The sequence below is a fragment of the Azospirillum sp. TSH58 genome (genome assembly GCF_003119115.1).
Taxonomy (GTDB): Bacteria; Pseudomonadota; Alphaproteobacteria; order Azospirillales; family Azospirillaceae; genus Azospirillum.
Genome location: NZ_CP022367.1, coordinates 665573 through 721962, shown reverse-complemented (window position 1 = coordinate 721962; position 56390 = coordinate 665573). Strand labels below are relative to the sequence as shown.

Genomic DNA, 56390 nt, shown 5'->3' with positions numbered 1-56390 from the left:
GAACGGCGTGATCGGGTTCGCCGACATGCTCCTGGAGACGCCGCTGACGGCGGAGCAGCGGCGCTACGCCTCCCAGGTGCGGGAGGCCGGGCGCTCCCTGCTGACCGTCATCAACGACGTGCTGGACCTGTCGAAGCTGGAGGCGGGCAAGCTCGATCTGGTCTGCGTGCCGTTCCGGCTGGACGATCTGGCCGACCGCTGCCAGGCCATCGTGCGGCTGGCCGCCGAGCAGAAGGGGCTGGAGATCCACACCTCCGTCTCCGCGGCGGCGCGCGGCTATGTGCTGGGCGATCCCGACCGGGTGCGCCAGATCCTGCTGAACCTGCTGGGCAACGCGGTGAAGTTCACCGACACCGGCAGCGTCCGCCTGACCGTGAAGGCCATGGGCGACGAGTCCGGCCCCCGCCGCTACACCTTCACCGTCAGCGACACCGGCATCGGCGTGCCCGAAGACCGCCAGCCCGAACTGTTCCAGCGCTTCAGCCAGCTGGATCGCGGACGCGGCGGCACCGGGCTGGGGCTGGCCATCTGCCACCGTCTGGTCGAGCTGATGGGCGGCGAGATCGGCGTGGAGAGCCGTCCCGGCGTCGGCAGCACCTTCTGGTTCAGCCTGCCGCTGCAGCCCGCCAGCGCCCCGGAACGGGACGACCATGACGGCGGCGCCCCGCATCACCACCAGCCGTCCAGCCGCGGCGCGCGAATCCTGCTGGCCGAGGATCTGGCGATGAACCGCGATCTGGTCATCGCCATGCTGACCCGGGCCGGGCACCATGTGGATGCCGTGCCCGACGGCGCCGCCGCCGTGACCGCGGTGCAGGAGCGCGCCTACGATCTCGTCCTGATGGACGTGCAGATGCCGGTGATGGACGGGCTGGAGGCGACGCGGCGCATCCGGGCGCTGCCCGGCGCGATGGGCCGCATCCCGATCCTGGCGCTTTCGGCGGGCGTGCTGGCCGTGGAGGTGGAGCGCTGCCGTCAGGCGGGGATGGACGATCATCTGGCCAAGCCCTTGGAGAAAAACCGTCTTCTGGCCGCCGTCGATCATTGGAACGGCGAGGGGCGGCGGACCGACATCAACGCCGGCCCCGCCCGTCTGGCCGACACGCCGGCCGATTGAACCCCCCGCGGCGATCCCGGGCAATGATTAAGAAAAATTAAGGCCTTTGTGCTAAAGCTGCGCCGAAGGGTTCCGCGATGGCGGTTCCGGTTTGACGGTTCCGGTGTTCCATGAAGGTCGCGCTGCCTCCACTCGCCCCGCTTCCCGAGCGCAAGCCGGATGTTCCCGCGTCGCCGTCCTCCACCGGCGCCGCGTCGGGCGTGTCGTTCCAAAGCGCGCTGGCGGAAGTCCAGCCGCTTCCCCGCGGGCGGCTGGCCAACGGGCAGAAGGCGCCGCCCCTGCCGACGGCGAAGCCGGAGGCGCCGATCCAGCTCGCCGATGGGACCCGCGTGCCCTTTCCCGTCCGCAAGCCCGATGCCGTTCCCGGCGCCGCCCCTGGTGGCACCGCGACGGCCGCCGCCGCGTCGGGGACCCAATCGACGGTGATCGGCGCCGCCCTGGCGAACAGCCCCGCCGCCGGGCGGGTGGTTCTGGCGGCCCAGCAGGTCGCCGGCCTGTCGGGCCACAGCTTCACCGCCATCCTCGCCCAGGCGACCCAGGAAAGCGGGCTGGACCCGGCGGCCCGCAACCGCTCCAGCTCCGCTGCCGGCCCGTTCCAGTTCCTGGAGCGGACCTGGCTCGACCTGTTCCGCCGCCATGGCTCCGCCTACGGTCAGGGGGAACTGGCGGGCGCGATCCAGAGCCGCAACGGCATCCCCTCGGTCAAGGACCCGGCGGTGCGCCGCCAGATCCTGGCGCTGCGCCACGACGTCGACCTCTCCGCCGGCATGGCCGCGCGCTACCTGTCCGAGGGGCGCGACCGGCTCGAGGAGCGGTTGAAGCGCCCGGTTTCGGAGACCGAGAGCCGCATCGCCTATGTGCTGGGCGTCGGCGGGGCCGCCAAGCTGATCCGCGCCGCCGAGTCGTCGCCCAGGGCCGCCGCCGCGGAGCTTCTGCCCACCGCGGCGCGGAGCAACCGGGGCCTGTTCTACGACCGCGCGTCGGGCCGGGCGCTCACCGCGTCGGAGACCGTCGCGCGGCTGACGCGGCGCATGGACACCGACCAGAAGGAGATGTTCGAGCGCATCGCGCAGGCCGCGGAACCCCGCGTCCGGCTCGACGGCGGCCCCTCGCCGCTCAGTTCTTTCCAGTCGGCGGCGCTCGGCGGCACCGCGGGCATGGACGCGGACGGCGCGTCGGAGTATGAAAACGGCGACGGAACCCCGCTCGGCTGAACCGCCGGCTGTTTCCGTCCCATCTGGAAGGCTTTGGCCAACCCCCACGCCGGAGGCTCACCGCCCCCGGTGGAATCCCCCTTGACCGGGCGGCTTCGGGAGGTCAGTTATTGCCTCGAAACTGTTACGGACTTAAGGGGCTATGGCTAAGGAAGATCTGATCGAGTTCTCCGGAACCGTCGTCGAGCTGCTGCCGAACGCGATGTTCCGTGTGAAGCTCGACAACGAGCATGAAGTGCTGGCGCACACCTCCGGCAAGATGCGCAAGAACCGCATCCGCGTGCTGGCCGGTGACCGCGTCAACGTCGAGATGACGCCCTACGACCTGACCAAGGGCCGGATCACGTTCCGGTTCAAGTGATTGAACCGGTTTCCCGCGTTGAACCGGTTTCCACCGTCGGCCATCCTCCCCGCGTTATGAGCACCGAAACCACCCACCGGCTCGTGCTGGCGTCCGCCTCGCCCCGCCGGCTCGACCTGTTGCGCCAGATCGGCGTGGTGCCCGACGCGGTCGACCCCGCAGACATCGACGAATCGCCCCTGCCGCGGGAGCTTCCGCCCCAGCACGCGCTGCGTCTGGCCGGCGAGAAGGCCGCCGCCGTGGCCGCGCGCCATCCCGGCGCCTTCGTGCTGGCCGCCGACACGGTGGTCGCCTGCGGCCGCCGCATCCTGCCCAAGGCGGAGGAGGAGAAGCAGGCGCGCGCCTGCCTCGGCCTGCTGTCCGGGCGGCGGCACCGGGTGTTCGGCGGAGTCGTGCTGCTGTCTCCCGCAGGGGAGGGCGACGCGCGGGAAGGGGAGGCGTTGCGCCGGTCGGATCGGCTGGTGCGCACCGACGTGACCTTCAAGTCGCTGTCCCACGAGGAGACCGAGTCCTACATCGCTTCCGGCGAATGGCAGGGCAAGGCCGGCGGCTACGCGATCCAGGGCCGGGCGGCGGCCCATGTCCGCTGGATCGGCGGCTCCTACAGCAACGTGGTCGGGCTGCCGCTGTTCGAGGTGGCGGCGCTGCTGCGCGGCGTGGGGTTCCCGCTGCCGTGAGCGGCCCGGCGGGCGGGACCGGATCGGACATTCTCATCGACCGTGACGGTCCGCTGACGCGGGCCGCCGTGCTGGCCGGCGGGCGGCTGACCGACCTCTACATCGACCACGCCGAGCGTCCATCCCTTCTGGGCCATGTCTTCCTGGGCCGGGTGGAGCGCATCGCGACGGGGCTGGACGGCGCCTTCGTCGATCTCGGCACCGGCAAGTCCGGCCTGCTCTCCGCACTCGACGCCCGCGGGCCGACGGGGCGCCCGAAGGCCAAGGGCGAGCGGATCGGCAACCTGCTGCGCACCGGCCAGACCGTGCTGGTGCAGGTGAAGGCCGACGCCACCGGGGCCAAGGGGCCGTCCCTGACCATGGACATCACCCTGCCGGGCCGCTTCCTGGTGCACGCGCCGCTGGGGCGCGACGTGGCGGTGTCGAAGCGTCTGGGCAGCGGGCCGGAACGCACCGAACTGGCCCGCCGCATCCAGGACATCGCCCCCGGCGCCGGCTGGATCGTCCGGGCGGGCGCGGCCACCGCGCCGGACGGGCTGCTGGCCGCGGAGTCGGACGCGCTGCATCTGGCGTGGCGTTCGATCCGCGACGCGGCGGAGCGGGGGGGTGGTCCCGCGCTGCTGCTGCCCGGCCCCGACGCGCCGCGCCGCGCCCTGATCGAGCATGGGGCGGCCGTCCCGTCGCGGATCATCGTGGACGACGCGGCGCTGGCCCGCGACCTCGCCGGCTGGTGCGCAGACCGCGCGCCGGACCTGGAGGGGAGGGTGGAACCGTTCGACGCCCGGCTCTTGGCCGTCCCGTCCGACAGCCGGCAGCGCCTCTTCGACCTGCGCGACCTCGACGCTGAAATCGAAACGCTGCTCGGCACGCGGGTGCCGCTGTCCGGCGGCGGGTCGCTGGTCATCGAGCGGACGGAGGCGATGACCGTCGTCGACGTCAACGCGGGGGAACGCGGCAACCCGCTGGACGTCAATCTGGAGGCGGCGGCGGAGATCGCCCGGCAACTGCGCCTGCGCAACGCCGGGGGGATCGTCGTCGTCGATTTCGTCAACATGCGCAACCGGGGCGACGCCGAACGGCTGCTGAACGCGCTGTCCCGCGCGGTGGAGAACGACCCGGCGCAGACCCAGGTCTATGGCTTGTCCAAGCTGGGCCTGGTGGAGATGACCCGCGCCCGGCGCGGCACGGCCCTGGCCGAATTGCTGGGAACCGTCCGCACGGATTCCAACCGTACCGGCGCGGCGGAGGATTGAGCGATGAACGACAACCAGAAACCCAGTGGCCGCAAGCCTATCGAAAAAGCCTGCCCGATCTGCGGCCGTCCGGCGGTGGAGGAGACCAAGCCCTTCTGCTCCAAGCGCTGCGCCGACGTGGATTTGTCGCGCTGGCTGGGGGGCGTCTACCGCATCGAAAGCCCCGATCGTCCGGACGTCGAGGAGACGGACGAGCGGGAGTGACGAGGCGGCGGATTTCTGCATTTTAGGGCTGGACAGGCCCGGCGAATTTGCCTACAAAGCGCGCCTCGACGCGCCGCGGTCTCCACCGCGGCCTCGGTGCCCAGGTAGCTCAGTTGGTAGAGCAGGGGACTGAAAATCCCCGTGTCGGCGGTTCGACTCCGTCCCTGGGCACCACTTCATCCCCCTGCGGGATCGTGGTGTTCCGAACGCTCCGTCATCCGCGGGGCGTTTTTTGTTGTCCGCGCCGCGCCACCCGGCCCGGCGAGCGCGCGGAAGGGGTGGCGTTCCCGCCGCGGCGACCGTATCGTGCGTCGCGCAACGATCCGGCACGGATGGCGGGATGCTCGATCAACGGACCAGCGCGTTTCTTGAGGACTTCCTGGCGACGCCCGGCGGCGATCCCGAGCGGCTCGACCGCTTCCTGCTGCACGGCCCCTACCGCGGGCGGCGCGGGGGCAAGCCGCGGCTGAAGCTGGCCTTCCACGACTTCTGGCCGGAGTTCGACGCGGGCACGAACTTTTTCATCGAGATCCTGTCCAGCCGCTTCGATCTGTCGGTGGTCGAGGACGACAGCGACCTCGCCATCGTGTCGGTCTTCGGCGGAAGGCACCGCACGGCGCGCAGCCGCCGCACCCTGTTCTTCACCGGGGAGAACGTCCGCCCGCCGCTGGACGGCTTCGACATGGCGGTGTCCTTCGACCGCGTCGACGACCCGCGCCATTACCGCCTGCCGCTCTACGTGATGCACGCCTACGAGCACATGCGGGAGGGGGCGGTGCCCCATTTCTGCTCGCCCGTCCTGCCGCCGGTGCCGCCGACGCGGGAGGCCTTCGCGGAGCGCAACTTCTGCGCCTTCCTCTACAAGAACCCCAACGGCGAGCGCCGCAACCGCTTCTTCCCGGCGCTGGACGGGCGGCGGCGCGTCGATTCGGTGGGCTGGCACCTGAACAACACCGGCAGCGTCGTCAGGATGGGCTGGCTGGCGAAGATCCGTGTCTTCCAACGCTACCGCTTCGCCTTCGCCTTCGAGAACGCCAGCCATCCCGGCTATCTGACGGAAAAGATCCTCGACGTCTTCCAGGCCGGGGCTGTGCCGCTCTATTGGGGCGATCCCGACCTGGAGCGGGAGGTGGCGGCGGGCAGTTTCATCGACGTGTCGCGCTTCGCCTCGGACGAGGAGGCGGTGGAGCACATCCTGGCGGTCGACGACGACTACGAGGCCTATCGCGCCCACCGCGCCGTTGCGCCCTTCCTGGGGACGGAGGAGTTCCATTTCGACGCCTACCGCCTCGCCGACTGGATCGAGAGCCGGCTGTAAGGGCCGCAGGGGAGGGGAAGCGATGGCGCGGGTGCTGCTGAATTACGCGGACGGGGCCTTTCTGGCGGCGCAGAAGCGCAACGCCCGCAGCGGGCTGGAGGTTGGCGGCTTCGATTCCGTGGCCATGCTGGGCCGAAGCCACATCGACCCGGCCTTCGTCGAGCGCAACCGCTTCATCCTCGACCAGCCGCGCGGCGCGGGCTACTGGCTGTGGAAGCCCTGGGCGGTCTGGACCTTGCTGCGCAACCATCTGAAGGATGGCGACGTGCTGTTCTACTGCGACAGCGGCGCCCATTTCGTGCACCGCGCCGACCCGGTGATCGAACTGTGCCGGGAACGGCGCGACCTGCCCATCCTGCTGTTCACGCTGCAGGACGAGTTCAAGAACCGCGGCTGGACGAAGCGGGACTGCTTCCATTTCATGCGGCTGGACCGGCCCGAATACACCGACGCCACCCAGATCCTGGCGAGTTTCATCGTCTGCGAGCGGACGCCGGAGACCATCGCCTTCGTCTCCGAATGGCTGCGCTTCGCCCAGGACGAGCGCATCCTCACCGATGCGCCGAACGAGTGCGGCAAGCCCGACTACCCGGAGTTCCGCGACCACCGGCACGATCAGAGCATCCTCAGCCTGCTGGCCCGCCGCCGCGGGGTGAGCACGATCCCCGACATCTCGCAATGGGGCGACGACCGGCGCCCGCCGGAGATCCCGCGCATCCTGCTGCACACCCGCCAGCGGGATTGAGAGGGCGCGCATGGATCTTCCCGAATCCGCCGAACGGGCCGCCGCGCTGCACCGGCAGGCCGTCGCCGCCCAGCGCGAGGGCCGCGTCCGGGACGCCGTGGCGCTGTTCCAGCAGGCGCTGGCGCTGCGCAAGGACGCGGAGATCTATCTGGATTTCGGCGGCCTGCTGGCGGGGCTGTCGCAATGGGGTCCGGCGGGGGCGGTCTACGCCGCGGCGCTGAAGCTGGCGCCCGACTCCCTCGACGCCCGGTACGGGGTGGCGCTGTCCCTTCACGCCCAGGGACGTCCGGCGGAGGCCGAGCCGCATTACCGCGCCGTCCTGACGGCCTGCCCCGGTCTGGGCGAGGTGTGGAACAATCTCGGCGTGGCGCTTCAGGACCAGGGCCGCCCGGCCGAGGCCGAAACCGCCTACCGCGAGGCCCTGCGCGACCGTCCGGAGGACGCCGGCACCTGGAAGAATCTGGCGGTCGCGCTGGACGCTCTGGGCCGGACCGGCGAGGCCGAAACCGCCTACCGCGAGGCGCTGTCGCGCAACCCGGAGCATGCGGTGTCCCTGAACAATCTCGGCGTCCTCGTCCTGGCCGCCGGGCGCTGGGATGAGGCGGGGCGGGTCGGCCGCCGCATGGCGGCGCTGAACCCGGCGGACCGGCACGGCTGGATGCTGCTGGGCAACGCCGCCCACGCGGCGGGCGGCCGGGACGAGGCGGTGCGGGCGAACGCGGTGGCGGTGCGGCTGGCGCCCGACGATGCCGCCCTGCGCCACAACCTCGCCAACGCGCTGTCCGCCGCCGGACGGCGGGAGGAGGCGGTGGCCGAGTACCAAACGGTTCTCGGGCTCCGGCCCGACCTCCCGGCGGCGGCGGTCAATCTGGCGGCGGAACTGCTCGGCCTGCACGACCTGTCCGGCGCTTTGGCGGTGCTGCGCGGCGCGATCGGGCGGCATCCGGACCATGGTGCGGCGTGGCGGGTCCTCGGCCAGACGCTGTCCGGCGCCTTGCGGCCGGACGCCGCGCTCCACGCCCTGCGCCGGGCGGTGGCTCTCGATCCCGGCGAACCGGCGGGCTGGGAGGATCTGGCCGCCGCCGCGACCCTGGCCGACCGGATCGCGCCGTCCATCGAAGCCCTCCGCCGCGTCCGCCGGCTCTCCCCCGCCTACAACCCGGCGCTGGCGCCACTGGTGCAGCAGCAGCGCCACGCCTGCGACTGGCGCGACCTGCCGGCGCTCGAAAGCGACCTGATCGGGCGGCTGCGCGCCGGGGCGCTGGGCGTGCCGCCGTTCGGCCTGCTGGCGGTGGACACGACCCTGGCGGACCAGCGGGCGGCGGCGGAGCGCTGGGCGCGGCAGAAGGCGCACGGCGTGCCGCCCTTCGACCCGCTGGCGGTGGCGCGGCCCACGGTTCCGGGCGATGGGCGCCTGCGCATCGGCTATCTCTCCGCCGACTTCCACGAGCACGCCACCGCCTACCTGATGGCGGAGCTTCTGGAGCGGCACGACCGGACGGGCTTCGCCGTGACCGCCTATTCCACCGGCATCGACGACGGCAGCCCGATGCGGCGGCGCCTGACCGCGGCGGTGGAGCGCTTTGTCGATCTGCGCGACCGTTCCGACCTGGACGCCGCGCGGGCCATCGCCGCCGACGGCATCGACATCCTGGTGGACCTAAAGGGCTACACGGCCTTCGCCCGCACGGCGATCCTGGCGGCGCGGCCGGCCCCGGTGCAGGTGAACTGGCTGGGCTATCCCGGCACCATGGGGGCGAACTTCATCGACGTGATCCTGGCCGACGCGGTCACCATTCCGCCGGGCGAGGAGGGCTTCTACAGCGAGGCGGTGGTCCGGCTTCCCCACTGTTACCAGCCCAACGACCGCCACCGTGCCATCGCGGAGCGCACCCCGTCGCGCGCCGACTGCGGGTTGCCGGAGGACGGCTTCGTCTTCTGCTGCTTCAACAGCCCCTACAAGCTGACGCCCGCTGTGTTCGACGTCTGGGCGCGGCTGCTGCGCGCCGTTCCGGGGAGCGTGCTGTGGCTCTACGCCGGCAACCCGCTGGTGGCCGGCAACCTGCGGCGCGAGGCGGCGGCCCGCGGCGTGGCGCCGGAGCGCCTCGTCTTCGCGCCGCCGCGCCCGCTGGCGGAGCATCTGGCGCGGCACCGGCTGGCCGACCTGTTCCTCGACACGCTGCCCTACAACGCCCACACCACCGCCAGCGACGCGCTGTGGGCCGGGCTTCCGGTCCTGACCTGCCGCGGCGCGACCTTCGCCGGGCGGGTGGCGGCCAGCCTGCTCGACACGGTGGGATTGCCGGAACTGGTGACGGACACGCTGGCGGCCTACGAGGCGCTGGCCCTCGACCTCGCCCGCGATCCGCGGCGGCTGGCCGGGCTGAAGGCGCGGCTGGCGGCGGCGCGGACGGCCAGCCCGCTGTTCGACGGCGACCGCTTCGCCCGCGATCTCGAAGCCGCCTACCGGGCCATCCGGCAACGATTCGCAGCGGCAGGAGACACGCGATGACGACCATGGACCGGCGGCTTCACATCGTCGTGCCCTACCGCGACCGCGAAGCCCATCTGCGGGACTTCGTGCCGCGGGTCTGCGCTTACTTCGCAACGCTCCCCGAACCCATCGACTACCGCGTCACCATCGTGGAGCAGGAGGCCGGGCTGCCCTTCAACCGGGGCGCCGTCAAGAATGTCGGCTTCCTGCTGGGCGAGGCGGCGAGCGACTACACCTGCCTGCACGACATCGACTATCTGCCCATCGACGCCGATTACTCCTGGGTTGACCGGCCGACCCCGATCCTGTCCTTCGGGGCGGAGCGGCGGCCGGTGGCGCCCGGCCGCTCGGACCAGACGGTGACCACCGACCTGGAGAGCACGATGGGCGGCGTCCTGCTGATGCCCAACGACGTGTTCCGGCGGATCGACGGCTATTCCAACGCCTATTGGGGCTGGGGCTATGAGGATTTCGACCTGTCGCTGCGCATCCGCTCGCGCCGCATCCCGACGGCGCGGCGGCCCGGCCGGTTCGAGCCGCTGGACCACGACAACGAGGGCTTCAACCCCGACGCCTCGGCCTCGCCCATCTCGCGGGTCAACAAGCGGGTGTTCCAGTCCAATTGGGCCGGCGGGGCGATCCCGGAGGAGGACGGCCTGTCCAGCCTGACCTTCGACATCCTCGACCGCCGCCCCTGCGACGGCGTCCATCCCGGCGCCGAGGGGCGGTGGGAGATCGTGCGCGTTCGCCTGACCATGGCGCCGCTGCCCGGCCAGCTGGCGGCCTTCAAGGCGCGCTGAAGCTGTTACCTTTCGGGACACCGGCGCATCTGCGGGAAGACACCGCCCCGCCCGCTTGGCTATAGTGCGGCGCTCGCGGGGGCGTTCGGCCCGCAGAACGACCCTGCAGAACGACGAAGCGGAACGGACATGACCAGCCACGAAGACGTCTTCGACGCGCCGGAGACGCGGCAGCCGACCATCCTGGCGGTGTACAACCAGAAGGGCGGCGTCGGCAAGACGACCACCTCCGTGAATCTCGCCCTGGCGCTGGCCGCGCTGGGCAAGAGCGTCGTCCTGATCGACTTCGACCCGCAGAGCAGCGCCACCAGCAACTTCCTGCTGCGGGAGAAGGCGCGGGTCGGCATCAACGACCTGCTGAGCCAGGACACCTTCGTCGAGGACGCCATCACCCCGACCAGCTTCGACGGGCTGTCGATGATCGTCGGCGCGCGGAAGCTCTATTCGCTGGAACACGCGCTGGACGCCCGCGGCGGGTCGCAGCGGGGCCTGCGCAAGGCGCTGCACTTCTCGCGCAACCCGCCGGACTATGTGGTGATCGACTGCCCGCCGGCGCTCGGCCATCTGGCGGCGGGCGCGCTGGCGGCGTCGGACCGGCTGGTGCTTCCGGTCTTTCCGGGGCGCTACGCGCTGGACGGGCTGAAGCGCACCCTGTCGGTGGTCGAGCACATCCAGAAGGGCATGAACCCCAACCTGTCTGTGGCCGGCATCCTGATGCTGTCGATCACCAACGACGAGGTCGGGCGCGAATCGCTGACCCTGCTGCGCTCCGAATTCCCGGACCTGATGTTCCGCACGGCGATCCCCTATGACGTGGACGTGGTGAAGGCGACCTACCGCCGGATGCCCGCCGCGATCTTCAGCCCGGAGGGGCGGACGACCACGCGCTTCCTGGCGCTGGGCTGGGAGATCGTCCATGGCCGAGGTTCCTCCCCGACCGACGAGCAGCTGAAGCCGGCGCAGGACCGCATCCGCGCGTGGCACGCCGACACCGACTCCTCCTACAGCGCCCGCCGCGCCGCGGCGCCGGACGAGGGCGACGACTCCACGGGCGGCAACAACGGGCGTGGCGCGGGGGCTGAGGCGCCGAAGGGCGGCGGCGGCCGGGCGCTGGTCGCGGCGGCGGTCGGGCTGATCGTTGGCTTCGCGCTGGGCGCGCTGTTCGGCCAGCCGCTTCTGGGCGGCGTGCTGGCCGGTCTCGGGGGCTGAGCGGGGGCGTCGTCCGAACGCGGCGTGCGGGAGACGCGGGCAAGACTCGGCACGGATTTCACGGATTTTTTCAATCCGAGTTTCACCCCACCATCAAAGCGCGCGGGGCAGGCTGATTCCGTGAAATCCGTGTCGATTCTTGTCTCCCGACGGAGCGACGCGGCTCCGACGCCTACAGCACCGCCTTGCGGGCGGAGAGCAGGATGCTGGTCTCGGTGGAGGCGATCCCGGCGATCTGCCGGACGCGGCGCAGCGTGTCGTCGAAGGCCTCCAGCGACTCCGTTTCGATTTCAGCGACGACGTCCCAGCGCCCGTTGGTGGTGTAGACCGTCCGCACCTCCGGAAAGCCGTGCAGGCGGGCGATGACCGTCTCGGCGGCGCGGCCCTCCACCTCGATCATCGTGATGGCCCGGACCATGGCGGGCCGCAGATCCTTGCGCAGCAACACCGTGAAGCCGGCGATCACCCCGCTCTCGACCAGACGGTCGATGCGGGCGCGCACGGTCGCGCGCGACACCTTCAGCGCGGCGGCAAGCCCGGCGACGGGCTGGCGCGCGTCGGCGCGCAGCAGGCCCAACAGGCGGTGGTCCAGGTCGTCCATGCCAAAATGATAAGCCGGGCTTGCCACACTGTCAAAAACGCTGCCGTTCGTTGGCACTTTTCCGTCTTTCTGCCGCCGGTGCCGCCCCCGATAGTCATGGAAGGCAGATTCACACGGGGAGAGGGGCGGCATGGCGTCGGGGGATCGGGACGATCAGCGCTTCGTGGAGATCATCGGCGTTCCCATCGAGGCGGGGGCCGGCCATCCCGGCGCCCTGATGGGGCCGGCGGCGCTGCGCACGGCGGGGCTGGTCCGCGCCCTGCGCGAGCTGGGGCACGAGGTCCGCGACCTTGGTGACCTGACGCCTGGCCCCTGGAGCGAGGGCGACGCCGCCACCGCCCGTCTGGCGGAGATCACCGCCTGGTCGCGGGCGCTGGCCGACCACTCCTACGCCATGATGCGGGCGGGCGGGGTGCCGGTGTTCCTGGGCGGCGACCACAGCCTGTCCATGGGTTCGGTCACCGGGGTGGCCCGCCATTGCCGGGAGGCCGGCAAGCCCCTGTTCGTGCTGTGGCTGGACGCGCACGGCGACTTCAACACGCCCCACACCTCGCCGTCCGGCAACATGCACGGCATGCCGGTGGCCCTGCTGTGCGGGGAGGACGGCTTCGACGACGTCTTCCCGCCGGAGCAGCGCGCCACGGTGAACCCCGCCCATGTCCATCTGTTCGGCATCCGCTCCCTCGACCCCGGCGAGCGGCGCCTGCTGCGCGCCCGCGGGGTGGATGTGGTGGACATGCGGCTGATCGACGAGCACGGGGTCGGCGTCCATATGCGCCGCATCATCGAGCGGGTGCGGCAGGCCGACGGCCATCTGCATGTCAGCCTGGACGTGGATTTCCTCGACCCCGCCATCGCCCCCGCGGTGGGCACGGCGGTGCTGGGCGGGGCGACCTACCGCGAGGCGCACCTGATCATGGAGATGCTGCACGACGCGGGCGTCGTCGGCTCGCTGGACGTGGTGGAGTTGAACCCCTTTCTGGACGAGCGGGGCAAGAGCGCGCTTCTGCTGGTCGATCTGGTGGCGAGCCTGTTCGGCCGCCGCATCATCGACCCCGCCGTCACCCAGTCGCAGATCGGCGGGCAAGCCGTTTGACGAAGGCCGTTTGAAGAAGAAACAACCCCCGGAGAGAACGCCATGCTTCCGCACGCCGCCGACCTGATCGGGACCGAACACCGCCTGGGCGCCCACAATTACAAGCCGCTGGACGTCGTTCTGGCGCGCGGCGAGGGTGTCTATGTCTGGGACACCGAGGGCAACCGCTATCTCGACTGCCTGTCGGCCTATTCCGCGGTCAACCAGGGCCATTGCCACCCGAAGATCCTGGAGGCGATGGTGCAGCAGGCGTCGAAGCTGACCCTGACCTCGCGCGCCTTCCGCAACGACCAGCTGGCGCCGTTCTACGAGGAACTGGCGGCGCTGACCGGCTCCCACAAGATCCTGCCGATGAACAGCGGGGCGGAGGCGGTGGAATCGGCGATCAAGACGGTGCGCAAGTGGGGCTACGAGGTGCGCGGCGTGCCGGAGAATCAGGCGGAGATCATCGTCTGCTCCGACAATTTCCACGGGCGCACCATCTCCATCGTCAGCTTCAGCACCGACCCGGACGCCCGCGGCGGCTTCGGCCCCTTCACGCCGGGCTTTCGCACCGTGCCCTTCGGCGATGCGGCGGCGCTGGAGGCGGCGATCACCCCCAACACGGTGGCCGTCCTGCTGGAGCCGATCCAGGGCGAGGCCGGGGTGGTCATCCCGCCCGCCGGCTATCTGCGCCGGGTGCGCGACCTGTGCACGGAGCGCAACGTCGTGATGATCCTGGACGAGATCCAGACCGGGCTGGGCCGCACCGGCAAGCTGCTGGCCGAGGAGCATGAGGGGGTGGAGGCCGACGTCACCCTGATCGGCAAGGCGCTGTCCGGCGGCTTCTACCCGGTGTCGGCGGTGCTGTCGAACTCCGAGGTGCTGGGCGTGCTGAAGCCCGGCCAGCACGGCAGCACCTTCGGCGGCAACCCGCTGGCCTGCGCCGTCGCCCGCGCCGCCATGCGGGTGCTGGTGGAGGAGGGCATGATCGACAACGCCGCCGCCCAGGGCGCCTATTTCCTGGAGCGGCTCGGCGCCATCCGCAGCAACGTGATCCGCGAGGCGCGCGGGCGCGGCCTGATGCTGGCGGTGGAGCTTCACCCGGAGGCGGGCGGGGCGCGCCGCTATTGCGAGGCGTTGCGGGCGCGCGGCGTCCTGGCGAAGGACACCCACGACCACACCATCCGCATCGCCCCGCCGCTGGTCATCACCCGCGAGCAGGTCGATTGGGCGCTGGAGCAGTTCGACGCCGTGCTGACGGGAAACGCCCTTCCGTAAATGGCCTGGGTCATCGCATTCGCCCCTTTTAACCCTCTCCCCCCTGGGGAGAGGGTGGCCCGGAGGGCCGGTGAGGGGGTTGCGCTTTTGCCGGACGTACCGCCACGCGCAACCCCCTCACCCTAACCCTCTCCCCGCTTTCGGCGGACCAAAGGTCCGCCTGTCGCGCCAGCGCAAACTGCGTTTGCGCGTGAGCAGGGGGGAGAGGGGATTTTAACGAACAGCCCAGCGCAAAAGGCGCTTGCGGCCCGCTCCGGCCTTCGCCACGGTGGGGGCGGGCTTTCCATCCATCCAGCAGCGATCCGCCATGCACAGCGCCATCATCGACCTCCCGTCCGCCACCCCCGGCACCCGGCGGACCCTGACCGTCCAGCGCTTCGGAACGGCGGGCGCGCGGCCCTGCGCCTACATCCAGGCGTCGCTGCACGCCGACGAGATCCCGGCCATGCTGGTGGCCGACAAGCTGCGCCGCATCCTGACCGCGCTGGAGGCCGAGGGGCGGATCGCCGGCGAGGTCATCCTCGTCCCGGTCGCCAACCCGGTGGGGCTGGGCCAGTCGCTGATGGACCATCACCTCGGCCGCTTCGACCAGGACGACGGCAAGAACTTCAACCGCGACTACCCCCACCTGACCGAGGCGGTGGCCGAGCGCGTCGCCGACCGCCTGACCGACGACGGCGAGGCCAACAAGGCCGCCATCCGCGCCGCCCTGGCCGACGCGCTGGCCGAACGCACCCCGCGCACCGAGACGGAGCACATGAAGCACCGTCTTCTGGAACTGGCGCTCCAGGCCGATTGGGTGCTGGACCTGCATTGCGACCTGGAAGCGGTGATGCACCTCTACACCCTGACGCCCTCGGCGGAGGCCTTCGCCCCGTTGCAGCGGCTGCTGGGCGCGCAGGCGGTCTTCCTGGCCGAGGAATCCGGCGGCGACCCCTTCGACGAGGCGGTCAGCCGCCCCTGGAACGAGCTTGCCAAGCGCTGGCCCGACCGCCCGATCCCCTTCGGCTGCCACTCCGTGACCGTGGAGCTGCGCGGGCAGGCCGACGTGGAGCACGCCCAGGGCGAGGCGGACGCCCAGGCCATCGCCGGCTTCCTCACCCATGCCGGAGTCCTGTCCGGCGAGCCGCCGGCCCTGCCGGAGCCGCTGTGCGCCCCGACCCCGCTGGAATCCTCCGAACCGCTGACCGCCCCGGTGGGCGGCGTGGTGGTCTTCCATCACAAGGCGGGCGACCGCGTGGAGGCCGGCGCCGTGGTCGCCGACATCCTCGACCCGCTGACCGGCGACGTGACTCCGGTGCGCTGCGAATCAGCCGGCGTGCTCTACGCCCACAGCGCGACCCGCTTCACCTTGGCGGGCAAGAGGATCGCCAAAGTGGCGGGGACAACGCTGCGGCGGACTGGGCCGTTGTTGAGTGCGTGAGTGATCTGTCTCGTCCGATAATGAGGTATTAGCTTTTATCTTTTGCTTTTAACCGTAACATTGTATGAAAGCTGCGTTGCGGTTTTCGGCGAATTACATCTTTAATGTTGATGTCTTTTCTCCGAATGCCTCCTGATTCTGTCACAACTTCCAGATCAGGATTATCAATCAAGGCTGTATTTATATCATCTTGGTGGGCCGGAGTGTTGTTATATATCTTCTGAAAAAAATCATTAACGCTTATTGATTCTCCCGCATCGCTCACAAATCGAGGGATATCTCCGAAGAGCTGATCTCTTGCAATTTTGCGACCATCTTGGTCAAATAAATATAGCTGCCCCTTTTCATGTAGTTGGTCGTAGACAAGCATGTCTATACCCGAGCGACCAAAATGTGCTTGGAAGCTGCTATTTTTGTGAAGTATATTATTATATACTTGTCGCGCGCGATATGAATTGGAAAAATGTATAAACCAGTATTGCCACCCATTCGGATTGTTTATGGAAAATGGACTAACGAACGGCGAGCATTTTTGAAGTGTATCAAAGACCATCCGTTCCGCTGCCCCTAACCATTCTTTTCTGCTGGATATGGTTTCAAGGTCTTGCAGAATGGGGCGGTCAATTTCGAGATGAGCTAGGCGTTTCAGTAATTTTTCAGGTTCCTTTTTTTGCAGAAAAGCAACAAGAGAGCTAATCATAAACGTAAAAAATATCTCAGCCTTTGACCAGGATCTCATAATATCATGTATTGTTTCAATTTTAACATGCATGTCTCCGCATTGATCTAGGTTGAATAAAACATTCCTGTATTTTTGAAGTTTAGGTTTTGATTTAAGATATGATGTTTCAAAATCATCGCACGAATATTCAACGTTAATGCTTAGTCTTTGATTCTCTTCCAAAACCTGCTGTAGTACTGGGTTGACATTATTTTTAAGTGATTGGAAGGCATCACGGTCGGCATCGTTGAGAATCAATAGGCATTCAATTCTTAAGGGAGAAGACCCTTCAGTAGCGCGTACAATATTTATGCGCTGCACAGCATACTGAAGTTCCTGGACGAAAATTAACGGTGAGCCTGGAGTTCCGCATCTGTAGCGTCCTCCACCAGCGAAGCCATCCATAATGGCAAGTCTGAAGCGATCTCGACGGCGATGCCCGCACCGGACTGAAAGATAGTCAGAAAAATATTCTCGTAAAATTTTATGTTTTCGCCGGGAGTGGTCTTCAAGGGTCGCCCCATCGGCCCATTGGTATGCTTTCCCAACCACTTATCTGTCTCCTAAGCAATTTTAATTCATAATGCGGTTGTTGTGCGGACACCTACGGGCATCTCATCCCAGGTTTGCCCTCGATATTCCCGACCATTTTCTTTTTTAGAGCGGCGCTTATTATCTTTACCCCATGTGCCCCACTGCTTAAAGAAGAATGCTGTGCTGGCCTGTACACATTGATAGTATATTTCGTCAATCCATTCTTCGCGGACAGGGCGAGCTTTCCTTCCGCTTTCACCTCCAACGATTGCCCAATGAATACCGTTGAGGTTTACGGCTCCGACGGGTCCAACTAGGGGCTCAAAGGAAATAAATCTTATTGCTGCTGGCGCTGCGCGTAGATGATCAATGCGCTCCACCACATTACTATCTTCTACGCTTGCTCCGAGCCAAACGTTCGGCAAAACATTTCCGTCCATTCTCGAAACAATATCAGCCATTCTCTTAGGGCGTTTCGTTAGAATTTGATAGTTATGACGCGGAGTCCCTCGCATTACTTGCCAAACAGACATAATAAACTCTTCGCTTACTTTCTCATGAAAGAGGTCGCTCATTGAATTAACAAAAATTTTTCGAGGCTTCTTCCACCTATAAGGTATTTGAAGAGAAGATTTGTCTTCGCGGATGACGCCGTTCCATACGGTTCGCTTCCCGGTCTGGCGTGTTAATCCAGCGTATTTTTCCATTCCCATTAATTCAAGGCGTCGAGCCATATCCATGGCATAGCAATTTGTGCAGCCCGCACTTTCAATTGAACAACCAGCAACTGGATTCCAAGTTGCGTCTGTCCATTCAATCTGTGTTTCAGCCATGCCTTCTTCCTCGCGCCGCTGTATTTTATTTTAAGAGGTTTTCACTGGATAGGCTTGTGAGTTTTATTGAGAACCCGCCTTTTTGATCAGACGTATTATTGATGGTTCATTTCTGTGTATCTTTCATTATTTTTGGCCTTGTTACCAAAATTGTTTGTATCGCGCCTGAATTTTCCTGCCGATTGAGCGGGCCTAAGCAGCATGTTTTTCACCGTTTCTCAATAGATGATGTAACATCATTAAGTGTTGTTTTGCTACCTCCTGTCTCGTTTCCCTAACGCAATATTTGAACGCCCGAGTCTCCCCATCACCTCTACCGGGACCCTGTCTCTTATGCGCCGCCATCCCGCCTTGGCCAGCGCGTCCCGTCGCACCTCATCCGCGATTAGGTTCTGTTCTCAAAGGCTGTGAGGGTTTGGCTGTGCCCTGTTGAAGGGGGATGGCACGATCTGAACTGAGCGATGAGCAGCTTCAGCATTTGCTGGAGTTGCTTCCGCCGGAACGCCCGTGGACGGGCCGGCCGGCGCGGGACCTGGAGCGCACCGTGCGGGCGATCCTGTGGGTGAACCGCACCGGCTCGCCCTGGCGCGATCTTCCGGCCGAGTACGGTCCCTGGCAGACGGCGGCCAACCGCTTCTACCGCTGGCGCAAGGCCGGGGTATGGGAGCGCGTGTTGGAACTGGTTCAGGCCGAGGCGGATGAGGCCGGCAAGTTGGACTGGAGCCTGCACCAAGTCGACAGCACAGTGGTCCGCGCCCACCAGCACGCCGCCGGCGCAAAAGGGGGCAGTTGAACCAAGCGCTTGGCCGCTCGCGCGGCGGCTTCTCAACCAAGATCCACCTGCGCGCCGACCGCCACGGCCAACCGCTCGCTTTCGTGCTGAGCCCCGGTCAAGCCGCCGACCAGAGCGCGTTGACGGTGCTGATGGAGGCGGTCGCAGTGCGCCGAGTGGCAGGTGGACGACCGCGGGAAAGACCCGAGCGCGTGGTCGCTGACCGCGCCTACTCCAGCCAAGCCATCCGCCGCTACCTGCGTCGGCGCGGGATCGGGGCGGTGATCCCACAGCCCTCCAGCCAGAAGCCCTGTGCTCTGGTGGATTGGGCCGCCTATCGCTCCCGCAACGCCATCGAGCGCCTGATCAACCGCCTCAAACAGTTCCGTCGCATCGCCACCCGATACGAGAAACTCGCCGCCAACTACCTCGCCATGGTCCACATCGGGGCTATCCGACTATGGCTCAGGGTTTGAGAACAGGACCTAGCGCGGAGGCGGCCTTGACCCGCCCATCGTAATGGTAAGGGCAGGATCTCCAATAGGTCGAGGGGGCAGTTCGGTGTCAGTGTGGCGCTCGGTCCGTGCTGCGGTTCGACAGGAAGTGGCAGACGCGGATGACCTCGAAGATGCTCACCTCGTCGTCATGCAGAGTCGGCGCCAGCGTCGTGTTGGCGGCAAAGCGGTCGCGGAACGCTTCTTACCAATACTGGAGGCCGACCACGGTCAGGCCGCGCTCGCTTGGCGCGTTGATGGTGCCACACCGGATGCCGTGGCGGCCACTCTCCGCGCTTGACGGCCATACCAACCGTTCGGTATGTTCTTACCCATGCCGAGACCCGCCAAACATCACCCCGAACGCGGCGACGCCCGCACACGGCTTCTCGAAGCGGCGCGGGACGTCATCCGGGCCAAGGGCTTCGCGGCGACCTCCGTCGATGATCTCTGCAAGGCGGCGGGGGTCACCAAGGGCGCGTTCTTCCACCATTTCGAGACCAAGGAAGCGCTCGGCGTCGCCGCCGCCGCCTATTGGGCGGAAACCACCTCGGCCTTCTTCGCGAACGCGCCGTACCACCGGCTCGACGACCCGCTCGACCGGCTGTTCGGCTATGTCGACTTCCGCAAGGCGATCATCGACGGCGATCCCGCCGAGTTCACCTGCCTCGTCGGGACCATGACGCAGGAGGTCTACGGGTCGCACCCGGCGATCCGCGACGCCTGCGCCGCCAGCATCTTCGGCCACGCGGCGACGCTCGAACCGGACATCGCGGCGGCCATGGCGGCGCGCGGCATCGCGGCCGACTGGACCCCGGCGAGCCTCGCGCGGCACACCCAGGCCGTGCTCCAGGGCGCCTTCATCCTCGCCAAGGCGACGGGCGGGCGCGAGGACGCGCTGGACAGCGTCGATCACCTGAAACGCTACCTCACGCTGCTCTTTTCACAGCCCCGCTCGAAAGGGAACCCCCATGACGGAAGGTGAGCGCGACCTCGTTCTGACCCGCAGCCTCGACGCGCCGCGCGGCGCGCTGTGGCGCTGCTGGACCGAGCCCGAGCTGCTGAAACAGTGGTTCTGCCCCAAGCCCTGGTTCGTGTCCGAGGCACGGATGGACGTGCGTCCGGGCGGCGAGTTCTTCACGCTGATGAACGGCCCGGACGGCGAACAGTTCGGCGAGCCCGGCGTCTTCCTCGACGTGGAGGAGGGGCGGCGTCTGGTCTTCACCGACGCCTTCCGCCCCGGCTGGCGGCCGTCGGGCCGGGCCTTCATGACCGCCGACGTGCGGTTCGAGGACGCGGGCGCCGGCCGGACCCTCTACACCGCGCGCGCCATGCACTGGAGCGCCGAGGCGCGCGACGAGCACGAGAAGATGGGCTTCCACGAAGGCTGGGGCAAAGCGACCGACCAGCTCGAAGCCCTTGCCAAGACGCTCTGATCCAGAACGCACTGATCCAAAAACAGTCTGACCGGGAGGAAACGAATCCATGGAACCGACGATCTACCTGTTCTTCAACGGGACCTGTCTGGAGGCGATGACCCACTACGCCGAAACCCTCGGCGGCGAGGTCGTCTATGTGTTCCGCAACGGCGACGCCCCGGATGCGGACAGCCGCATGCCCGGTGGCGATGACCTCGTGATGAACATGATGGTGAAGCTGGGGGCGACCACGGTGATGGCGTCCGACTCGCCGGACAGCATGTACAGCACGCCGCAGGGTTTCCGGGTTCAGATCGCCCCGCCGTCGCTCGCCGAGTTCGACCGCATCTTCGCCGTGCTCGCAAAGGACGCCCGCGCCGTTGAGATGCCGCCGGGCGAGACCTTCTGGGCCGATCGCTTCGCCATGGTCACCGACCGCTTCGGCACGCCCTGGATGCTGAACCACACCGGTGCGAAGTGCCCGGACCCGACCGCGTCCTGACGGGCGGGGTCGAAGCTTCAAACAAACAAGGGGAGGAAGGACATGGCTTACATCGACGGATTCGTCATCGCGGTTCCGACGGCCAACAAGCAGGCTTTCATCGACCACGCGAACAAGGTCGACGTTCTGTTCAAGGAGCTTGGCGCGACGCGCATCCTCGAATGCTGGGGCGACGACGTGCCTAACGGCAAGCTCACCGATTTCCGCCGGGCTGTGCAGGCGACGGACGACGAGACGGTCGCCTTCTCCTGGATCGAATGGCCGGACAAGGCGACGCGGGACGCCGGGATGGGGCGGATCGAGGAGCTGATGAAGACCGACGAGCGGTTCAGCCCGGAGAACAACCCGATGCCCTTCGACGGCAAGCGGATGATCTTCGGCGGCTTCACGCCGGTCGTCGAGCTGTGAGCGGTTGCTTCAGGAGCCGGTGAGCGCGCCGGCCTCGCTGAGTGAAAGACCGAGGTCCGCGGCGGCGCCGCGCATCAGCGCCACCGCGTCCCGGTTCCTCATGCGCCGGTAACCGGCCTCGGCCAGCGCCTCCCGCCGCGCACCGTCGGCGACCAGCGCGCAGGCGGCCTCGACCAGCCCGTCGTAGGGGGCGAAGGCCATGGCGTCCAGCAGGTCGGGGTCGATCGCGCTGTCGGGGTGGCGCTCGGCCAGCACCGCCTTGCGGTTGGACAGCAGGTGCGAGACGCGGACGATCTCGAAAATGCCCGCCTCGTAGTAATGCAGGTTCAGCACCAGCTTGGCGTCGGCGATGAAGCCGTCGCGGAGCGCACCGTAATAATGCTGGAGGCTGACCACGGTCAGGCCGCGCTCGCCCAGCGCGTCGAGGATGGCGCGGCGGCGGGGGTTCACGGCGCCGTAGAACAGCACGTCGATGCCGGGGGCTGGGCTGTTCGGGATGCGGGTCATCGCGTCGACATGCCCGATGGGGACGTGGCGCGCCCGGATGCCCTGGCCGGCCAGATCGGCGATGTTGCGCGGGCTGTAGTCCCACACCCGGCAGCGGCGCAGCAGGTCCAGGTAATGGGCGTTGCGCGGGTGGAGCGTGGCGATCTGCTCCAGATTGTAGAGGATGGTGCCGCTGGGCAGCCGGTCGCCCTCCTGCGGCGACAGGTCGTGCCCGCCGAGCACGATGGCGCGCCGTCGGCGGCCGACGCGGTTCCAGACGATCTCCGCCTCGACGCCCAGGCGGCGCAGCGCGAAACACAGGGTTTCCGCGACCTCTGAAAAGACGCTGGCCCCGGCGTCGCCCAGCCCGCTCTTCTTGATGATGACGATGTCGATCCCGCCGGCCATGCGCACGCCCCTCTGCCCCGCGCCCTCATCCTAAAGCGCGGGCGGGCGGGCGCACAAAAAGAAACCCTCCTTCCCGCAAGGGAAGGAGGGTGTGCAGTCAGGGGACTTCGCTGAAAAACCGGGACTGACGGATCAGGCCGAAACCAGCTCCTCCAGGGAGCGCTCGATGATGTCCAGGCCCTCGTCCACCAGCGCGTCCGACGCGGTCAGCGGAACCAGGATGCGGATCACGTTGCCGTAGGTGCCGCAGGACAGCAGGACGAGGCCCTTCTCCGCCGCCTTGGCGACCAGCGCCTTGGTCAGCTCCGGCGCCGGCTCCTTGGTGCCGCGGTCCTTCACCAGCTCCATGGCGATCATGCCGCCCAGGTTGCGCACGTCGCCGATCACCGACAGCGTGTTGCGCTGGGCCATGGTGCGGAAGCGGCCGGCGATGCGCTCGCCCAGGTCGTTGGAGCGCTGGATCAGCTTCTCCTCCTCGATGACGTCCAGCACGGCCAGCGCCGCGGTGGTCGCCAGCGGGCTGCCGGCGTAGGTGCCGCCGATGCCGCCGGGGATCGGGGCGTCCATGATCTCCGCCTTGCCGGTGACCGCCGACAGCGGGAAGCCGCCGGCCAGGCTCTTCGCCATGGTCATCAGGTCGGGCTCGACGCCGGAATGCTCGATGGCGAACATCTTGCCGGTGCGGGCGAAGCCGGTCTGGATCTCGTCGATGATCAAAAGGATGCCGTTGTCGTCGCAGACCTTGCGCAGGGCCTGCAGGAACTCCGGCGGGGCGATGTTGAAGCCGCCCTCACCCTGCACCGGCTCCACGATGATCGCGGCGACGCGGGTGGCGTCCACGTCCGACTTGAACAGCTGCTCCAGCGCCTTCAGGCTGTCCTGGACGCTGACCCCGCGGTAGGCGTTGGGGAAGGGCGCGTGGTAGACCTCGGCCGGGAAGGGGCCGAAGCCGACCTTGTAGGGCACGACCTTGCCGGTCAGCGCCATCGCCAGCAGCGTGCGGCCGTGGAAGGCGCCGGAGAAGGCGATCACGCCCGGACGGCCCGTGTGGGCGCGGGCGATCTTCACGGCGTTCTCGACGGCTTCGGCACCGGTGGTGAAGAAGGCGGTCTTCTTCGGCGTGGAGCCCGGAACCAGCGCGTTCAGCCGCTCCGCCAGGGTCACGAAGGACTCGTAGGGCGTGACCATCGCGCAGGTGTGGGTGAAGCGGTCGAGCTGGGCCTTCACCGCCTCGATGATCTTCGGATGGCGGTGGCCGGTGTTCAGCACCGCGATGCCGCCGGCGAAGTCGATGAAGCGGTTGCCCTCGACGTCCCACAGCTCGGCGTTCTCGGCGCGGTCGACATAGACCGGCATGGCGTTGGCGAGGCCGCGCGGAACGGCGGCGTTGCGACGATCCTGGAAGGACTGGTTGCTCATCTCAAACCCCCGATTGGAAAGGATGGCGTCAGGCGCCCAGGCCGACGCACAGGTACTTGATCTCCAGGAAGTCCTCCACACCGTACTTGGAGCCTTCCCGCCCGATGCCCGACTGCTTGATGCCGCCGAACGGCGCGACCTCGGTCGACAGGATGCCTTCGTTGATGCCGACCATGCCGTATTCCAGCTGTTCGGCCACGCGCCACACCCGGCCGATGTCGCGGCTGTAGAAATAGGCCGCCAGACCGAACTCGGTGTCGTTCGCCATGCGGATGGCGTCGGCCTCCGTCTCGAACTTGAACAGCGGGGCCACCGGGCCGAAGATCTCCTCGCGGGCCACGCGCATCTCGGTGGTGACGCCGGTCAGGATCGTCGGCTCGAAGAAGGTGCCGCCCAGGCCGTGGCGCTTGCCGCCGAGCGCGACCTTGGCGCCCTTGGCCAGCGCGTCGCCCATCAGCTCCTCGACCTTCTCGACGGCCTGGCCGTTGATCATCGGGCCCTGGGTGACCCCGGCCTCCATGCCGTTGCCGACGCGGATCTGCTTCACCGCCTCGGCCAGCTTGGCGGCGAAGGCGTCGTAGACGCCGGCCTGGACCAGCAGGCGGTTCGCGCAGACGCAGGTCTGGCCGGAGTTGCGGTACTTGGACGCGAGCGCGCCCTTGACCGCCTCGTCCAGGTCGGCGTCGTCGAACACGATGAAGGGCGCGTTGCCGCCCAGCTCCAGCGACACCTTCTTCACCGTGTCGGCCGACTGGCGCATCAGGATCTTGCCGACCTCGGTCGAGCCGGTGAAGGACAGCTTGCGCACGATCGGGCTGGAGGTCAGCTCGCCGCCGATGGCGACGGGGTCGGACCCGGTGACGATGTTAAACACCCCCGCCGGGACGCCCGCGCGCTCGGCCAGCTCGGCCAGCGCCAGGGCGGACAGCGGGGTGTCCTCCGCCGGCTTGACGACGATGGTGCAGCCGGCGGCCAGCGCCGGGCCGACCTTGCGGGTGATCATCGCGTTGGGGAAGTTCCACGGGGTGATCGCCGCGACGACGCCGATCGGCTCCTTCAGGACGACGATGCGCTTGTTGCCGGCGAAGCTGGGGATCACGTCGCCGTAGACCCGCTTGCCCTCCTCGGCGAACCACTCGATGAAGCTGGCGCCGTAGGCGACCTCGCCGCGGGCCTCGGCCAGCGGCTTGCCCTGCTCCAGCGTCATCAGGACGGCCAGATCCTCCTGCGCCGCCATGATCAGCTCGAACCAGCGGCGCAGGATGGCCGCGCGCTCCTTCGCGGTCTTGGCGCGCCACGCCGGCAGAGCGGCGTCGGCGGCGTTGATGGCCTGCCGCGTCTCTTCCGCGCCGACGTCGGCGACCCGGGCCAGCTCCTCGCCCGTCGCCGGGTTGGTCACCGCGAAGGTCTTGCCGGAGAAGGCGTCGCGCCACGCGCCGTTCACATAGGCTTGTGTCCGAAGAAGGCTCTGGTCGTTCAGCGACAGCATGGGGATCAGCCTCGATTTGCGAAGTGAAGGGAGCGTACCCATGTTTAATAAATTAAACAACCCTAATCGGGTGTTGAGTTTTTGATGACGCACACACGCGAATCCGGTATGCCTTCCGGTCAGGAGCGAGGAACCGATCCATGGATGTGGACGCTGTCGATTTCAACGTGGGCGCGCGCCTGAAGCAGGTTCGGGAAGCGCACGCCCTGTCCCAGCGCCAGTTGGCGCAACGGGCGGGCGTGACCAACGGCACCATTTCGCTGATCGAGCAGAACCGGTGCAGCCCCTCCGTCTCCTCGCTGCGCAAGGTGCTCCAGGGCATTCCGATGACCCTGGCGGAGTTCTTCTCCTCCGACGACCTGCCGCCGCGCGAGCAGATCTTCTTCAAGGGCGGCGATCTGGTCGAGCTGACCGGGCTGGTGAAGAGCCGGGTCGGTTCCATCTCCTTCCGGCAGGTCGGCGACCTGCGCGGCCGCAACCTCCAGGTCCTGCACGAGAAGTACGCCCCAGGCGCCGACACCGGCGGCCGCACCATGCTCCAGCATGAATCGGAGGAGGGCGGCATCGTCATCAAGGGCCGGATCGAGCTGACGGTCGGCGACCGCAAGGAAATCCTTGGCCCCGGCGACGCCTATCTGTTCGACAGCCGCATCCCGCACCGCTTCCGCAACCTCGGCGACGAGGAATGCGAAATCATCAGCGCCTGCACCCCGCCGTACCTGTGACATCACTCCACCGGATTTGAGGAAAAGCCGGGCCGCCCATCGGGGCCGCCCGGCTTTTTCATGTCAGCGCAGGTTGCCCTTCAGCCGCTCGTTGCGGCGGCGCAGCGCCTCCAGCGTGGCGAGCAGGATGACCGAGATGGTCGTCAGGATCACCGCCGCCGCCGTGATGGTCGGGCTGATGTTCTCGCGGATGCCGCTGAACATCTCGCGGGGCAGGGTGCGCTGCTCCGGTCCCGCCATGAACAGCACCACCACCACCTCGTCGAAGCTGGTGGCGAAGGCGAACAGGGCGCCCGACGCCAGACCCGGCAGGATCAGCGGCAGGATCACCCGTCGGAAGGCGTAGATCGGCGAGGCGCCGAGCGAGGCCGCGGCCCGCGCCAGATTCATGTCGAAGCTCTGCAGCGTCGCGCTGACCGTGATGACCACGAAGGGCGTGGACAGCGCCGTGTGCGCCAGGATCAGCCCCGCGTAGCTGCCGGTCAGGCCGAGCGGCGCGAAGAAGAAGTACAGGCCGACCGCGGTGATGACGCCCGGCACGACGACCGGCGACAGCACGATGGCCAGCACCAGCGGCTTGAACTTGCTCTTCCACTGGGCGAGGCCGAGCGAGGCGAGCGTGCCCAGAACCATCGACAGGATGGTCGAGGCCACCCCGATGATGACGCTGTTCTTCAGCGACGATACCCAGCGCGGGGAGTTCAGGAAGTCCTCGTACCAGCGCAGCGACAGGCCCGGCAGCGGGTAGGTCAGGTAGGAGCCGGAGCTGAAGGACAGCGGCATGATCGCCAGGATCGGCGCCATCAGGAAGACCAGCACCAGCGAGGCGACGACCACCGTGGTGATCCAGGCGACGCGCTGGCTGGCGGTGCGGGGGGCGTGATTGTCGCTCAATTCTTCATCCCCCCCGTGACCTGCTGGCCGTGGACCAGCTTTCCATAGACGACGGCCAGCAGCAGCGTCGCGAGCAGAAGCACCGCGCCCAGCGCCGAGGCCAGACCCCAGTTGACGGTTTCCGTCGTGTAGAAGGCGATGAAGTAGCTGATCATCTGGTCGGCGGCGCCGCCCACCAGGGCCGGCGTGATGTAGTAGCCGATGGCCAGGATGAAGACGAGCAGGCTGCCCGCCCCGATGCCGGGCACGGTCTGCGGCAGGTAGATGCGCAGGAAGGCGGTGACCGGCGAGGCGCCCAGCGACGCCGCGGCCCGCATGTAGGCCGGGGAGATCGACCGCATGCTGCTGTACAGCGGCAGGATCATGAAGGGCAGCAGCACGTGCGTCATCGCCACATAGACGCCGAACCGGTTGTAGATCAGCCGCAGCGGCTCGTCGATCAGGCCGATCCAGCGCAGGCTGTCGTTGACGATGCCCTCGCTCTGCAGCACGACGATCCAGGCGCAGGTGCGCACCAGCAGCGAGGTCCAGAAGGGCAGCAGCACGAAGATCATCAGCAGGTTCGACTGGCCCGTGGGCAGAGTCGCCAGCATGTAGGCGACCGGGAAGCCCAGGATCAGGCACAGCGCCGTGACGCCGAAGCTGATGGTGAAGGTGCGCCCGAAGACGTCGCGGTAGATCGCCTGCTCCTCGGGGGCGGCGACGATGGCGCCATCCACGTTGCGCGTCAGGTCCAGCGCGCCCAGCAGGTAGAAGCTGGTCAGCGGCCCGCTGGCGCCCTTGATCGCCGCCCAGGTGGCGCGTTCGCCCCAGGCCGGGTTGATGCCGATCAGCGTGTCCTTGGCGGTGCCGGGTTCCGGCAGGGTCTTCAGGTTGCGCGCGGTGCCCGCCATGATGGTGCGGAAGCCGTTCAGCGCGTAGTTCAGCCGCTTGGACGCGATGGCGACGGTGCCGGCGTCGCGCGCCGTGCGGATGTCGCCCGCCAGCGCGGCGAAGGCCGGCTCGCCCGGAACGTCCTTGCCGTCCCAGTCGGCCAGGGCCGCGACGGTGTGGGGCAGGACCTGACGCACCTCCCAGTCGTCGACCGACCGCCAGAGCATGCCGGCGATGGGACCGAGGAAGGTGAAGAGCAGGAAGAGGAGGAGCGGCAGGATCAGCGCCAGGGCCTTGAGCCGGCGCGCCCGCTCCGCCCGTTTCAGGCGGCGCTTGAGAGGCACCTCGGACGACGCATCGGCGCCGGCGACGAACGCGGCTGTCATGGGCGGCCTATTTCGAAGAATGCGGTAGAGATGTGTGCGGGGTGGTCGAGGTGGGCCCCCACCCTAACCCTCCCCCGCTGACGCAGGGGAGGGGATCGATCTCCCTCCCCTGCGAAGCGGGGGAGGGCCGGGGTGGGGGCCCGTCGCAACCACTCAAAGACGGGAGCGGCTTACTTCGCCGCCCACTTGTTGAAGCGCTCGGTCAGGCGGTCGATGTTCTCCAGCCAGAAGGGAACGCTGATCTCGACCGCGTTCTTCATGTTGTCCGGAGCGGTCGGCAGGTCCTTCAGCACGGCCGGGGCCAGCTTGGACGGGGCGTCCTTGTTGGAGGTGCCGTAGGCGATGTTCTCGGACAGCTTGGCCTGGTTCTCCGCCTTGCCGACGAAGTCGAGGAACTTGTAGGCGGCTTCCTTGTTCGGGCTGCCCTTCAGGATCACCCAGCTGTCGATGGTGTAGAGCGCGCCGTTCCACACCATGCCGAAGTTCTTCTTCTCGGCCTTGTTGGCGGCGTCGATGCGGCCGTTGTAGACCGAGGTCATCGCCACCTCGCCCGAGGCCAGCAGCTGCGGCGGCTGGGCGCCGGCCTTCCACCAGACGATGTCGTTCTTGATGGTGTCCAGCTTCTTGAAGGCGCGCTCCAGGCCCTCTTCGGTGCCCAGGACCTTGTAGACGTCCTTCGGGGCGACGCCGTCGGCCATCAGGGCGATCTCAAGGGTGGTCTTGGCGCCCTGGCGCAGGCCGCGCTTGCCCGGGAACTTGGTGGTGTCGAAGAAGTCCGCCCAGCTCTTCGGCGCGTCCTTCAGCTTGTCCTTGTCGTAGCCGAGCACGAAGTCGTACACGATCGCGCCGACGCCGCAGGCATCGACGGTCTGCGGCAGGTAGGCCTGCTCGCCGCCGATCCTGCTGAACTCCATCGTCTCGAACAGGCCCTCTTCACAGCCGACGGCCAGCTCCTCGCTCTCCACCTGGACGACGTCCCAGGTCGCCGCGCCGCCCTGGACCTTGGCGCGCAGCACGCCGATGCCGCCGTCCCAGGACTCGTCGTTCATCGGGGTGCCGGCCTTCTTGAACGGCTCGAAATAGACCTTCTTCTGGGCTTCCTGATAGGCGCCGCCCCAGGACACGACCGTCAGGTCGCGGGCCTGCGCGGCGGTGGCCAGCGCCACACCGGCGGTGAACGTCGCAAGGAACCCAACTGCCACCTTAAGCTTCGACATCGTCCCCGTTCCTTCATTATGTGTGGTTGCGTCAGGAGGTGGTGCGCGCCCCTGGTCCCCCCTCCCGGAGAGACCGGACGGACGGGTTGCTGCCGATCACACGGGATCGAGCGCCCGGCAGTCCTCGGGGCGGAAGCCGATGGACACGCTCTGGCCGTGGCTGAGTCCCGCATGGGCGCCCGGCGGCAGCTTGACCATGAATTCCCCGTTGCCGGCGACCTTCAGCACGGCCAGCGCGTGGTCGCCGAGATAGATGGTGTCCTGCACCTGGGCGGGCAGGGCGTTCATGCCGTCCGGGGCCTGCCCGTCGGTCAGGATGCTGATGCGCTCCGGCCGCACCGACAGCGCGGTGGCCGCCCCGGCGCCGGCGACGTTGACCGCCTGGGCCACGACCGAACCGCCCGACGCCAGCGCCACCCGGCAGAAGCCCTGTTCGATATTCTCGACGGTTCCGCTCAGCACGTTGTTCTCGCCGATGAAGTTGGCGACGAAGCTGTTGACCGGGCGTTCGTACAGCGCGTCCGGCTTGTCGATCTGCTGCACGATGCCGTCGTTGAACACAGCGATGCGGTCCGACATGGTCAGCGCCTCGCTCTGGTCGTGGGTGACGTAGACGACGGTGATGCCCATCGTTTCGTGCAGCTGCTTGATCTCCAGCTGCATGTGCTCGCGCAGCCGCTTGTCCAGCGCGCCCAGCGGTTCGTCCATCAGGACGAGCTGCGGGTTGAAGACCAGCGCGCGGGCGAGCGCCACGCGCTGCTGCTGGCCGCCCGACAGCTGGCCGGGATGGCGGTGCGCCAGATTCTCCAGCTTGATCATGCGCAGCGCCGACCGCACCCGCTCCTTCACCTCGGACCGCGACATCTTGCGCACGGTCAGCGGGAAGGCGACGTTCTCCTCGATCGTCAGGTGCGGGAACAGCGCGTAGTTCTGGAAGACCATGCCGATGTCGCGCTTGTGCGGCGGCATGTTCTTGATCGGCCGGTCGGCGAGATAGATCTCGCCGTGGGTGGGGACCTCGAAGCCGGCCAGCATCATCAGCGTGGTCGTCTTGCCCGAGCCCGATGGGCCGAGCAGGGTGACGAACTCGCCCTTCTTGATGTCGAGGTCGAGGTTCTTCACCACGAGGTGCTCGCCGTCATAGGTCTTCTGGACCCCGACGAAGCGCACCAGTGCCTGTGCGGTCGTGACCATGCCGCCGTCCATCATCCTCCCCCCGTCCGAGGTGTCCCGAGCACGGTCCGGGGCCAGGGTTGCGTTCCCGACACAGGACCTATGCAATGGGCCAGACGGTATACCCGTTTAATAAATTCGACAAGCCCGTTGCTCGCATCGCGATCAATTCAACGGTCTGACGAAAATTTGTGCATCTGCGAAGGCCGTGCACGCGGTTTGAACGTGAGTTTGCTCCTTCCTTGACCGCTTGAAAACCCAGACTTTGGGAGGTTTGGGGTCCGGACCGGCGATTTTTCCCGAGTCGCCGCTCACGCGCCGGGGATGGGTGGAACAAACGGAACGATCCGCTCCACGAGACCGGTGAATTTTTTCACCAGGGGCGAACTTTCGTTGCTCCGTTGGGCCAGTTGCAGGGTGGTGACGGCGTCCGGCGTGTCGAGCGGCCGGTACACCACCCCCTCCAGCGCCACCTGCCGCAGCTGGCCGGGCAGAATCGACACGCCCAGCCCGGCGGCGATCAGCCCGATGATGGTGAAGGCCTCGCGCGCGTCCTGGGTCACGTTGGGTCGGAATCCGGCGGCGGCGCACAGGGCGAAGACCTGCTCGTGCGTGCTGGTGCCGAAATCGGCGGGGTAGAAGACGAAGGGCTCGTCGCGCAGGGCGGCCAGCGGCACGACCTCCCGCCCGGCCAGCGGGTGGTCGGCGCGCATCACCGCCAGCAGCGGCTCGCGCACCACGTCGTGGAAGCGGAAGGACTCGGGCTCGGGGACGAAGCGCGGCTCCCGGATGAAGCCGACGTCGAGCCGGCGGTCGGCCAGCGCCGTCAACTGCTGCTTGGACGGCAGCTCGACCAGGGTCAGATGCACGTCCGGGTGGGCGCGGCGGTAGGCGTCGATGATCCGCGGCACCATCGGCAGGAAGGGGGCCGCCGCGGTGAAGCCGACGCGCAGCTCGCCGACCTCGCCCTTGGCGGCGCGGCGGGTCAGCACGGCGGCGCGCTCCGCCCGCGCCAGGATCTCCCGCGCCTCGCCGAGAAGGAGCTGGCCCGGCTCGGTCAGTTCGACCCGGCGCTTGGTGCGCTCGAACAGGCGGGCGCCGAGTTCGGCCTCCAGCGCCTGGATCGACTGGCTGAGCGGCGGCTGCCCGATGCCCAGCCGGGCGGCGGCGCGGCTGAAATGCAGCTCCTCGGCGACGGCGACGAAATGGCGGAGATGGCGCAGATCCATGGCAGTGTCTTATATGAGGATCATATTAAAGTCGCCTGACAAATGTATTTGAACCATGAAAGCGACCGCGCCATGTTGGGGCGCATCGGACCTAGGGAGACAACGATTATGGCCGCCAAGACCGGAGCCGCCTCCGCCAAGCTCGCTTCCTTCGCCTGGGAAGACCCGCTGCTTCTCGACGAGCAGCTGACCGAGGACGAGCGGATGATCCGCGACGCCGCGCGCAGCTATTGCCAGGACAAGCTGCTGCCGCGCGTGACCGAGGCCAACCGGCACGAGATCTTCCACCGCGAGATCATGAACGAGATGGGCGAGCTGGGCTTCCTCGGCTCCACCATCGACGGCTACGGCTGCGCCGGGGTCAACTACGTCTCCTACGGTCTGGTCGCCCGCGAGGTCGAGCGGGTGGACAGCGGCTACCGCTCCGCCATGTCGGTGCAGTCCTCGCTGGTCATGCACCCGATCTACGCCTACGGCAGCGAGGCCCAGCGCGAGAAGTACCTGCCCAAGCTCGCCACCGGCGAGTGGATCGGCTGCTTCGGCCTGACCGAGCCGGACGCCGGTTCCGACCCCGCCGGCATGAAGACCCGCGCGCAGAAGGTGGCGGACGGCTACATCGTCAGCGGCGCGAAGATGTGGATCACCAACTCGCCGGTCGCCGACGTCTTCGTCGTCTGGGCGAAGAACGACGAGGGCAAGATCAACGGCTTCGTGCTGGAAAAGGGCATGAAGGGCCTGTCGGCGCCGAAGATCGAGGGCAAGTTCTCGCTGCGCGCCTCGGCCACCGGCGAGATCGTCATGGACGAGGTCTTCGTTCCGGAGGAGAACCGCCTGCCGAACATCGAGGGCATCGTCGGCCCGTTCGGCTGCCTGAACCGCGCCCGCTACGGCATCGCCTGGGGCGCCATGGGTGCCGCGGAGTTCTGCTTCCACGCCGCCCGCCAGTACCAGATCGACCGCAAGCAGTTCGGCCGTCCGCTGGCCGCGAACCAGATCCCGCAGCTCAAGCTCGCCAACATGCAGACGGAGATCGCGCTCGGCCTGCAGGCCGCGCTGCAGGTCGGCCGCCTGCTCGACGCCGGCAAGGCGGCGCCGGAGATGATCTCGCTCATCAAGCGCAACAACTGCGGCAAGGCCCTGGAGATCGCCCGCGTCGCCCGTGACATGCACGGCGGCAACGGCATCGCCGACGAGTTCCACGTCATCCGCCACGTGATGAACCTGGAGGCGGTGAACACCTATGAGGGCACGCACGACATCCACGCCCTGATCCTGGGCCGCGCCATCACTGGCATCCAGGCCTTCGCGTGAGGTGAGTAAAGAGCCTTCTCCCCTCCCTTTCGCGCCCGCTCGCGGGCGCTGTCGGCGACAGGCGGCCTTTGGCCGCCGAGAGCGGGGAGAAGGTTGGATGAGGGGGCGGCCGAAGGCCGGACACGCGCTGCAATGAGGCTGCGTGGACGCCCTGGCGGGCGCCCCCTCACCCTGACCCTCTCCCCAGAGGGGAGAGGGGATTTCAGATTTCGTGAAGGACCCCCACCATGCCCGGCCCGCTTTCCCATGTCCGTGTCCTGGAACTCTCCCGCGTGCTCGCCGGGCCGTGGGCGGCGCAGACGCTGGCCGATCTCGGCGCCGACGTCATCAAGGTCGAACGGCCCGGCGCCGGGGACGACACCCGCGCCTGGGGTCCCCCCTGGGCCGGGGAGGAGTCGGCCTATTTCCTCTCGACCAACCGCGGCAAGCGGTCGATCACCATCGACTTCGAGCGCCCGGAAGGCCAGGAGCTGGTGCGCAAGCTGGCCGCCCAGGCCGACGTCGTCATCGAGAACTTCAAGGTCGGCGGGCTGGTCAAGTACGGGCTGGACTATGACAGCCTGCAGGCGGTCAACCCCGGCCTCGTCTACTGTTCGATCACCGGATTCGGGCAGGACGGTCCCTACGCCAAGCGCGCCGGCTATGACTTCATGATCCAGGGCATGGGCGGGCTGATGAGCATCACCGGCCAGCCGGACGCCGAGGCGGGCGGCGGACCGATCAAGGTCGGCGTCGCGGTGACCGACGTCTTCACCGGCCTCTACGCCACCGTCGGCGTGCTGGGCGCGCTGGCCCACCGCGACCGGACGGGGGAGGGGCAGTGGGTGAACCTCGCCCTGCTCGACGTGCAGGTGGCGGTGCTGGCGAACCAGGCGATGAATTATCTGGTCGGCGGCAAGGCGCCGCAGCGGCTGGGCAACGCGCACCCGAACATCGTGCCCTATCAGGCCTTCGCCACGCTGGACGGCCACATCATCCTGGCGGTCGGCAACGACGGGCAGTTCGCCAAATTCTGTCAGGTCGCCGGCCGTCCGGAGCTGGCGCAGGACCCGCGCTACGCCACCAACCCGGCCCGCGTCGCCAACCGCAAGGAGCTGGTGCCGATCCTGGAGCTGCTGCTGGAGCAGCGGACCAGCCGCGACTGGCTGTCGGCGCTGGAGGCGGTGGGCGTGCCCTGCGGGCCGATCAACGACGTGTCGCAGGTCTTCGCCGACCCCCACGTCCAGGCCCGCCACATCCACCAGGACCTGCCGCATCCGACCGCCGGGACGGTGCCGACGGTGGCGAGCCCGATCCGCTACTCCGCGACCCCCATCGAGCACACGGTGGCCCCGCCGACGCTCGGCCAGCACACCGACGCCGTGCTGGGGGAGGCGCTGGGCCTATGCGCCGCGGACATCGCGGCCCTGCGGGAGAAGGGCGTGGTCTGAACCGCCCGCACCCGTCATTTTGCCGCCCCTGTCCCATCCCTTCCCCCGCCGCTTGTGGGGGGAGGGATTTTTTGCGTGAACCGAGATGACCCCCGTCACCACCCCGTCCTCCGCCGCCACCGACACCCGCCTGGGCATCCTGCTGATGCTGCTGGGCATGTCGCTGTTCACCGTCAACGACGCGCTCGGCAAATGGCTGGTCGCCGACTATCCGGTGGCGATGCTGCTGGCCATCCGCAGCCTGTTCGGCGCGATGCTGCTGGCCCCGCTGATCCTGCGCGAGGGGGTGCGGTCGGTCTTCGCGGTGAAGCGGCTGCCGTTGCATCTTCTGCGCGTCGGCTGCGTGGCGGGCGAGGTCGCCTGCTTCTACTGGGCGGTGCGGTCGCTGCCGCTCGCCAACGTCATGACCATCTACATGGCCGCCCCGCTGATCGTCACCGCCCTGTCGGTGCCGCTGCTGGGCGAGAAGGTCGGCTGGCGCCGCTGGGCCGCGGTGGTGGTCGGTTTCGCGGGGGTGGTGATCGTGCTGAACCCGACGGGCCAGTTCGACGCGGTGCCGTCGCTGGTCGCCCTGTTCGGCACGCTGGTCTTCTCCACCGGCCTGATCTCCACCCGGCTGCTGCGCGATTCGAGCAACCTGTCGCTGGTCAGCTTCCAGACCTTCGGCACCGGCCTGCTCGGCGGGGCGGCGCTGCCGCTGGTCTGGGTGCCGCCGCCGGGGCTGGACTTCCTGCTGCTCGGCGCCCTGGGCGTCACGGCGCTGGCCGGGCACGCGGCGATGAACCGCTCCCTCCAGCTCAGCCCGGCGGCGGTTGTGGTGCCGTTCCAGTATGTGTCGATCATCTGGGCGGTGGTTCTGGACCTGTTGGTCTGGGGCACGGCGCCGACCCTGCGTATCATCGTGGGCGCGCTGCTCATCATCGGCAGCGGCCTGTTCGTCTTCCACCGCGAGCAGGCGCTGAACCGCGGCGCGGCCGCGGAGGCCAACGCCAGCGGCGGTCCCGGCGCCTAGGAAGGGCGCCTAAAACGGGAAGAAGCGCGGCTCCAGCCGGACGGCAGCCGGTTCCACCGGACTCCAGCCGAGGCGCGCGATCACCGCGTTCGACTCCACGGCCCGGCGGCCCGGCCCCAGCGACCATGTGACGTGGTAGGTCCCGCCGCCCGGCCGGTCGGTCGTCCCGGCGATGGCGACGACCAGCGCCTGCACGCCCAATCCATCGTCGGCCAGCCCCGTGATGGTTCCCTCACGCTCCGTCGGCAGCGGGTGGCCCGGCCCGACGCCGTGGGCCAGTGTGACGTGGTGGGCGACGGTGCGGGCGTAGCGCGCCGGGAACAGCGCCAGCAGGCGGGCGCGCTCCGCCTCCGGCAGCGCCCAGCCGACGTACCCTCCGCGACGCGTCATGCGATCTCCCCGCCGACTCCTGGGCGCCTCTCAGCGGCGTCCACCCCTCAGGATGTCGTCCATGACCTGGTTGGCCTCCGCCGGTCCGGCAATCAGCTCGATCATGCGGATGGCGGTGTAGCCGGTCCGCGCGTCGCCGACGCCGTTGGCCAGCGACTGCCGCGCCGTGCCGGTCAGCGAGGCGGTGGCCTGCTGGGTCACGCTCTTCAGCTCGCCGCGCAGGCCCAGCGTGTCGGCGATGGTCGAGCATTTGCGCAGGGCGCGGGCCTGATTCTCGGCCTGCGCCATCCGGGCCGTGTCGGTGCCGGGAACCAGCGTCTCCACCGCGGAGAGGATCTCGGTGTCCGCCCCGTCGAGCACCTGGGTGCGCACCAGCTCGTGCACCGAGTTGCGGATGGTCTTCAGCCGCTGGTCGAAGTCCTTGTTGCGGCTGTGCTCCATGGCGTTGCGCGTGGCCTCCAGGCTGGCCACCAGATCGACCGCGAGGGTGGCGGCGGCCATGCGGTCCACTGTGCCGCCGGAGGCCGAGCCGGCGCCGCGCGACCGCTCCTCGATCTGCGCCACCACCGTGCCGCCGAGATCCAGGAACAGGGCGGCGCGGTCGCTGGACTTCTGGCCCAGATCCATGTCCCACAGGCTGCCCAGCAGGATCGACGGGTCGGACAGGCGGGCCGCGGCCAGCAGGATGAACAGCTTCAGCGCCTCCGGCCGCGAGCGGGCGACCTGCCGCCCGATGGCCTGGATGCCGTCCAGATGGTCCTTGTGCAGCTTCTGGATCGGCTTGGGCGACAGGATGGCCTTCAACTCGGCCACCGGCTGGGCGATGGTCAGGATGCGGGCGATGTCCTCGATGGTGCGGACGCGGTCGGGGTTCAGCCGCAACCCCAGATCGTCGGCGAAGCGTCCCGTTTCCGTCTGCTCCCGGATGTCGGCCACGGCGGCGGCGGCCATGGACCAGAAGGCGCGGGCCTTCTCCGCCTGCTGGGCGCCGCCCGTGGCGTTCCCGGGCCCGCCCAGAGCCGCATCGACGCCGCGCAGCCGCTCCTTGCCGATCTGGCCCTCGACCAGCGGCCACAGGGCGTTGACCACCCCGCGGTCCAGCTTGTTCAAAGGCGCGGGCTGGTCGCCGCCGGGAAGCTGGAACAGATCCTCGAACGGCTCGCAGAACAGCCGCTTGAAGGTCGGGCGCCGCTTGGGCCGCACCTCCGCCAGACGGGGCCGGATCAGCGAGAAGGTGTGCTGGACCTCGGGATGGTCGCCGATCTGCTGCAGCAGGTCGACCACCTGCCGGAAGCGGGCCTCGTCGATGTCGAGAAGCTTGGTGCCGAGGCTGAGGAGGGCTTTGGGGTCCGTGGTCATGGTCAGGCCGCCTTCGCCTTGATCGCCTCGATCCGCATCACGAGGTCCATGTCGAGCTGGCCGCTGCGCCAGTCCACATAGGCGCGCACCGTGCGGCGGTTCGAGGCCAGCAGCCGGTCGGCCTGCAGCGCGTGGTCGGACTTTTCCTCGTCCTTGGGCAGCAGGGGCAGCACGCGGAACAGTTCGTGCACGGTCATGTCCTGCTCGTGCTTGCTCCGGGTCTGCGCCTCCGCCCAGCTCGTGATGATGAAGTCCCAGCCGTCGAGCAGCCAGGACAGACGGGTGGTCGCCCTCCGCACCAGCGTGCGCTTGGTGTCCCACTGGCGCAGCAGCGTTTCAAAAGCGGCGACCGACTGGTCGAGCTGGTTCACCACGTTGCGGACCTGATTGAGCGTGTGTTCCGCCACCTCCGCGCAGAAGGTGCCGATGGGGGCGGCTTCCGACACGCTGCCGTTCGCCCAGTCGGTCATGGTGTCGCGGAACTGCAGCAGGTCGCGCGCCAGACGGCGCAGCCGCGCCGGCTTCGGCGACGTGGCGATGCCCACCGGCTCCATGAAGGTCGCCAGCTCGGCCACCCGCGCGTACAGCTCGGTCGGCTCCAGGGCGAGGCTCTGCGCCGCCTTGGTCATGTAGCTGCGGGTCAGCTGCTCGCCCTTCTCGGAGCCGAGGCCGGCGCGCAGGATGTCCGTCGATTCCAGCCCGACCGCCTTCAGAACCTCGACGATGAGCTGGTAGTTGATGAGCAGGCGCTGCTCGTCCTCGTCGCGGAGTGCGGCATCCGCCGCCTCCACGGCCAGCGGCCCGGCAAGGCCGCAGCGCGCCGCCTGGAGCACCGCCTTGCGGATGTCGTCCGGCGAGCAGCCGTCCGCCTTGCGGATCAGGTCCTGCAACATGCGGTCGTGGACGGTCATCGGGAAGGCGAGCGGCAGCCCCTTCCACGGCACCACATAGACTCCGTGCCCCTCCGACAGGTTGGGGATCAGAACCTCCAGCTTGTCCCTGTCGTCCTTGCGCACCCGCGTCTGCGCCAGCACCGGGGTGGTGAAGGCCACGGCGGCGCCGCGCTCCTCGAAGGTGGAGGGAGCAAAATTCGTAAGTGAACGCATGGTTCTCGGGTCGGGAGGGAAGTGGAAAGCCGGGCGGTACCACCCGTAGCATGATTCGCTCAATTTTCCGTTAAATCCGCACAAGATCGTCCATAACTCTGCCCTTTGGAGGTAGGGCGTCACACCGCCGGTCATTTGCCCGTTATTCAGCCAGAGGGTGCGGTGCGGGCAGGCAGAGGGGCGTGGCGGATGGCCGTGGTGAAATGGATCGGCTACGGCCTGTTGGGGCTGGTGGTAACCGTGGCGGCGGGCATCGGCATCGCTCTGGCCGTCTTCGACTGGAACGACGCCCGTGGCTTCATCGCCCGGCAGGCGTCCAAGGCGCTGAACCGCGAGGTCGCCATCGACGGCGATCTCAACGTCCGGTTGGGGGACCCGCTGCGCATCCGCGTCGAAGGTCTGCGCGTCGCCAACGCGGAGTGGAGCGACGACCGGACGATGGCGGAACTGCGGGTGCTGGACCTCCAGCTCCGACTCTGGCCGCTGCTGCGCGGCGACTTCGAGTTTCCGGAGATCCGCCTCACCGGCCCCAAGCTGCTTCTGGAGAAGAACCGGGAGGGTGCCGCCAATTGGAATTTCGGCGGGCCGGACCCGCGCAAGGAGGCGGCGAAGGAGACGATCAAGCCGGAGGATCGCACCGACCTGCCGATCATCGAGACGCTCGTGGTCGAGGAGGGGCGCCTGCGCTTCCGCGATCCGATCCGCAAGATCGACATCGACAGCGGCATCAACACGGCGGTCGGCGGCAACGGCGACCAGGAGGTCCGGCTGGATGGCAAGGGCGACTTCGCCGGCAAGCCCTTCACCCTGACGGCGGCCGGCGGCTCGCTGGAGTATCTGCGCGACGATCCCAAGCCCTACCCGCTGCGGGTCGAGACCGCCATCGGCAAGACCCGCGGCAAGATCGAGGGTTCGATCGCCGAGCCGGTGCTGCTCCAGGGCGTGGACCTGTCGGTGGAACTGCGCGGCGACGATCTGGCCGACGTCTTCCCGATCCTGGGCATTCCCGTGCCGACGACGCGGCCCTACGCCATCTCCGGCCATCTCGGCCGCGAGGGCGACGTCTGGCGGTTCGAGGGGCTGAACGGCAAGGTCGGGGAAAGCGACCTGTCCGGTCAGGTGGCGGTCGATCTGGGCGGCGAGCGCCCGCGGATCACCGGCGACCTCACGTCGCGCAAGCTGGCGGCGATCGATCTGGCGGGCTTCATCGGCGCCTCCCCGGAAGGCCGCGGCGACTACCCGACCAAGGGGCGCGAGCGGATCATCCCGGCCACCGAGGTCCCGCTGGAAAAGCTGCGCACCGCCGACATGGACGTGAAGTTCCGCGGCGAGCATGTGGAGGCGCCCTTCTCCACGCTGGACGCTCTCGACGCGCGGGCGAAGCTGGAGAACGGGCGGCTGGTGCTGGACCCGCTGTCGCTGGGCGTCGGCGGCGGTCGGATCGCCGGGACGGCGGTGCTGGACGGCGGGCGCAAGACCCCGGCGCTGGACATCAACCTGGACGTCCGGCAGATCAAGCTGGCCCGCCTGTTCCGCGAGACGGCCTTCGCGCAGGAGATGGGCGGCACGGCGAGCGGGCGCATCCAGCTGAAGGGGCAGGGGACCACGGTCGCCAACATCCTGGGCGCGTCGGACGGCAAGCTGGGCGTCGCGGTGGACGGCGGGCGGATCACCAGCTACGCGGTCAAGGGGCTGAAGACCAACATCCTGGAGACGCTGGGCGTCGTCCTGTCGGGCGACCGGCCCTTGCCCTTCAACTGCCTCGTCGCCGATGTGACGGTGAAGAACGGGCTGGCGGAAAGCCGCGCGCTGGTGCTCGACACCCCGGAGACGCTGGTGACGGCGGAGGGCACGATCAACCTGCGCAGCGAGGCGATCGACATGACCGTGCTCGGGCGGGCCAAGAGCCCCCAGATTTTCGCCACCCACGTTCCGGTCCATGTCCGCGGCACGCTGGGGGCGCCGGAGATCGGGGTGAACGCGGCGGAATCGGCGGCCCGCGGCGCGGCGGCGGTGGCCCTGGGCGTCCTGCTGACGCCGCTGGCCAGCGTCCTGCCTTTTCTTGACCCAGGCAGTGACGAGCAGCCACACTGCGGCGAACTCGTCCGGAACGCCCGGTCCCCGTCGAACTCCAACACCGGCTCCAGCGGGACCGGCAAGGGGCGCGACGCGGCGCCATCGGGCTCCTCCTCCGGCAAATCGCAGTAACGACGCACCAACAATCCCCGAAAAAAGGGCTGCATGACGCTCGACCAGGGACTCGCCTTCGGCATCATCGGCGCGGTGATCGCGCTGCTGATCTGGGACAAGCTGCGCTACGATCTCGTCGCCATGTTGGCGCTGCTGGCGGCGGTGGCCGTCGGGATCGTCAAGCCAAAGGACGCCTTCAGCGGCTTCTCCGACGACATCGTCATCATCGTCGGCTCGGCGCTGGTGGTCAGCGCGGCGGTCGGCCGCTCCGGCATCGTCGAGGAGGTGATGCGCCCCCTCAGCGCCCGCATGAAGACCGTACCGGCGCAGATCATCGTGCTGACGGGGGCGGTGACCCTGCTGTCAGCGGTGGTCAAGAACATCGGGGCGCTCGCCATCTTCATGCCCATCGCCATGCAGGTGGCGCGGCGCAACGGGACGAAGGTGTCGTCGCTGCTGATGCCCATGGCCTTCGGCTCGCTGCTGGGCGGGCTGATGACGCTGGTCGGCACCTCCCCCAACATCATCGTCAGCCGCCTGCGCAACGAGATGGTGGGCGAACCCTTCGGCATGTTCGACTTCACGCCGGTCGGGCTGACCGTCGCGGTGGCGGGGGTGGCTTTCCTGACGGTCGGCTACCGCCTGTTGCCCACCGGTCGGCAGGCGGCGTCGGGCAGCGCCGGAGGCTTCTCCATCGACGACTACACGGCGGAGGCGCTGCTGCCGGAGAAATCGCCCTTCGTCGGCAAGACGGTGGCCGACCTGGAGGCCTACGGCGAGGGCGACGTGACGGTCGCGGCGATCATCCGCGGGCGGCACCGCCGCCACATCCCGTCCGGCCACTGGGTGCTTCTGGCGGGCGACGTGCTGGTGCTGGAGGCCGACACCCAGGCGCTGGGCGACCTCGTGAAGCACGCCGGCCTGGAGCTGATGCACGAGAAGGAGCTGGAGGGGGTGGAGAGCGACGAGGATCTGGCGGTCCTCGAAGCGGTGGTGGAGCCGCGCTCCCCCCTGATCGGCAGCAACGTCGAGGATGTGGAACTGCGCGAGCGCTACGGCGCCAACCTGCTGGCGCTCAGCCGGCGCGGCCGGCCGATCCGCCAGCGGCTGCGCCGCGTCCGCTTCCAGCCGGGCGATCTGGTGGTGCTCCAGGCGCGGGCGGCGGGGCTGTCGGACACGCTGAACGAACTCGGCTGCCTGCCGCTGGCCGAGCGCAACCTGTCCATCGGGCGGCGGCGCAAGCGGCGGATCGCGCTGGCCGTGATGGCGGTGACCATCGGGCTGGTGGCGACCAGCCTCGTCCCGGTGACGCTGGCCTTCTTCGGCGCGGCGGTCGCCATGACGGCGCTGCGGGTGATCACGCTGAAGGAGGCCTACGACTCGATCGAGTGGCCGATCCTGGTGCTGCTGGGCGCCCTGATCCCGGTCAGCGAGGCGTTGCGCACCACCGGCGGGACGGAGCTGATCGCCGGCTGGCTGTCCGTCGCCGCGCAGGGGATGCCGCCCATCGGCGCGTTGGCCATGATGCTGGTGGCGGCGATGGCGGTGACGCCCTTCCTGAACAACGCGGCCACCGTGCTGGTGATGGCCCCCATCGCGGCCAGCCTCGCCAGCCATCTGGGCTTGCGGCCCGACGCCTTCCTGATGGCGGTGGCCGTGGGGGCGGGCTGCGACTTCCTCACCCCCATCGGGCACCAGTGCAACACGCTGGTCATGGGGCCGGGCGGCTACCGCTTCAGCGACTACGCGCGCCTCGGCCTGCCGCTGTCGCTGATCGTCATCGTGCTGGGCACGACGGCGATCGCGCTGTTCTGGCCCCTGATGCCGCATTAGCTGGCCACGGCAGCTGGGTTGGACGTCAGTCCCAGGCGGGCGCCAGACCGTCCGGGCTGACGATCCGCCCGTCGGGTCGGGCGAGGCCATGGATGGCCGCCATGTCCGCCTCCGACAGCTCGAAGTCGAAGATGGCGAGGTTCTCGGCGGCGCGCTTCTCGCCGACCGTCTTCGACAGGGCGATCACCCCCTCCTGCTGCACCAGCCAGCGCAGGACCACCTGGGCCACGCTCTTGCCCGTCCGTGTCGCGATGTCGGTCAGCACCGGATCCTTGAAGACCTTGCCGTCGGCCATCGCGTAATAGGCGGTGACCGACTGGCCGTGGCGGCGGGCCGCCTCCAGCATCGCCGACTGGTCGAGATAGGGGTGGTATTCGATCTGGTTGGTCACGATGGGCGCCGTGCTGAGGCGCACGGACTCGTCCAGCAGCTTGCGGTTGAAGTTGCTGACGCCGATGTGGCGGGTCTTGCCGGCGGCCTGGACGGCGTTCAGCGCCGCGATCTGCTCGGCGAGCGGAACGGCCTCGTTCGGCCAGTGGAGCAGCAGCAGGTCCACGTAATCGGTCCGCAGCTTTGCCAGGCTCTCGTCCACCGAGCGGCGGAAGTCGTCGGCCTTGTAGTTGCTGACCCAGACCTTGGTGGTCAGGAAGACGTCGCCGCGCGGCAGGCCCGACGCCTTGATGGCCTCGCCGACCTCGCCCTCGTTGCCGTAGATTTGCGCGGTGTCGATGTGGCGGAAGCCGATCTTCAGGACCTCCGGCACCATGCGCAGAACGTCGGGGCCGCTCATGCGGAAGGTGCCGAAGCCGAGGGCGGGGATGGCGGCGCCGTTGGCGGTCACGGTGTGCATTGGTCTCGATCCTCTCGAACGTGGATTTCTTATCAATGTATCAGGCCGGCTGGGCGACGGTGGCGCCGCGGCGCCCGTCCTTGCGGTCGAGGGCGCCGCTGAGCAGGGTCAGCGCCAGCCCACCCAGCACGAACAGCCCACCCACCCAGGGTGTTGCCGCGAGGCCGAGGGCGCTGTCCACCACCCGGCCGCCGAAGAAGGCGCCGGCGGCGATGCCCAGGTTGAAGGCGGCGATGTTCAGGGCCGAAGCGACGTCCACCGCTCCCGGCGCGTGGCGCTGCGCCAGCTGCACGACGTAGAGCTGGAGCCCCGGCACGTTGGCGAAGGCCAGGGCACCCATGCCCGCCAGCGTGACCAGCGCCGGAACCGGGCTGGAGGCGGTGAAGGTGAAGACGATCAGCACCGCGGCCTGAAGGGCGAACAGCCACGCCAGCGCGCGGACCGGGTTGCGGTTGGCGAGCTTGCCGCCCACCATGTTGCCGACCGCGATGGCCGCGCCGTAGAGCACCAGGACGAGGCTGACCGTGCCGCTGGAGAAGCCGGTGATCGTCTCCAGGATGGGCGCCAGATAGGTGAAGGCGACGAAGGTCCCGCCATAGCCCAGCGCCGTGATGGCGAAGGCCAGCAGCAGGCGCGGCTTGGCCAGCACGCGGACCTGCGTGGCCAACCCGGCGGCGGGCGGCTGGCTGAGCTTCGCCGGGACGAGCGCGGCCACACCCAGCGCGCCGATCACGCCCAGCGCGGAGACCGCCAGGAAGGTGGCGCGCCAGCCGAAATGCTGCCCGATCCAGGTGCCCATCGGCACGCCGGTGACGATGGCGATGGTCAGGCCGGAGAACATCATGGCGATGGCCGAGGCCCGCTTGTCCTCCGGCACGAGGTCGGCGGCGATGGTCGCGCCGACCGAGAAGAAGACGCCGTGCGCGAAGGCGCTGAGCACGCGGGCGGCCAGCAGCGTCTCGTAATTGGGGCTGACCCCGGCCAGCAGGTTGCCGGCGATGAAGAGGCCCATCAGGCCGAGCAGCAGCGGCTTGCGCCGCAGACGGCCGGTGAGCGCGGTCAGGACCGGGGCGCCGACGGTGACGCCCAGCGCGTAGACGCTGACCACCATGCCGGCCATCGGCAGGTTGACGTTCAGGTCGGTGGCGACGGTCGGCAGCAGGCCGACGATGACGAACTCCGTCGTCCCGATGGCGTAGGCGCTGATCGCCAGCGCCAGCAGTGCGAGTGGCATGACTGAAGGCTCCATCCATGCGAGCTGTGCAGGACACATCAGATGAGCCAAAAGGCCGGGATGCGGAATGCCGTCCGTTTTCGCATGATCGTGTCATTGAATGACAAGATCGCCGAAAGGGCACATCCGATGAGCGACAGCCGGGCCTGGGACATGAGGGTCTTCCTGCGCGTCGCGGCGCTGGGCAGCTTCAGCGCCGCCGGGCGGGAGGTCGGCATGACCCCATCCTCCACCGCCAAGCTGGTGACCCGGCTGGAGGAGCGGCTCGGCGTGCGGCTGGTCGAACGCTCCACCCGCCGGCTGCGCCTGACCGCGGAGGGGGAACTGTACCGGGAGCGGGCCGAGAGCCTGCTGGGCGACCTCGACGCCATGGAGGCGGAGGTGGCGGGGGGCGCCCGCTCGCCCACCGGCCTGATCCGCGTCAGCGTGTCGGTGCCCTTCGGGCGGCATTGCCTGCTGCCGCTGCTGCCCGACTTCACGCGGGACTATCCGGGCATCCGGCTGGACCTGACCCTGACCGACGAGGTGGTGGACCTCTACGCCGCCCGGACCGACGTGGCCTTCCGCGCCGGGCGGCTGTCCGACTCGGCGCTGCTGGCGGTGCGGCTGGGCGACGTGCGGCGGCGCATCGTGGCGTCGCCGGACTATCTGGAGCGCAAGGGCCGGCCGGACAGCGCCGCCGATCTGGAGCGCCACGACTGCCTGGGCTTCAACTTCCGCCGCGCCGCCGCGGTCTGGCCGCTGAAGTCCGGCGGGCGGCTGGTCGACCGCGAGATCGACACGCGCATCGTCGCCAACAACGGCGAGACGGTGCGCCACATGGCCCTGCTCGGCCTCGGGCTGGCGCGGCTGGCCGAATACCACATCCGCCCCGACCTCGCCGCCGGGCGGCTGGTCAGCGTTCTGGACGACGTGCTGGTGGACCGCGAGGAGATCCACGCCGTCTACACCGGGCGGGAACGGGCGCCCCACCGGGTGCGCGCCTTCCTGGACTTCATGACGCCGCGGATGCGCGCATGCCTGCAATGACCGGGCGGCGGGGTGGTGCATCTTGCCGAAAATAGATAGCAAAGCTATTAAATAGGCATGCAATCGAACGACCCGTCCACGCCTGCTCCGGACTTCCCGTCCAACTTCGGCATCCACCTGTTCCGCGCCGCCCATCTGTGGCGGCGCGAAGCGAACAAGGTGCTGGCGGAGAGCGGCTTTTCCTCCTCCGTCATCTCGCCGCTGATGCTTCTGAACGAACTCGGCGACGGGATGCGCCAGCGCGAGCTGGCCGAGGAGATGGGGGTGGAGGGGCCGTCGCTGGTCCGGCTGCTCGACAGCCTGGAGGCGGCGAAGCTGGTCGAACGCCGGGAGGCCCCGGACGACCGGCGGGCCAAGACGCTGCACCTGACGGACGAGGGCCGCGACCTGCTGGCCCGCGTGAACGCCGCGCTGAACGACGTGCGCCGCCGCCTGCTCCAGGGCGCCTCCGGCCCGGAGATCGCGGGCGCGGTGCGGGTCATGGCGGCGATTGAGTCGAACGCCCGAGCCATGAAGGGCTGACGGGGGTTCTACACAGCAGCGCGTCCCGCAGCGGCGGGATACGGAACGATCGCTCCCGGCCGCGCCGCCGGAGCGCAAGGACGAACCACGGTGAAACTCTTCTCCCTCCTCATTCGGATCACGGTCACGCTCGCCGTCACGCTGGGCGCCGTCGGCGGCGGCTGGTGGCTGTGGGATTACTACATGAACGAGCCCTGGACCCGCGACGGGCGGGTGCGGGCCGACGTGGTGCAGGTGTCCTCCGACGTCGCCGGTCTGGTGACGGAGGTGCGGGTCTTCGACAACCAAGCGGTCCGCAAGGGCGACGTGCTGTTCGTCGTGGACCCCAGCCGCTACCGGCTGGCCGTCGAGCAGGCCGAGGCCAATCTGGAAAGCGCCCGCGCCGAGCTGTCCTTCCGCAAGGCCGAGGCCGACCGCTACGCGCAGCTCGGCAACAACGTCGTCTCCACCGCCCAGCGGCAGGAGGTCGCCTCCGCCCAGGCGAAGGCCGCCGCCGCCGCCCGTCAGATGGAGGCGGCGCTCGACCTCGCCCGCTTCAACCTGGAGCGGACGGAGGTGCGGGCGACGGTGGACGGCTTCGTCACCAACCTCCAGCTCAAGGCGGGCAACTACGTGACGGCGGGCCAGCCGGTGGTCGCGGTGATCGACCGGCATTCCTTCTACGTCGTCGGCTATTTCGAAGAGACCAAGCTGCCGCGCATCCGCGTCGGCGACCCGGTCCGCGTCACCATCATGGGCGAGCCGGAGCGGCTGACCGGACGGGTGGACAGCGTGACCCACGCCATCGTGGACCGCGACCGCACCGAAGGAACCGGCCTGCTGCCCAACGTCAACCCGACCTTCAATTGGGTCCGTCTGGCCCAGCGCATCCCCGTGCGCGTCGCGCTGGAGCAGGTGCCCGACCCCCGCGACCTCGTCGCCGGGCGCACCGTGACGGTCGAGGTGGTGCGGGAGAGCGAGCAGGGAGCGCCCGCGAAGCGGGTGGCCGGGCAGTGAAGACTCCCGCTTTCAAACTGTTCTCGCTGAACGAGGCGCTGTTCTCCGTCAAGGCCTTCGCGGCGGCCATGGCGGCGCTCTACATCGCCTTCTCCATGGGGTTGCCGCGGCCCTTCTGGGCGATGGCGACGGCCTACATCGTCTCCGGCCCGCTGTCGGGCGCGGTGAGGTCGAAGGCGGTCTTCCGCGTCGCCGGGACGGCGCTGGGCTGCGCCGGGGCCATCGCCCTGGTGCCGGCGCTGGCCGATTCGCCGGAGCTGCTCACCCTGGCGCTGGGGCTGTGGGTGGCGGTCTGCCTGTTCATCTCGCTGCTCGACCGCACGCCGCGCAGCTACCTGTTCATGCTGGCCGGCTACACCATCGGGCTGATCGGCTTTCCCGCGGTGACCGACCCGTCGACCATCTTCGACACCGGCCTGGCCCGCGTCGAGGAGATCCTGATCGGCATCCTCTGCGCCACCGTGGTGCACAGCGTGGTCTTCCCACAGAGCGTCGGTCCGGCCTTGCTGAGCCGCCTCGACGCCACGCTGCGCGACGCGGAGCGCTGGACGCGCGAAGCCCTGTCGCGCGGGACGGCGCCGGAGGGCGCGGCCAACGCGCAGGAGCGCCAGAAGCTGGCCCGTGATATCACCGAGCTGCGCGTGATGGCGACCCATCTGCCCTACGACACGTCGGATGTGCGCTGGATGACGCGGGCGGTGCGGGCGATGCAGGACCGCATGGCCTATCTGCTGCCGCTGACCGCGGGGATCGAGGACCGACTGGACGCCCTGCGCGGCCAGTTGCCCGCCGAGGTCTCGGCGTTGCTGGCCGATCTGGACCGCTGGGTCGCCGGCGAATCAGCGGGCGGCGATGATGAGGAAGGCGGCGCCGACCGCCTGCGCGCGGAGATCGCCCGGCTGTCCCCGGCCATCGGCGAGGGCACCGGCTGGAAGGAGGCGACGCTTCTCAACCTGCTGACCCGGCTGCGGTCTCTGGTGGACATCCACCAGGACTGCCGCGACCTGCGGGCGCACATCCGCGACGGCAAGGGCAGCCTGCCGGAGCGTCTGGACCCGCTGACCCGCCGCCGCTCGCGCGACGTCTTCCATCTGGACGCCGGCATGGCGCTGTGGTCGGGTTTCGCGGCGCTGCTCGGGATCGCGGTGGTCTGCGCCTTCTGGATCGGCACGGGCTGGTCGTCGGGATCGGCGGCGGCGATGATGACGGCGGTCTTCTGCTGCTTCTTCGCCTCGCTGGACGATCCCGCGCCGGGCATCCGGCTGTTCCTGGTCTTCACCCTGCTGTCGGTGCCGTTGGCCGCCTTCTATCTGCTGGTCGTGCTGCCGTCCTTCGACAGCTTCCCCATGCTGGTGCTGGGCCTCGCCCCGACCTTCCTGACGCTGGGCGTCTTCGTGGCGCGGCCGGCGACCATGGGCAAGGCGATGGCCCTGCTGATGGGCGTGGTCGGCTCGCTCAGCCTGCTCGACCTCGGGACGGGGGATTTCGCCTCCTTCCTCAACAGCAACGTCGCGCAGGTGGTGGGCATCGCCACGGCGCTGCTGGTCACCCAGCTCTGCCGCTCGGTCGGCGCGGCCTGGAGCGCCCGGCGGCTGCTCCGCGCCGGCTGGCGGGAGATCGCGGCGATGACCGCCGCCCGCTCCGGCATTCCGGTGGGCAGCTTCGAGAACCGGATGCTCGACCGGGTGGGTCTGCTGTCCTCGCGTCTGGCGCTGGCCGGTCCGCAGCAGGATCTGGCCGCGGCGGACGCGGTGAACGACCTGCGGGTCGGGCTGAACGTCGCGGAGCTTCAGCGCGCCCGCCGCGCGCTGGGCGGACCGGCGGCGCCCCATGTGGCGCGGCTGCTGGGTGCCGTCGGGCAGCATTTCCGCGGCCTGTCCAGCCGCCGTCTCGGCACGCCCCCGGCGGAGGTCCTGCCGATGATGGACGCCGCCCTGTCCAATCTGTCGGCCGAGCCGCGCTCGGCGGAGCGCGACCGGGCGGTGATCGCGCTGGCCGGGCTGCGCCGCGCGCTGTTCCCGCACCTGACCTTCGCCGCCCCCGACCCCTCCAGCGAATCGCTCCGCGAACCGGTGACCGCATGATCGGCGAAATCGACATCTACGGGCTGTTCATCCCCCCGCTGCTGATCCTGGCGATCGCGGCCTGGTTCGTGTCGGGCCTGTTGCGCCGCGGCCTGCGCGCGGCGGGGTTCTACGGCTGGGTCTGGCACCCGCCGCTGTTCGATCTGGCGCTGTATGTGCTGGTGCTGAGCGCGCTGACGGCGCTGACCGCGTGGTTGCGGTAGGGGTTCATTCCGGATGGGGGAGAAGGTGGGCCGGGGCGCTTGTTTTTGTGGTCTTCCCTCCCACGCCCCGAACCACCTATTCCCATCCAAACCGTAAGGTTTAGAGACGTATCGGTTACCGGTGATACAACAGTTTGTCAAGCGACGGGACGGTTGGGAATCGGGTTGGTCTTATCCGGCTCTTAATAACCCTCTCGCCGGAGGGGAGAGGGGATATCGGCACTTCCGCGCGACAATGATTGGACCGTTCCGGCGCCACCTTGTCGATGGGGCGGCGTTTGCTGTAGACATTCAGCATGGTTGAAACGCGACGCACCGGTGACCGCTCCAACGAACCGATCCGCTCCGAGGTCGGGGGCGGGCGAGTCGCGTCGCCCGGCGCGGTCGGCGTCCGCAACCGGGCGGAGCAGGTCGGCGGCGGACGCCAGCGCATCCCCAGCGTCCGCGAACTGGCCAGCCTGCTGGTGAACGGCATCCTGACGCTGCCGCGCAATTACCGCCGCGGCATGTATCTCGACGTTCAGGTCTGACCCGGGTTCAGGTCTGACCCGGGTTCAGGTCTGACCCGGATTCAGGTCTGACCCGGCCCGCCCCCGGTGTAAGCCGCGATCTCCGGTCCGAACAGGCGCTCCAGCAGCAGGGGCGGCAGCTCGTACTGCGGCAGGCACAGGCTGGTGCTGCGGGCGTGCAGGGTGTGCAGGCACAGCCCCTCGGCGTCCGGAAGGGCGGCGACCCGGAAACGCTCCCGCGCCGCCTTCATGAAGGGCGCGTCCTCGCAGGCGTTGACCGGCGGGAAGCGCACCGCCTCCCACACCGACCGCCGGTAGGCGTAGGAAAAGCCGTAGCCCAGCCGATTGTCGTCGGACGGCGGCGTGTCCGGCGCCTCGACGTAGGACCGCGTCGTCCGGCCCCAGCGATGGTGGGAGCCGCCGCGCGCCGTGTCCCAATAGCCGAAGGTCCCGTGAACCGCGCTGTGCAGGAACCAGCCGGACAGGGTCACCGCGTCGTGGCCCGCCTCCAGCCAGCCGAGCAGCCGCTCCACATAGTGGGGGGCGTAGAAATCATCGTCGTCGAAATGGACGATGACCTCGCCGCGCGCGTGCTCGGCCAGGATGTTGCGCTTCTCCCCGATGGCGTAGCGGCGCGGCGAATAGAAATACTTCAGCCGCGGCCCGGCGAGCGGCTGGAGATAGGCGGACGGGCGCGGGCTGTCGTCGAACACCAGCCACTCGATGTCGGGCACGGTCTGCGACCGCACGCGGGCGTGGCACAGCGGCAGGACGTCCTCCCGTCCCCAGCTTGGCGTGATGACGCTGACGAGCGGCCGGTCGGCCATGGTCTCTCCTTCGCAACGGCGATTGACAACTTGCGGCGCCCCGACCGCGGCACCGCATGGACTCCGGCCCGGCGGCGCGTGTAGACAGGCGGCATGGTGACACTTCGGGATGCCCTGGCCGCCGCGGTCGGCCACCATCAGGCGGGCCGGCTGGACGCGGCCCGGCCCCTCTATCATAGCATCCTGCGCGGCCAGCCGGGCCATCCCGACGCGCTTCATCTGCTGGGCGTCCTGGAAAGCCAGAGCGGGCGCCTGCAAGCGGCCCTGCCGCTGCTGCGCCGCGCCGTGGCGCTGCTGCCCGGCGACGCCGATTTCCTCGGCAATCTGGCGCGTACCCTGCGCGCGGCGGGGCAGGCCGACGCGGCGGAGCGCGCCTTCGCCCGCACGGCGGCGCTCGACCCGGCGGATGTCCAGGCCGCCTTCACGCTGGGCACGCTGCGGCTGGAGCGCGGGGACGCGGCGGGCGCCGCCGCCGCCTTCGCCCAGGCGCTGGCCCGGCGGCCCGACTTCGCGGAGGCGCGCATCAACCGCGCCAACGCCCTGGCCGCGCTGGGCCGGACGGAGGAGGCGGCGCGGCTGCGCCGGCAGGCGGTGGCCCTGGCGCCCGCCCATCCCGACGCTCTCCACAACGCCGCGGTGAGCGCGCTCGCCGCCGCCGGTCTGGACCGCCCGCTGTCGCACGCCCGGCGTCTCGACCCGGATTTGGTGGAGCGCGCGGTCCGCGCCCTGGGCCACGCCCTGGCCGCCGATCCGCGGCACGGGGCGGCGGCGGACGCGCTGATCGGGGCGGCGCTTTCGCTCGTCCAGGCCGGGCAGGCGCCGGAATGGCTGCTGGACCGCGCCGCCCGCACCGCCCTGGCGGTGCTGCGCCGGACCCCGCGCGACACGCGGGCGGCGGCGGTGGTCGCCTACCGCTGCTACCGGCGGGGGCGGACGGATCTCGCCAGCCGCTTCATGCGGCGCGTCGCCCGGAGATTCACGGCGGCGGAGGTGGCGGCGGACTTCGAGCTGCGCCTGTGGTCGATGGTGCGGGCCGGCCGCCGGGCGCTGGACGGGCTGCCCGACGCCGACGCCCTGCTGGACGCCTTCCCGTCGCTGGAGCTGCTGGCCGAACCGCCGGCCGGGAGCGGGCCGGTTCTGGCGGTGTCCTGCGACGACGGCTATTACCGGCGCTTCGCCATGAGCCTGCTCGATTCGGTGGAGGCGCAGGCGGACGGCGTGGCGGTCCATGTCCATGTGGTGAACCCCTCGCCGGAGACGCTGGCCGACCTCGCCCGGCGGCGGGACCGCCTGCCGCTGGGCTGGAGCCGGGAGGCAGTGGACTTCACGGGTTGGGACGACCATCGGCGCACCACCTACTACGCCTGCATCCGCTTCCTGCGCTGGCACCAGCTGATGACGCGCTGGGGGCGGCCCCTGCTGCATCTGGACGCCGATTGCACGCTGACCGAGGGGGCGGCCGAGGGGACGGCCGGGGGGCTGGAAGGGCTGGTGGCGCTGCTGGAGGGGAGCGACGTCGGGTTGCTGCGCGACGCCCGCTGGCGCGGCCCGACGCGGGAGATCACGGTCTGCTTCGCGGCGTTCCAGCCGACCCTGCGGGGCCGTGCCTTCCTGGCGCTGACCGCGGCCTACATCGGGGCCTTCCTGCGCGAGGGGCGCGGATTCTGGATGCTGGATCAGGCCGCGCCCTTCGCGGTGTGCGACGCGCTGCGGCGGGAGCTGCGGGTGCGCTGCTTCGACGTTCTGGATTTCCCCTGGGTCCGCTTCATCGGGGAAAAGTGACTCAGCAGGGAAGCCGGGCGCAGTGTCCATCCGGGCAGTCGCGGCAGCATTGACCGCAGACATCGTCCAGATCCACGGCGATGCCGTGCCGTTTGAGAATGCCCTGGGCATAGGCGGTGTAGAGCCGCGCCAGCGCCCGCCGGTTGGCGGCCACCGTCTTGGCGGCCAGCGTTTCCGGCGCCAGCATCGCGGCGATGGCCTGCTCCACATCCTCGATGGCGGTGCGGACAGCCGAAAGGTTCAGCATCCAGGACCTCCCTGGGCGTGGCGACCCTAAATGAATCTGATATACAAGGTGTGACGAAAAACCGGCGGACAAACAACCCCAAATTTAGCGATTGGTGCCGTCCTATCCGGAAAGGCTAGGTGACCGTCGTCAGGTCGCGCAGAGACGTCGCCAGCGCTTCGGCCAACATCCGCCCGTCGCACAGCGGTCCGTTCGCCATGCGCGGGCGCAGGGTCCGGCGCAGCGCCGCCAGCCGGTCCGGGTCGGCCGCCCAGCCGGCGGCAAGGTCCACATAGTCCGCCGGGTCGCGGGCGACGCAGTCCTCGACCCCCGCCACGCTCAGGAAAGCCAGCGAATGGCGGCTGGAGAAGGTGTCGCCGTGCAGGGTGATGACCGGCACCCCCATCCACAGCGTCTCCAGCGTCGTCGTGCTGCCGGCGAAGGGGAAGGGATCCAGCGCCACGTCCACGCGGGCGCACCAGCCCATATGCTCGCGGCTGGCGGTCGCCCCGGCCAGGATCAGCCGCTCCGGCGCGATGCCCGCCGCGGCCAGCCGTCCTTGCCAATGGGCGGCGGTTTCGGGGCAGGACAGCGCCTTGGTCTTCATCAACAGGCGCGACTCGGGCACGCGGGCGAGCAGGGCGGCCCAGGTGGCGAGAACCTCGTCCGTCAGCTTGGTCAGGATGTTGAAGGCGCCGAAGGTGACGGGCTGGCCGGTCAGGCAGGGCGGCGGGCCGGGCTCCGGCGCGTCCGGCGGCGGATCGTAGGCAATGAAGGCGCCGGGCATGCGCAGGATGCGCTCGCTGTAGAAGCGCTCCGCCCCCTCCGGCACATGGTGGGCGTCGGCGACCAGCGCGTCCATGGCGGCGAGCCCGGTGGTCGCCATGTAGCCCGACCACGCCACCTGGACCGGCGCCGGCTTGCGCGCGAAGACGCCCAACCGCCCGCGGGCGTTGTGCCCGGCGAGGTCGATCAGCACGTCCAGCCGGTCGTTGCGGATCAATGTTGCAAGTTCAGCGTCGGTCCGGTCGGCGACCGGCACCCAGCGCGCCGCCGCCGCGCGGAAGCGGCCGGTGAGGTCGTCCGCCTCCATCTGGTTGGCATAGAGGGTCAGCTCGACGCCGAAATCCGGCAGCGCCTCGACCGCCCGCACCGCGAACTGGCCCGCCGGATGGCGGCGGAAGTCGCCCGACAGGATGCCGACGCGCAACGGACGGGCACCGTCCCTCACCGCCGGGGCGCGCGGCGTCCATTCGGACCGCAACGGCGCGCCGTGCACGGCGTCCCAGCCGCGGTGCGCCTCCAGCACGCGGGCCAGCGTCACGCCGGGCCGGAACAGCTCCAGATATGCGAGGTTGGAGCGCACCTCGGCCAGATCGGGGCGCAGCGCCAGCGCGCGGCGGTAGCCGGCCTCCGCCCCGTCCAGGTCGCCCTGGGTCTGGCGCACCAGCGCGAGGTTCGCGTAGGCCTCGGCCAGATCGGGACAGAGGGCGGCGGCCCGGGCGTAGGCGCGGGCGGCCTCGGCGAGACGGTTGCGCCTTTGCAGCGCGTCGCCCCGGCGCAGCGCCGCCTCGGCGAAGTCCGGGCGCACGGATTCGGCGCGCCGGGCCGCCCGCTCGGCTTCGGCGGGGGCGTCGAGGGCCAGCCGGGCGGCCGACAGGTTGGCGAGCGCCGTGGCATGGTCGGGGCGCAGCGCCAGCGCGCGGTGCAAGGCCCGCTCCGCCTCCGCCGCCCGTCCGCGTTGCAACATCAGCGAGGCGCGGTTGGCGTGGGCCTCCCCGAATCCGGGATCATCGGCCAGGGCGGCGCGGAAGGCGTCGTCCGCCTCGGCCAGTCGGCCGAGCGCCGTCAGCGTGTTGCCGAGGTTGAAGCGCGCCCGCGCGTAGCCGGGGCGCAGCGCGGCGGCCTGCCGGTAGGCGTCCGCCGCCTCCTCCAGCCGGCCCAGCCGGTCCAGCGCGTTGCCGAGGTTGTAATGGGCCTGCGCGAAGGCCGGGCGCAGGCGGATCGCCGCGCGATGGGCCTCCGCCGCCTCCGCCGCCCGGTCCAGGGCGCGCAGCGCGCTGCCGAGATTGTCGAGATAGTCGGCCACGGTCGCGTCGGCGCGGATGGCGGCGCGGATGCGCGGCTCGGCCTCCGCCGGATGCCCGGCCTGGAGATAGACGACGCCCAGCAGGTGCAGCGCGTCGGGATGGTCGGGCAGAGTGTCGAGGACGGCCTGATAGCCGGCGGCGGCTTGCGCCAGCCGTCCGGCCTGATGGTGGGCCAGCGCCGCGGCCAGCACGTCCTTGATCGTCGCCATGCCCGACTGTCTAGAGCATTTCTCCGCAGGGTTGAAGGGGCCGGCTGACCGGCCGGCCTCAGCCCACCATGCGCCAGCTTCCGTCCGGCTGTCGGCAGGCGGTGCCGTAGCCCTGCTGGAGCTGCCCGCCGACCACGATGCTGGTCTGGAACTCCCGGCACGGCTCGCCATAGGGGCCGGTGCCGTCGCGGGTCGGGGTGTAGCTTCCCCAGTTGCCGGTCTGCGGGTTGTTCCACTGCACGGTGGCGCCGGTCGGCGCCATGTAGGCCTGTCCCGCCGCCTGCTGCGCGTACATCATGTCGGCGCGGTCCATCGACTGCCCGGCGGCGTTGCCGAGCGCCGCACCGAGCAGCGTGCCGACGCCGACCGCCACCAGCTTGCCCGTGCCGCCGCCGAAGCGCGACCCGGCAAGGCCGCCGGCCACGCCGCCGAGCAGCGTCCCCGCCGTCGCCTTGTTGCCATAGCCGGGGGCGTAGCCGCCGCCATAGTTGGCCCCGTACCCGCCACCACCATACCCGCCGCCATACCCATAGCCATAGGGGCTGGCGCAGCCGGCCAGCAGGCCCACGGACAACACAACCGCAACGATCCCCTTGGCCTTCATGTCGAACCCCACGGAACGGAACCTGTGTTCATGATCCCTCTGTCCATGAACATGGCAGCCCCGCAAACTATTCCGTCCGCGTGACGGAACGCCGCCGTTGCCCCTATGATGAAACCAAATGGCCGCGTCCAAGCGGCCGGCAAGAACCTGTCGGGAGGAAAAGCATGCTGCCGGAAGCGGACAGCTACGAGGGCCTGCGCGACCGTTTCGTCTGGTCGGTGCCGGAGCGTTACAACATCGGCGTGGACGTCTGCGACAAGTGGGCGGAGCGCGATCCGGACCGTACCGCCCTGATCCACAAGCGCCGCGACGGCGCGGTGGAGACCTACAGCTTCGCCGACATCCGCCGCCTGTCGAACCGCCTCGCCAACGCGCTGGCCGCCCATGGGGTGGCGCGCGGCGACCGGGTGGGCATCCTGCTGCCCCAGGCGCCGGAAACCGCGGTCAGCCACGTCGCCACCTACAAGATGGGCGGCGTCGCTGTCCCCCTCTTTTCCCTGTTCGGGGTGGAGGCGCTGGAGTACCGCCTCGGCAACTGCGGGGCGCGGGCGGTGGTGACCGACGCCGTGGGCGCCGCCAAGATCGCCCAGATCCGCGACCGCCTGCCCGAGCTGAAACTCGTCCTGCGCATCGACGAGGCCGGGGAGGGCGAACTGGACTGGCACGCGTTGGTCGAGGCCGCGTCGGAGGATTTCACGCCGGTGGACACGGCGGCGGACGACCCGGCGGTGATCATCTACACCTCCGGCACCACCGGCCAGCCCAAGGGCGCGCTGCACGCGCACCGGGTGCTGCTCGGCCATCTGCCGGGGGTGGAGATTTCCCACGACCTGTTCCCGCA

Annotated in this window: 52 protein-coding genes, 1 tRNA gene and 1 pseudogene (2 of these 54 running past the window's edge); 34 read left to right on the top strand and 20 right to left on the bottom strand. The window is 69.0% G+C overall.

Annotated features, from left to right (window positions below):
- The 12 genes from TSH58p_RS24905 to TSH58p_RS24850 all read left to right on the top strand — a co-directional run.
- Positions 1-1117, top strand: the final stretch of a protein-coding gene (locus tag TSH58p_RS24905; RefSeq protein ID WP_109070990.1) for a hybrid sensor histidine kinase/response regulator. 1190 nt of this gene lie to the left of the window's left edge; only the last 1117 of its 2307 coding nucleotides appear in the window; its start codon lies off the left edge, out of view; its stop codon occupies positions 1115-1117.
- A 110-nt stretch (positions 1118-1227) separates the two neighbouring features.
- Positions 1228-2331: a lytic transglycosylase domain-containing protein gene (locus tag TSH58p_RS24900; RefSeq protein WP_109070991.1), complete on the top strand. Its 1104-nt coding sequence runs from the start codon at positions 1228-1230 to the stop codon at positions 2329-2331.
- A 142-nt stretch (positions 2332-2473) separates the two neighbouring features.
- Complete coding sequence (infA, locus tag TSH58p_RS24895) at positions 2474-2692, top strand: translation initiation factor IF-1 (RefSeq protein ID WP_014198195.1); 219 nt, start codon at positions 2474-2476, stop codon at positions 2690-2692.
- A gap of 56 nt (positions 2693-2748) precedes the next feature.
- Entirely contained in the window at positions 2749-3369 is a 621-nt protein-coding gene (locus TSH58p_RS24890; protein WP_109070992.1) for a nucleoside triphosphate pyrophosphatase, read from the top strand.
- Positions 3366-4622: a ribonuclease E/G gene (locus tag TSH58p_RS24885; RefSeq protein WP_109070993.1), complete on the top strand. Its 1257-nt coding sequence runs from the start codon at positions 3366-3368 to the stop codon at positions 4620-4622. The genes TSH58p_RS24890 and TSH58p_RS24885 overlap by 4 nt, the downstream gene beginning before the upstream one ends.
- 3 nt (positions 4623-4625) lie before the next feature.
- Positions 4626-4826: a DNA gyrase inhibitor YacG gene (gene yacG, locus TSH58p_RS24880; RefSeq protein WP_109070994.1), complete on the top strand. Its 201-nt coding sequence runs from the start codon at positions 4626-4628 to the stop codon at positions 4824-4826.
- 98 nt (positions 4827-4924) lie between these two features.
- A tRNA-Phe gene (locus TSH58p_RS24875) sits at positions 4925-5000 on the top strand.
- A 166-nt stretch (positions 5001-5166) separates the two neighbouring features.
- Complete coding sequence (locus TSH58p_RS24870) at positions 5167-6144, top strand: glycosyltransferase family 10 domain-containing protein (protein WP_109070995.1); 978 nt, start codon at positions 5167-5169, stop codon at positions 6142-6144.
- 22 nt (positions 6145-6166) lie between these two features.
- Positions 6167-6889 (top strand): hypothetical protein, encoded by a 723-nt coding sequence (locus TSH58p_RS24865; protein ID WP_109070996.1) that lies wholly within the window; start codon positions 6167-6169, stop codon positions 6887-6889.
- A gap of 10 nt (positions 6890-6899) precedes the next feature.
- Complete coding sequence (locus TSH58p_RS24860) at positions 6900-9401, top strand: tetratricopeptide repeat protein (RefSeq protein WP_109070997.1); 2502 nt, start codon at positions 6900-6902, stop codon at positions 9399-9401.
- The gene (locus TSH58p_RS24855) at positions 9398-10183 is read left to right on the top strand and encodes a galactosyltransferase-related protein (RefSeq protein WP_109070998.1); all 786 of its coding nucleotides are present in this window, start codon (positions 9398-9400) and stop codon (positions 10181-10183) included. Before TSH58p_RS24860 ends, TSH58p_RS24855 begins: the two co-directional genes overlap by 4 nt.
- Positions 10184-10312: 129 nt before the next feature.
- Complete coding sequence (locus TSH58p_RS24850; RefSeq protein ID WP_109070999.1) at positions 10313-11392, top strand: ParA family protein; 1080 nt, start codon at positions 10313-10315, stop codon at positions 11390-11392.
- Positions 11393-11564: 172 nt separating this feature from the next.
- Here TSH58p_RS24850 and TSH58p_RS24845 read toward each other — a convergent pair whose 3' ends face one another.
- Positions 11565-11993, bottom strand: a complete 429-nt coding sequence (locus TSH58p_RS24845) for an Lrp/AsnC family transcriptional regulator (protein WP_014198205.1) — start codon at positions 11991-11993, stop codon at positions 11565-11567.
- 130 nt (positions 11994-12123) lie between these two features.
- Between TSH58p_RS24845 and rocF the strand changes: the two genes are divergently transcribed.
- The 3 genes from rocF (at position 12124) to TSH58p_RS24830 (ending at position 15772) form a co-directional block, all read left to right on the top strand.
- The gene (gene rocF, locus TSH58p_RS24840; RefSeq protein WP_109071000.1) at positions 12124-13089 is read left to right on the top strand and encodes an arginase; all 966 of its coding nucleotides are present in this window, start codon (positions 12124-12126) and stop codon (positions 13087-13089) included.
- A gap of 42 nt (positions 13090-13131) precedes the next feature.
- A complete protein-coding gene (gene rocD, locus TSH58p_RS24835) occupies positions 13132-14349 on the top strand; it encodes an ornithine--oxo-acid transaminase (protein ID WP_109071001.1) in 1218 nt (405 codons plus the stop codon).
- A 307-nt stretch (positions 14350-14656) separates the two neighbouring features.
- Positions 14657-15772, top strand: a complete 1116-nt coding sequence (locus TSH58p_RS24830) for a M14 family metallopeptidase (RefSeq protein ID WP_109071004.1) — start codon at positions 14657-14659, stop codon at positions 15770-15772.
- A 28-nt stretch (positions 15773-15800) separates the two neighbouring features.
- Here the strand turns inward: TSH58p_RS24830 and TSH58p_RS24825 are convergent, their stop codons facing one another.
- Both TSH58p_RS24825 and TSH58p_RS24820 read right to left on the bottom strand, forming a co-directional pair.
- Positions 15801-17045, bottom strand: a complete 1245-nt coding sequence (locus TSH58p_RS24825) for a three-Cys-motif partner protein TcmP (RefSeq protein WP_109071005.1) — start codon at positions 17043-17045, stop codon at positions 15801-15803.
- 26 nt (positions 17046-17071) lie between these two features.
- Positions 17072-17860, bottom strand: coding sequence for a phage Gp37/Gp68 family protein (locus TSH58p_RS24820; protein ID WP_109071002.1), 789 nt, complete (start codon positions 17858-17860; stop codon positions 17072-17074).
- Positions 17861-18299: 439 nt separating this feature from the next.
- Between TSH58p_RS24820 and TSH58p_RS24815 the strand changes: the two are divergent.
- From TSH58p_RS24815 to TSH58p_RS24795, 5 genes and pseudogenes are all read left to right on the top strand, one after another.
- Positions 18300-19108, top strand: a pseudogene (locus TSH58p_RS24815) (IS5 family transposase).
- A 352-nt stretch (positions 19109-19460) separates the two neighbouring features.
- Positions 19461-20111, top strand: a complete 651-nt coding sequence (locus TSH58p_RS24810; protein WP_109072381.1) for a TetR/AcrR family transcriptional regulator — start codon at positions 19461-19463, stop codon at positions 20109-20111.
- A complete protein-coding gene (locus TSH58p_RS24805) occupies positions 20098-20562 on the top strand; it encodes an SRPBCC family protein (RefSeq protein WP_109072380.1) in 465 nt (154 codons plus the stop codon). The genes TSH58p_RS24810 and TSH58p_RS24805 overlap by 14 nt, the downstream gene beginning before the upstream one ends.
- Before the next feature lie 49 nt (positions 20563-20611).
- Positions 20612-21046 carry a VOC family protein gene (locus TSH58p_RS24800; protein ID WP_109072379.1) on the top strand — a complete coding sequence of 145 codons (435 nt, stop codon included), beginning with the start codon at positions 20612-20614 and terminating at the stop codon, positions 21044-21046.
- Positions 21047-21088: 42 nt separating this feature from the next.
- The gene (locus tag TSH58p_RS24795; protein WP_109072378.1) at positions 21089-21454 is read left to right on the top strand and encodes a DUF1428 domain-containing protein; all 366 of its coding nucleotides are present in this window, start codon (positions 21089-21091) and stop codon (positions 21452-21454) included.
- A 9-nt stretch (positions 21455-21463) separates the two neighbouring features.
- On the opposite strand, the gene TSH58p_RS24790 is transcribed toward TSH58p_RS24795, so the two are convergent.
- The 3 genes from TSH58p_RS24790 to gabD form a co-directional block, all read right to left on the bottom strand.
- Positions 21464-22348 (bottom strand): hypothetical protein, encoded by an 885-nt coding sequence (locus TSH58p_RS24790; RefSeq protein WP_109072377.1) that lies wholly within the window; start codon positions 22346-22348, stop codon positions 21464-21466.
- A 132-nt stretch (positions 22349-22480) separates the two neighbouring features.
- On the bottom strand, positions 22481-23767 hold the full coding sequence (gene gabT, locus TSH58p_RS24785) for a 4-aminobutyrate--2-oxoglutarate transaminase (protein WP_109072376.1): 1287 nt from the start codon (positions 23765-23767) through the stop codon (positions 22481-22483).
- Positions 23768-23795: 28 nt separating this feature from the next.
- On the bottom strand, positions 23796-25256 hold the full coding sequence (gabD, locus tag TSH58p_RS24780) for an NADP-dependent succinate-semialdehyde dehydrogenase (RefSeq protein WP_199230234.1): 1461 nt from the start codon (positions 25254-25256) through the stop codon (positions 23796-23798).
- A 140-nt stretch (positions 25257-25396) separates the two neighbouring features.
- Between gabD and TSH58p_RS24775 the strand changes: the two genes are divergently transcribed.
- Positions 25397-25981, top strand: coding sequence for a cupin domain-containing protein (locus tag TSH58p_RS24775; RefSeq protein WP_014198218.1), 585 nt, complete (start codon positions 25397-25399; stop codon positions 25979-25981).
- A 63-nt stretch (positions 25982-26044) separates the two neighbouring features.
- On the opposite strand, the gene TSH58p_RS24770 is transcribed toward TSH58p_RS24775, so the two are convergent.
- The 5 genes from TSH58p_RS24770 to TSH58p_RS24750 form a co-directional block, all read right to left on the bottom strand.
- A complete protein-coding gene (locus TSH58p_RS24770) occupies positions 26045-26875 on the bottom strand; it encodes an ABC transporter permease (protein ID WP_014198219.1) in 831 nt (276 codons plus the stop codon).
- Positions 26872-28134, bottom strand: a complete 1263-nt coding sequence (locus tag TSH58p_RS24765; RefSeq protein ID WP_109072375.1) for an ABC transporter permease — start codon at positions 28132-28134, stop codon at positions 26872-26874. Before TSH58p_RS24765 ends, TSH58p_RS24770 begins: the two co-directional genes overlap by 4 nt.
- Before the next feature lie 170 nt (positions 28135-28304).
- The gene (locus tag TSH58p_RS24760) at positions 28305-29351 is read right to left on the bottom strand and encodes an ABC transporter substrate-binding protein (RefSeq protein WP_109072374.1); all 1047 of its coding nucleotides are present in this window, start codon (positions 29349-29351) and stop codon (positions 28305-28307) included.
- Between the two features lie 96 nt (positions 29352-29447).
- A complete protein-coding gene (locus tag TSH58p_RS24755; RefSeq protein WP_109072382.1) occupies positions 29448-30557 on the bottom strand; it encodes an ABC transporter ATP-binding protein in 1110 nt (369 codons plus the stop codon).
- 278 nt (positions 30558-30835) lie between these two features.
- Positions 30836-31753 (bottom strand): LysR substrate-binding domain-containing protein, encoded by a 918-nt coding sequence (locus tag TSH58p_RS24750; protein ID WP_094306919.1) that lies wholly within the window; start codon positions 31751-31753, stop codon positions 30836-30838.
- A gap of 108 nt (positions 31754-31861) precedes the next feature.
- Between TSH58p_RS24750 and TSH58p_RS24745 the strand changes: the two genes are divergently transcribed.
- From TSH58p_RS24745 to TSH58p_RS24735, 3 genes are all read left to right on the top strand, one after another.
- The gene (locus TSH58p_RS24745; protein WP_109072373.1) at positions 31862-33064 is read left to right on the top strand and encodes an acyl-CoA dehydrogenase; all 1203 of its coding nucleotides are present in this window, start codon (positions 31862-31864) and stop codon (positions 33062-33064) included.
- A 227-nt stretch (positions 33065-33291) separates the two neighbouring features.
- Positions 33292-34494 carry a CaiB/BaiF CoA-transferase family protein gene (locus tag TSH58p_RS24740; protein ID WP_109072372.1) on the top strand — a complete coding sequence of 401 codons (1203 nt, stop codon included), beginning with the start codon at positions 33292-33294 and terminating at the stop codon, positions 34492-34494.
- An 85-nt stretch (positions 34495-34579) separates the two neighbouring features.
- Positions 34580-35506, top strand: a complete 927-nt coding sequence (locus TSH58p_RS24735; protein ID WP_109072371.1) for a DMT family transporter — start codon at positions 34580-34582, stop codon at positions 35504-35506.
- 9 nt (positions 35507-35515) lie between these two features.
- Here the strand turns inward: TSH58p_RS24735 and TSH58p_RS24730 are convergent, their stop codons facing one another.
- The 3 genes from TSH58p_RS24730 to TSH58p_RS24720 are packed head-to-tail and all read right to left on the bottom strand — an operon-like array spanning position 35516 to position 38361.
- Positions 35516-35896, bottom strand: coding sequence for a hypothetical protein (locus tag TSH58p_RS24730; RefSeq protein ID WP_109072370.1), 381 nt, complete (start codon positions 35894-35896; stop codon positions 35516-35518).
- A gap of 30 nt (positions 35897-35926) precedes the next feature.
- The gene (locus TSH58p_RS24725) at positions 35927-37255 is read right to left on the bottom strand and encodes a hypothetical protein (protein WP_109072369.1); all 1329 of its coding nucleotides are present in this window, start codon (positions 37253-37255) and stop codon (positions 35927-35929) included.
- Positions 37256-37257: 2 nt separating this feature from the next.
- On the bottom strand, positions 37258-38361 hold the full coding sequence (locus tag TSH58p_RS24720; protein WP_109072368.1) for a hypothetical protein: 1104 nt from the start codon (positions 38359-38361) through the stop codon (positions 37258-37260).
- Positions 38362-38550: 189 nt separating this feature from the next.
- Between TSH58p_RS24720 and TSH58p_RS24715 the strand changes: the two genes are divergently transcribed.
- Positions 38551-40569: an AsmA family protein gene (locus TSH58p_RS24715; RefSeq protein WP_109072367.1), complete on the top strand. Its 2019-nt coding sequence runs from the start codon at positions 38551-38553 to the stop codon at positions 40567-40569.
- A gap of 33 nt (positions 40570-40602) precedes the next feature.
- Positions 40603-42384 (top strand): SLC13 family permease, encoded by a 1782-nt coding sequence (locus TSH58p_RS24710; RefSeq protein WP_109072366.1) that lies wholly within the window; start codon positions 40603-40605, stop codon positions 42382-42384.
- A 25-nt stretch (positions 42385-42409) separates the two neighbouring features.
- Here TSH58p_RS24710 and TSH58p_RS24705 read toward each other — a convergent pair whose 3' ends face one another.
- Both TSH58p_RS24705 and TSH58p_RS24700 read right to left on the bottom strand, forming a co-directional pair.
- Positions 42410-43234 carry an aldo/keto reductase gene (locus tag TSH58p_RS24705; RefSeq protein WP_109072365.1) on the bottom strand — a complete coding sequence of 275 codons (825 nt, stop codon included), beginning with the start codon at positions 43232-43234 and terminating at the stop codon, positions 42410-42412.
- 40 nt (positions 43235-43274) lie between these two features.
- Entirely contained in the window at positions 43275-44468 is a 1194-nt protein-coding gene (locus TSH58p_RS24700; RefSeq protein ID WP_109072364.1) for an MFS transporter, read from the bottom strand.
- A 129-nt stretch (positions 44469-44597) separates the two neighbouring features.
- On the opposite strand from TSH58p_RS24700, the gene TSH58p_RS24695 reads away from it, so the two are divergent.
- The 6 genes from TSH58p_RS24695 to TSH58p_RS24670 all read left to right on the top strand — a co-directional run bounded on the left by TSH58p_RS24695 (position 44598) and on the right by TSH58p_RS24670 (position 49832).
- Positions 44598-45497 carry a LysR family transcriptional regulator gene (locus tag TSH58p_RS24695; RefSeq protein ID WP_109072363.1) on the top strand — a complete coding sequence of 300 codons (900 nt, stop codon included), beginning with the start codon at positions 44598-44600 and terminating at the stop codon, positions 45495-45497.
- A gap of 57 nt (positions 45498-45554) precedes the next feature.
- On the top strand, positions 45555-46019 hold the full coding sequence (locus tag TSH58p_RS24690; RefSeq protein WP_109072362.1) for a MarR family winged helix-turn-helix transcriptional regulator: 465 nt from the start codon (positions 45555-45557) through the stop codon (positions 46017-46019).
- Positions 46020-46109: 90 nt separating this feature from the next.
- Positions 46110-47015, top strand: coding sequence for an HlyD family secretion protein (locus tag TSH58p_RS24685; RefSeq protein WP_109072361.1), 906 nt, complete (start codon positions 46110-46112; stop codon positions 47013-47015).
- Positions 47012-49099: an FUSC family protein gene (locus TSH58p_RS24680; protein WP_109072360.1), complete on the top strand. Its 2088-nt coding sequence runs from the start codon at positions 47012-47014 to the stop codon at positions 49097-49099. Before TSH58p_RS24685 ends, TSH58p_RS24680 begins: the two co-directional genes overlap by 4 nt.
- Positions 49096-49302 (top strand): DUF1656 domain-containing protein, encoded by a 207-nt coding sequence (locus TSH58p_RS24675; RefSeq protein WP_035678363.1) that lies wholly within the window; start codon positions 49096-49098, stop codon positions 49300-49302. The genes TSH58p_RS24680 and TSH58p_RS24675 overlap by 4 nt, the downstream gene beginning before the upstream one ends.
- 296 nt (positions 49303-49598) lie before the next feature.
- Positions 49599-49832 carry a hypothetical protein gene (locus TSH58p_RS24670; protein WP_035678364.1) on the top strand — a complete coding sequence of 78 codons (234 nt, stop codon included), beginning with the start codon at positions 49599-49601 and terminating at the stop codon, positions 49830-49832.
- Positions 49833-49873: 41 nt separating this feature from the next.
- On the opposite strand, the gene TSH58p_RS24665 is transcribed toward TSH58p_RS24670, so the two are convergent.
- Positions 49874-50638 carry a glycosyltransferase family 2 protein gene (locus TSH58p_RS24665; RefSeq protein ID WP_109072359.1) on the bottom strand — a complete coding sequence of 255 codons (765 nt, stop codon included), beginning with the start codon at positions 50636-50638 and terminating at the stop codon, positions 49874-49876.
- A 93-nt stretch (positions 50639-50731) separates the two neighbouring features.
- On the opposite strand from TSH58p_RS24665, the gene TSH58p_RS24660 reads away from it, so the two are divergent.
- Complete coding sequence (locus TSH58p_RS24660) at positions 50732-52420, top strand: tetratricopeptide repeat protein (protein ID WP_109072358.1); 1689 nt, start codon at positions 50732-50734, stop codon at positions 52418-52420.
- Position 52421: 1 nt separating this feature from the next.
- Here TSH58p_RS24660 and TSH58p_RS24655 read toward each other — a convergent pair whose 3' ends face one another.
- The 3 genes from TSH58p_RS24655 to TSH58p_RS24645 form a co-directional block, all read right to left on the bottom strand.
- Positions 52422-52667 carry a hypothetical protein gene (locus TSH58p_RS24655; RefSeq protein ID WP_109072357.1) on the bottom strand — a complete coding sequence of 82 codons (246 nt, stop codon included), beginning with the start codon at positions 52665-52667 and terminating at the stop codon, positions 52422-52424.
- Between the two features lie 115 nt (positions 52668-52782).
- The gene (locus TSH58p_RS24650; RefSeq protein ID WP_109072356.1) at positions 52783-54945 is read right to left on the bottom strand and encodes a tetratricopeptide repeat protein; all 2163 of its coding nucleotides are present in this window, start codon (positions 54943-54945) and stop codon (positions 52783-52785) included.
- A 58-nt stretch (positions 54946-55003) separates the two neighbouring features.
- Positions 55004-55549, bottom strand: a complete 546-nt coding sequence (locus TSH58p_RS24645; protein ID WP_247895562.1) for an RT0821/Lpp0805 family surface protein — start codon at positions 55547-55549, stop codon at positions 55004-55006.
- A 164-nt stretch (positions 55550-55713) separates the two neighbouring features.
- On the opposite strand from TSH58p_RS24645, the gene TSH58p_RS24640 reads away from it, so the two are divergent.
- On the top strand, positions 55714-56390 hold the beginning of the coding sequence (locus tag TSH58p_RS24640; RefSeq protein WP_109072354.1) for an acyl-CoA synthetase. It continues 940 nt past the right edge of the window; only the first 677 of its 1617 coding nucleotides appear in the window; it begins with the start codon at positions 55714-55716; the stop codon falls past the right edge of the window.

Coding starts and splice junctions, on each gene's coding strand:
- TSH58p_RS24900 (WP_109070991.1), top strand. CDS start 1,228: ATGAAGGTCGCGCTGCCTCCACTCGCCCCGCTTCCCGAGCGCAAGCCG.
- infA (WP_014198195.1), top strand. CDS start 2,474: ATGGCTAAGGAAGATCTGATCGAGTTCTCCGGAACCGTCGTCGAGCTG.
- TSH58p_RS24890 (WP_109070992.1), top strand. CDS start 2,749: ATGAGCACCGAAACCACCCACCGGCTCGTGCTGGCGTCCGCCTCGCCC.
- yacG (WP_109070994.1), top strand. CDS start 4,626: ATGAACGACAACCAGAAACCCAGTGGCCGCAAGCCTATCGAAAAAGCC.
- TSH58p_RS24870 (WP_109070995.1), top strand. CDS start 5,167: ATGCTCGATCAACGGACCAGCGCGTTTCTTGAGGACTTCCTGGCGACG.
- TSH58p_RS24865 (WP_109070996.1), top strand. CDS start 6,167: ATGGCGCGGGTGCTGCTGAATTACGCGGACGGGGCCTTTCTGGCGGCG.
- TSH58p_RS24860 (WP_109070997.1), top strand. CDS start 6,900: ATGGATCTTCCCGAATCCGCCGAACGGGCCGCCGCGCTGCACCGGCAG.
- TSH58p_RS24855 (WP_109070998.1), top strand. CDS start 9,398: ATGACGACCATGGACCGGCGGCTTCACATCGTCGTGCCCTACCGCGAC.
- TSH58p_RS24850 (WP_109070999.1), top strand. CDS start 10,313: ATGACCAGCCACGAAGACGTCTTCGACGCGCCGGAGACGCGGCAGCCG.
- TSH58p_RS24845 (WP_014198205.1), bottom strand. CDS start 11,993: ATGGACGACCTGGACCACCGCCTGTTGGGCCTGCTGCGCGCCGACGCG.
- rocF (WP_109071000.1), top strand. CDS start 12,124: ATGGCGTCGGGGGATCGGGACGATCAGCGCTTCGTGGAGATCATCGGC.
- rocD (WP_109071001.1), top strand. CDS start 13,132: ATGCTTCCGCACGCCGCCGACCTGATCGGGACCGAACACCGCCTGGGC.
- TSH58p_RS24830 (WP_109071004.1), top strand. CDS start 14,657: ATGCACAGCGCCATCATCGACCTCCCGTCCGCCACCCCCGGCACCCGG.
- TSH58p_RS24820 (WP_109071002.1), bottom strand. CDS start 17,860: ATGGCTGAAACACAGATTGAATGGACAGACGCAACTTGGAATCCAGTT.
- TSH58p_RS24810 (WP_109072381.1), top strand. CDS start 19,461: ATGCCGAGACCCGCCAAACATCACCCCGAACGCGGCGACGCCCGCACA.
- TSH58p_RS24805 (WP_109072380.1), top strand. CDS start 20,098: ATGACGGAAGGTGAGCGCGACCTCGTTCTGACCCGCAGCCTCGACGCG.
- TSH58p_RS24800 (WP_109072379.1), top strand. CDS start 20,612: ATGGAACCGACGATCTACCTGTTCTTCAACGGGACCTGTCTGGAGGCG.
- TSH58p_RS24795 (WP_109072378.1), top strand. CDS start 21,089: ATGGCTTACATCGACGGATTCGTCATCGCGGTTCCGACGGCCAACAAG.
- TSH58p_RS24790 (WP_109072377.1), bottom strand. CDS start 22,348: ATGGCCGGCGGGATCGACATCGTCATCATCAAGAAGAGCGGGCTGGGC.
- gabT (WP_109072376.1), bottom strand. CDS start 23,767: ATGAGCAACCAGTCCTTCCAGGATCGTCGCAACGCCGCCGTTCCGCGC.
- gabD (WP_199230234.1), bottom strand. CDS start 25,256: ATGCTGTCGCTGAACGACCAGAGCCTTCTTCGGACACAAGCCTATGTG.
- TSH58p_RS24775 (WP_014198218.1), top strand. CDS start 25,397: ATGGATGTGGACGCTGTCGATTTCAACGTGGGCGCGCGCCTGAAGCAG.
- TSH58p_RS24765 (WP_109072375.1), bottom strand. CDS start 28,134: ATGACAGCCGCGTTCGTCGCCGGCGCCGATGCGTCGTCCGAGGTGCCT.
- TSH58p_RS24760 (WP_109072374.1), bottom strand. CDS start 29,351: ATGTCGAAGCTTAAGGTGGCAGTTGGGTTCCTTGCGACGTTCACCGCC.
- TSH58p_RS24755 (WP_109072382.1), bottom strand. CDS start 30,557: ATGGACGGCGGCATGGTCACGACCGCACAGGCACTGGTGCGCTTCGTC.
- TSH58p_RS24750 (WP_094306919.1), bottom strand. CDS start 31,753: ATGGATCTGCGCCATCTCCGCCATTTCGTCGCCGTCGCCGAGGAGCTG.
- TSH58p_RS24745 (WP_109072373.1), top strand. CDS start 31,862: ATGGCCGCCAAGACCGGAGCCGCCTCCGCCAAGCTCGCTTCCTTCGCC.
- TSH58p_RS24740 (WP_109072372.1), top strand. CDS start 33,292: ATGCCCGGCCCGCTTTCCCATGTCCGTGTCCTGGAACTCTCCCGCGTG.
- TSH58p_RS24735 (WP_109072371.1), top strand. CDS start 34,580: ATGACCCCCGTCACCACCCCGTCCTCCGCCGCCACCGACACCCGCCTG.
- TSH58p_RS24730 (WP_109072370.1), bottom strand. CDS start 35,896: ATGACGCGTCGCGGAGGGTACGTCGGCTGGGCGCTGCCGGAGGCGGAG.
- TSH58p_RS24725 (WP_109072369.1), bottom strand. CDS start 37,255: ATGACCACGGACCCCAAAGCCCTCCTCAGCCTCGGCACCAAGCTTCTC.
- TSH58p_RS24720 (WP_109072368.1), bottom strand. CDS start 38,361: ATGCGTTCACTTACGAATTTTGCTCCCTCCACCTTCGAGGAGCGCGGC.
- TSH58p_RS24715 (WP_109072367.1), top strand. CDS start 38,551: ATGGCCGTGGTGAAATGGATCGGCTACGGCCTGTTGGGGCTGGTGGTA.
- TSH58p_RS24710 (WP_109072366.1), top strand. CDS start 40,603: ATGACGCTCGACCAGGGACTCGCCTTCGGCATCATCGGCGCGGTGATC.
- TSH58p_RS24705 (WP_109072365.1), bottom strand. CDS start 43,234: ATGCACACCGTGACCGCCAACGGCGCCGCCATCCCCGCCCTCGGCTTC.
- TSH58p_RS24700 (WP_109072364.1), bottom strand. CDS start 44,468: ATGCCACTCGCACTGCTGGCGCTGGCGATCAGCGCCTACGCCATCGGG.
- TSH58p_RS24695 (WP_109072363.1), top strand. CDS start 44,598: ATGAGCGACAGCCGGGCCTGGGACATGAGGGTCTTCCTGCGCGTCGCG.
- TSH58p_RS24690 (WP_109072362.1), top strand. CDS start 45,555: ATGCAATCGAACGACCCGTCCACGCCTGCTCCGGACTTCCCGTCCAAC.
- TSH58p_RS24675 (WP_035678363.1), top strand. CDS start 49,096: ATGATCGGCGAAATCGACATCTACGGGCTGTTCATCCCCCCGCTGCTG.
- TSH58p_RS24670 (WP_035678364.1), top strand. CDS start 49,599: ATGGTTGAAACGCGACGCACCGGTGACCGCTCCAACGAACCGATCCGC.
- TSH58p_RS24665 (WP_109072359.1), bottom strand. CDS start 50,638: ATGGCCGACCGGCCGCTCGTCAGCGTCATCACGCCAAGCTGGGGACGG.
- TSH58p_RS24660 (WP_109072358.1), top strand. CDS start 50,732: ATGGTGACACTTCGGGATGCCCTGGCCGCCGCGGTCGGCCACCATCAG.
- TSH58p_RS24655 (WP_109072357.1), bottom strand. CDS start 52,667: ATGCTGAACCTTTCGGCTGTCCGCACCGCCATCGAGGATGTGGAGCAG.
- TSH58p_RS24650 (WP_109072356.1), bottom strand. CDS start 54,945: ATGGCGACGATCAAGGACGTGCTGGCCGCGGCGCTGGCCCACCATCAG.
- TSH58p_RS24645 (WP_247895562.1), bottom strand. CDS start 55,549: ATGAAGGCCAAGGGGATCGTTGCGGTTGTGTTGTCCGTGGGCCTGCTG.